The 57,671-nt window shown below is 65.3% G+C and carries 47 protein-coding genes (2 of these 47 only partly in view); 21 read left to right on the plus strand and 26 right to left on the minus strand.

All coding sequences use genetic code 11. The features are described from left to right. A protein-coding gene (locus tag KBA48_RS03430; RefSeq protein ID WP_292903591.1) for a TonB-dependent receptor crosses the window boundary here: on the minus strand, positions 1 to 1,737 show its 5' portion. The gene continues 1,014 nt to the left of window position 1, outside the view; the window shows 1,737 of its 2,751 coding nt (coding positions 1-1,737); the start codon lies at positions 1,735 to 1,737; the stop codon falls past the left edge of the window. A gap of 197 nt (positions 1,738 to 1,934) precedes the next feature. On the opposite strand from KBA48_RS03430, the gene KBA48_RS03435 reads away from it, so the two are divergent. The 4 genes from KBA48_RS03435 (at position 1,935) to KBA48_RS03450 (ending at position 6,991) form a co-directional block, all read left to right on the plus strand. Continuing rightward, complete coding sequence (locus tag KBA48_RS03435; RefSeq protein ID WP_292903592.1) at positions 1,935 to 2,423, plus strand: 2,4'-dihydroxyacetophenone dioxygenase family protein; 489 nt, start codon at positions 1,935 to 1,937, stop codon at positions 2,421 to 2,423. 14 nt (positions 2,424 to 2,437) lie between these two features. After that, positions 2,438 to 4,117, plus strand: a complete 1,680-nt coding sequence (locus tag KBA48_RS03440) for an AMP-binding protein (protein ID WP_292903593.1) — start codon at positions 2,438 to 2,440, stop codon at positions 4,115 to 4,117. A gap of 19 nt (positions 4,118 to 4,136) precedes the next feature. Then, complete coding sequence (locus KBA48_RS03445; RefSeq protein WP_292903594.1) at positions 4,137 to 5,849, plus strand: AMP-binding protein; 1,713 nt, start codon at positions 4,137 to 4,139, stop codon at positions 5,847 to 5,849. 98 nt (positions 5,850 to 5,947) lie between these two features. Then, positions 5,948 to 6,991 (plus strand): EAL domain-containing protein, encoded by a 1,044-nt coding sequence (locus KBA48_RS03450; protein ID WP_292903595.1) that lies wholly within the window; start codon positions 5,948 to 5,950, stop codon positions 6,989 to 6,991. 16 nt (positions 6,992 to 7,007) lie between these two features. On the opposite strand, the gene KBA48_RS03455 is transcribed toward KBA48_RS03450, so the two are convergent. Both KBA48_RS03455 and KBA48_RS03460 read right to left on the minus strand, forming a co-directional pair. Beyond that, on the minus strand, positions 7,008 to 8,072 hold the full coding sequence (locus KBA48_RS03455) for a LacI family DNA-binding transcriptional regulator (protein ID WP_292903596.1): 1,065 nt from the start codon (positions 8,070 to 8,072) through the stop codon (positions 7,008 to 7,010). Between the two features lie 31 nt (positions 8,073 to 8,103). Next, on the minus strand, positions 8,104 to 9,450 hold the full coding sequence (locus tag KBA48_RS03460; RefSeq protein WP_292903597.1) for a GH1 family beta-glucosidase: 1,347 nt from the start codon (positions 9,448 to 9,450) through the stop codon (positions 8,104 to 8,106). 270 nt (positions 9,451 to 9,720) lie between these two features. Here KBA48_RS03460 and KBA48_RS03465 point away from each other — a divergent pair, with 270 nt between their 5' ends. From KBA48_RS03465 to KBA48_RS03490, 6 genes are all read left to right on the plus strand, one after another. After that, positions 9,721 to 10,869: an ABC transporter substrate-binding protein gene (locus tag KBA48_RS03465; protein WP_292903598.1), complete on the plus strand. Its 1,149-nt coding sequence runs from the start codon at positions 9,721 to 9,723 to the stop codon at positions 10,867 to 10,869. Between the two features lie 33 nt (positions 10,870 to 10,902). After that, positions 10,903 to 11,772, plus strand: a complete 870-nt coding sequence (locus KBA48_RS03470; protein WP_292903599.1) for a carbohydrate ABC transporter permease — start codon at positions 10,903 to 10,905, stop codon at positions 11,770 to 11,772. Positions 11,773 to 11,775: 3 nt separating this feature from the next. Further along, positions 11,776 to 12,615, plus strand: coding sequence for a carbohydrate ABC transporter permease (locus KBA48_RS03475; RefSeq protein WP_292903600.1), 840 nt, complete (start codon positions 11,776 to 11,778; stop codon positions 12,613 to 12,615). A gap of 4 nt (positions 12,616 to 12,619) precedes the next feature. Beyond that, positions 12,620 to 13,705 carry an ABC transporter ATP-binding protein gene (locus KBA48_RS03480; RefSeq protein WP_292903601.1) on the plus strand — a complete coding sequence of 362 codons (1,086 nt, stop codon included), beginning with the start codon at positions 12,620 to 12,622 and terminating at the stop codon, positions 13,703 to 13,705. Between the two features lie 235 nt (positions 13,706 to 13,940). After that, a complete protein-coding gene (locus KBA48_RS03485) occupies positions 13,941 to 16,232 on the plus strand; it encodes a glycosyltransferase family 4 protein (protein WP_292903602.1) in 2,292 nt (763 codons plus the stop codon). Positions 16,233 to 16,262: 30 nt separating this feature from the next. Further along, the gene (locus tag KBA48_RS03490; RefSeq protein ID WP_292903603.1) at positions 16,263 to 17,564 is read left to right on the plus strand and encodes a glycoside hydrolase family 130 protein; all 1,302 of its coding nucleotides are present in this window, start codon (positions 16,263 to 16,265) and stop codon (positions 17,562 to 17,564) included. A gap of 92 nt (positions 17,565 to 17,656) precedes the next feature. Here the strand turns inward: KBA48_RS03490 and KBA48_RS03495 are convergent, their stop codons facing one another. Beyond that, positions 17,657 to 18,166 (minus strand): ferritin-like domain-containing protein, encoded by a 510-nt coding sequence (locus KBA48_RS03495; protein WP_292903604.1) that lies wholly within the window; start codon positions 18,164 to 18,166, stop codon positions 17,657 to 17,659. Between the two features lie 255 nt (positions 18,167 to 18,421). Continuing rightward, complete coding sequence (locus tag KBA48_RS03500; RefSeq protein ID WP_292903605.1) at positions 18,422 to 19,141, minus strand: response regulator; 720 nt, start codon at positions 19,139 to 19,141, stop codon at positions 18,422 to 18,424. Between the two features lie 186 nt (positions 19,142 to 19,327). Here KBA48_RS03500 and KBA48_RS03505 point away from each other — a divergent pair, with 186 nt between their 5' ends. Both KBA48_RS03505 and KBA48_RS03510 read left to right on the plus strand, forming a co-directional pair. After that, positions 19,328 to 19,543 carry a hypothetical protein gene (locus KBA48_RS03505; protein WP_292903606.1) on the plus strand — a complete coding sequence of 72 codons (216 nt, stop codon included), beginning with the start codon at positions 19,328 to 19,330 and terminating at the stop codon, positions 19,541 to 19,543. Positions 19,544 to 19,552: 9 nt separating this feature from the next. After that, positions 19,553 to 20,365: a mechanosensitive ion channel domain-containing protein gene (locus KBA48_RS03510; protein ID WP_292903607.1), complete on the plus strand. Its 813-nt coding sequence runs from the start codon at positions 19,553 to 19,555 to the stop codon at positions 20,363 to 20,365. Positions 20,366 to 20,578: 213 nt separating this feature from the next. Here the strand turns inward: KBA48_RS03510 and KBA48_RS03515 are convergent, their stop codons facing one another. Further along, positions 20,579 to 21,070, minus strand: a complete 492-nt coding sequence (locus KBA48_RS03515) for a ferritin-like domain-containing protein (RefSeq protein ID WP_292903608.1) — start codon at positions 21,068 to 21,070, stop codon at positions 20,579 to 20,581. A gap of 197 nt (positions 21,071 to 21,267) precedes the next feature. Between KBA48_RS03515 and KBA48_RS03520 the strand changes: the two genes are divergently transcribed. The 3 genes from KBA48_RS03520 to KBA48_RS03530 are packed head-to-tail and all read left to right on the plus strand — an operon-like array spanning position 21,268 to position 25,419. After that, positions 21,268 to 23,541, plus strand: coding sequence for a hypothetical protein (locus KBA48_RS03520; RefSeq protein ID WP_292903609.1), 2,274 nt, complete (start codon positions 21,268 to 21,270; stop codon positions 23,539 to 23,541). Beyond that, the gene (locus tag KBA48_RS03525) at positions 23,538 to 24,290 is read left to right on the plus strand and encodes an SDR family oxidoreductase (protein WP_292903610.1); all 753 of its coding nucleotides are present in this window, start codon (positions 23,538 to 23,540) and stop codon (positions 24,288 to 24,290) included. The genes KBA48_RS03520 and KBA48_RS03525 overlap by 4 nt, the downstream gene beginning before the upstream one ends. Positions 24,291 to 24,294: 4 nt before the next feature. Next, positions 24,295 to 25,419 (plus strand): hypothetical protein, encoded by a 1,125-nt coding sequence (locus KBA48_RS03530; protein ID WP_292903611.1) that lies wholly within the window; start codon positions 24,295 to 24,297, stop codon positions 25,417 to 25,419. Between the two features lie 273 nt (positions 25,420 to 25,692). Here the strand turns inward: KBA48_RS03530 and KBA48_RS03535 are convergent, their stop codons facing one another. The 3 genes from KBA48_RS03535 to KBA48_RS03545 all read right to left on the minus strand — a co-directional run bounded on the left by KBA48_RS03535 (position 25,693) and on the right by KBA48_RS03545 (position 27,212). Continuing rightward, a complete protein-coding gene (locus tag KBA48_RS03535; RefSeq protein ID WP_292903612.1) occupies positions 25,693 to 26,007 on the minus strand; it encodes a DUF6496 domain-containing protein in 315 nt (104 codons plus the stop codon). Positions 26,008 to 26,032: 25 nt separating this feature from the next. After that, entirely contained in the window at positions 26,033 to 26,464 is a 432-nt protein-coding gene (locus KBA48_RS03540; protein ID WP_292903613.1) for a CBS domain-containing protein, read from the minus strand. Positions 26,465 to 26,624: 160 nt separating this feature from the next. Next, positions 26,625 to 27,212, minus strand: coding sequence for a DUF4142 domain-containing protein (locus tag KBA48_RS03545; protein ID WP_292903614.1), 588 nt, complete (start codon positions 27,210 to 27,212; stop codon positions 26,625 to 26,627). Between the two features lie 244 nt (positions 27,213 to 27,456). Here KBA48_RS03545 and KBA48_RS03550 point away from each other — a divergent pair, with 244 nt between their 5' ends. After that, complete coding sequence (locus tag KBA48_RS03550; RefSeq protein ID WP_292903615.1) at positions 27,457 to 28,968, plus strand: MFS transporter; 1,512 nt, start codon at positions 27,457 to 27,459, stop codon at positions 28,966 to 28,968. 24 nt (positions 28,969 to 28,992) lie between these two features. Beyond that, positions 28,993 to 29,439: an NUDIX hydrolase gene (locus KBA48_RS03555; protein ID WP_292903616.1), complete on the plus strand. Its 447-nt coding sequence runs from the start codon at positions 28,993 to 28,995 to the stop codon at positions 29,437 to 29,439. A 125-nt stretch (positions 29,440 to 29,564) separates the two neighbouring features. Here the strand turns inward: KBA48_RS03555 and KBA48_RS03560 are convergent, their stop codons facing one another. The 12 genes from KBA48_RS03560 to KBA48_RS03615 all read right to left on the minus strand — a co-directional run bounded on the left by KBA48_RS03560 (position 29,565) and on the right by KBA48_RS03615 (position 47,064). Then, positions 29,565 to 30,320: an SDR family oxidoreductase gene (locus tag KBA48_RS03560; RefSeq protein ID WP_292903617.1), complete on the minus strand. Its 756-nt coding sequence runs from the start codon at positions 30,318 to 30,320 to the stop codon at positions 29,565 to 29,567. 98 nt (positions 30,321 to 30,418) lie between these two features. Next, positions 30,419 to 31,345 carry an AraC family transcriptional regulator gene (locus KBA48_RS03565; protein ID WP_292903618.1) on the minus strand — a complete coding sequence of 309 codons (927 nt, stop codon included), beginning with the start codon at positions 31,343 to 31,345 and terminating at the stop codon, positions 30,419 to 30,421. 101 nt (positions 31,346 to 31,446) lie between these two features. Next, entirely contained in the window at positions 31,447 to 34,584 is a 3,138-nt protein-coding gene (locus tag KBA48_RS03570) for an efflux RND transporter permease subunit (RefSeq protein WP_292903619.1), read from the minus strand. Next, positions 34,581 to 35,999, minus strand: a complete 1,419-nt coding sequence (locus KBA48_RS03575) for an efflux RND transporter periplasmic adaptor subunit (RefSeq protein WP_292903620.1) — start codon at positions 35,997 to 35,999, stop codon at positions 34,581 to 34,583. The genes KBA48_RS03570 and KBA48_RS03575 overlap by 4 nt, the downstream gene beginning before the upstream one ends. Positions 36,000 to 36,216: 217 nt before the next feature. Next, positions 36,217 to 37,416 carry a serine hydrolase gene (locus KBA48_RS03580; protein ID WP_292903621.1) on the minus strand — a complete coding sequence of 400 codons (1,200 nt, stop codon included), beginning with the start codon at positions 37,414 to 37,416 and terminating at the stop codon, positions 36,217 to 36,219. Between the two features lie 82 nt (positions 37,417 to 37,498). Beyond that, the gene (locus KBA48_RS03585) at positions 37,499 to 38,827 is read right to left on the minus strand and encodes a phytase (RefSeq protein ID WP_292903622.1); all 1,329 of its coding nucleotides are present in this window, start codon (positions 38,825 to 38,827) and stop codon (positions 37,499 to 37,501) included. Positions 38,828 to 38,906: 79 nt separating this feature from the next. After that, positions 38,907 to 40,409 (minus strand): CoA-acylating methylmalonate-semialdehyde dehydrogenase, encoded by a 1,503-nt coding sequence (locus KBA48_RS03590; RefSeq protein WP_292903623.1) that lies wholly within the window; start codon positions 40,407 to 40,409, stop codon positions 38,907 to 38,909. 33 nt (positions 40,410 to 40,442) lie between these two features. Beyond that, entirely contained in the window at positions 40,443 to 41,249 is an 807-nt protein-coding gene (gene iolB, locus KBA48_RS03595) for a 5-deoxy-glucuronate isomerase (RefSeq protein ID WP_292903624.1), read from the minus strand. Beyond that, on the minus strand, positions 41,246 to 42,154 hold the full coding sequence (gene iolE / locus KBA48_RS03600) for a myo-inosose-2 dehydratase (RefSeq protein WP_292903625.1): 909 nt from the start codon (positions 42,152 to 42,154) through the stop codon (positions 41,246 to 41,248). The genes iolB and iolE overlap by 4 nt, the downstream gene beginning before the upstream one ends. 118 nt (positions 42,155 to 42,272) lie before the next feature. Continuing rightward, the gene (gene iolD, locus KBA48_RS03605) at positions 42,273 to 44,111 is read right to left on the minus strand and encodes a 3D-(3,5/4)-trihydroxycyclohexane-1,2-dione acylhydrolase (decyclizing) (protein WP_292903626.1); all 1,839 of its coding nucleotides are present in this window, start codon (positions 44,109 to 44,111) and stop codon (positions 42,273 to 42,275) included. Continuing rightward, entirely contained in the window at positions 44,108 to 46,033 is a 1,926-nt protein-coding gene (gene iolC / locus KBA48_RS03610) for a 5-dehydro-2-deoxygluconokinase (protein WP_292903627.1), read from the minus strand. Before iolC ends, iolD begins: the two co-directional genes overlap by 4 nt. A gap of 131 nt (positions 46,034 to 46,164) precedes the next feature. Next, the gene (locus tag KBA48_RS03615; RefSeq protein ID WP_292903628.1) at positions 46,165 to 47,064 is read right to left on the minus strand and encodes a MurR/RpiR family transcriptional regulator; all 900 of its coding nucleotides are present in this window, start codon (positions 47,062 to 47,064) and stop codon (positions 46,165 to 46,167) included. A gap of 169 nt (positions 47,065 to 47,233) precedes the next feature. Between KBA48_RS03615 and KBA48_RS03620 the strand changes: the two genes are divergently transcribed. Together KBA48_RS03620 and iolG are read left to right on the plus strand one after the other, a co-directional pair. Beyond that, a complete protein-coding gene (locus tag KBA48_RS03620) occupies positions 47,234 to 48,220 on the plus strand; it encodes a Gfo/Idh/MocA family oxidoreductase (protein ID WP_292903629.1) in 987 nt (328 codons plus the stop codon). Positions 48,221 to 48,234: 14 nt separating this feature from the next. Further along, positions 48,235 to 49,215 carry an inositol 2-dehydrogenase gene (gene iolG, locus KBA48_RS03625; protein ID WP_292903630.1) on the plus strand — a complete coding sequence of 327 codons (981 nt, stop codon included), beginning with the start codon at positions 48,235 to 48,237 and terminating at the stop codon, positions 49,213 to 49,215. Positions 49,216 to 49,571: 356 nt separating this feature from the next. Here the strand turns inward: iolG and KBA48_RS03630 are convergent, their stop codons facing one another. After that, positions 49,572 to 50,852, minus strand: a complete 1,281-nt coding sequence (locus KBA48_RS03630) for a histidine-type phosphatase (RefSeq protein ID WP_292903631.1) — start codon at positions 50,850 to 50,852, stop codon at positions 49,572 to 49,574. Positions 50,853 to 50,919: 67 nt separating this feature from the next. Beyond that, on the minus strand, positions 50,920 to 53,475 hold the full coding sequence (locus KBA48_RS03635) for a TonB-dependent receptor (protein ID WP_292903632.1): 2,556 nt from the start codon (positions 53,473 to 53,475) through the stop codon (positions 50,920 to 50,922). Between the two features lie 462 nt (positions 53,476 to 53,937). On the opposite strand from KBA48_RS03635, the gene KBA48_RS03640 reads away from it, so the two are divergent. Both KBA48_RS03640 and tpiA read left to right on the plus strand, forming a co-directional pair. After that, complete coding sequence (locus KBA48_RS03640; RefSeq protein WP_292903633.1) at positions 53,938 to 54,123, plus strand: hypothetical protein; 186 nt, start codon at positions 53,938 to 53,940, stop codon at positions 54,121 to 54,123. Positions 54,124 to 54,127: 4 nt separating this feature from the next. Continuing rightward, positions 54,128 to 54,880: a triose-phosphate isomerase gene (gene tpiA, locus KBA48_RS03645; protein WP_292903634.1), complete on the plus strand. Its 753-nt coding sequence runs from the start codon at positions 54,128 to 54,130 to the stop codon at positions 54,878 to 54,880. 16 nt (positions 54,881 to 54,896) lie between these two features. Here tpiA and KBA48_RS03650 read toward each other — a convergent pair whose 3' ends face one another. The 3 genes in view from KBA48_RS03650 to KBA48_RS03660 are tightly spaced (at most 6 nt apart) and all read right to left on the minus strand, a layout consistent with a single transcriptional unit that may run on beyond the window. Beyond that, a complete protein-coding gene (locus KBA48_RS03650; protein ID WP_292903635.1) occupies positions 54,897 to 56,354 on the minus strand; it encodes an alkaline phosphatase D family protein in 1,458 nt (485 codons plus the stop codon). 5 nt (positions 56,355 to 56,359) lie between these two features. Then, a complete protein-coding gene (locus tag KBA48_RS03655) occupies positions 56,360 to 57,178 on the minus strand; it encodes an inositol monophosphatase family protein (RefSeq protein ID WP_292903636.1) in 819 nt (272 codons plus the stop codon). Between the two features lie 6 nt (positions 57,179 to 57,184). Next, positions 57,185 to 57,671: the 3' end of an MFS transporter gene (locus KBA48_RS03660; protein ID WP_292903637.1), read on the minus strand. It continues 860 nt past the right edge of the window; only the last 487 of its 1,347 coding nucleotides appear in the window; its start codon lies off the right edge, out of view; the stop codon is at positions 57,185 to 57,187.

A 57,671-nucleotide genomic window follows, 5' to 3' on the forward strand; every position in this document is an offset into this window, starting at 1 on the left:
CCCGAATTTCGGGTCCTTGACCAGTTGCAGCATGTTGTCCTGGGTATAGAGCTTCTTGTCCTCGCTGTAGCGTCCGCCCAGGGTCAGATTCAGGTCCGGCGTCAAGTCATAATTGATCTGGCTGAAGACGGCCCAGGTATCGACCTTGATCTTGTTCTTGGGGAAATAATCGAAGCTGAAGGCGTTGGTGGTGCAGTCCGGCGCCGCACCGGCGCTGCAGGGGCCGACGGCATACATGTCGGGCAGGACGGGGCTGAGCACTTCATAAAGCCCGCTGAAAAGCTCCACCGCATTGTCGTCGAAGGCGTTCTCGCGCAGGTAATAGCCGCCGGTGACCCAGCGCAGCCGACCATCCATGGCGTCGCCGGACAGTTGCAGTTCCTGGCTGAACTGGTCCTGCGTCACATGGTTGCCCGTGGCCGCCACGGGATAGGGCGACTTGTCGGCGTCACGCGGGAAATAGGCGTCGATCTCGCGATAGGCGGTGATGGATTTCAGGGTCAGGTTCTCCCCCAGCTCCCAATCCACCGTGCTGGACACGCCCCAGACCTCGTTCCGGTCTTCCGCCGGGTCCAGGCTGTTGGACACGCCCGGCTTGCCCGTCACCCAGCGGCCGTCGAACTTCGTTCCCGCCGGCAGGCCCAGCTTCTGGTTCCAGTAGGGGACGATGACGCTGTTATACAGATCATCGAAACGGAACAGCTTGTCCGATGGGGTCGGATCGACGGCCAGCGGCGGCAGGCCGGCGGGCAGGCCCGAAATAGTAGGCGCGCCGGCCATGGCGGCGAAAAGCTGGAAGGCCGTCGGCTCGAACCCCAGGGCCGCCACAACGTCGGGCGGAAGTCCCAGCGACGGGGCCGTGTCGGACGGGTAGCGGTTGACCAGCGACCCCGCCGGCCCCTTCTGTTTCTGCCGCTGGTAATCGCCCTGGATGGTGATGTCGATCTTCTCCGACGGCAGCCAGCGGATGGCGCCACGCGCCAATTGCTTGCCCTCGTCCGACAGGCGTTCGCCATTGGTCAGGTTCTTGCCCCAGCCATTGCGGTGAACGGCAGCACCCGACAGCTTGAAGCCCAGCACGCCCGGCACGATGGGGCCGCTGACATAGGCCTTCACGTCGGATCGCTGGTAGGAACCGGTGATGCCCTCCACCGATCCTTCGAAATCGCCATCGACCACGACGGGCTTGGTGACGATCTTGATGGCGCCGCCGACCGTATTCTTGCCGTACAGCGTGCCCTGCGGCCCGCGCAGCACTTCCAGCCGCTCCACATCCGACAGGTCCAGCGCCCCGCCGATGGTGCGGGCCAGATAGACGTCATCGACGTAAAGCCCGACGCCGGGATCGGTGGGGAACAGGAAATCCTGCTGCCCGACACCCCGGATATAGGCGTTCAGCGAACTGCCGCCGCCATCGGCGCGGCCACTGCTGATCTCCACATTGGGTGTGAAACGCGCGATGCCCACCAGATTGGTGACCGCCTGGTCGGCCAGGGCACTCGCCGTGAAGGCGGTGACCGATACCGGCGCTTCCTGCAGCTTTTCCGCCCGCCGCTGCGCCGTCACCACGATCTCTTCCAGGCGCAGGCTGTCATCCTCTGCCGCCGGTGCGTTTTGCGCCTGCGAAGCCACCGGCCCCAGGGCCAGCAAGGCCGTACCAGCCAGGGCCAGGAACCGCGCCCTGCGGGCGGAGGGCCGGCTATATTGCAACGCAAAAGAATTGGGAACCGGGATCACTTGGACCTCCCTAGATGGCATACATTATTGTTGATGTTGGAGGAAATGATGCGGCAGGCTGGAAGCGGCCTGTATAGCGGGAATTACCCATGCTCGACTGTCATCCACCCGGCAATATGGGTGTTTCCCCCTATGCCGGGCTGCCGGACACCCCGTTATCCTTGTCGCATCATCCCTGCGACAGACGGAGTTGTCCGATGAGCACGCATCTGCTGAAACGGTCCGATGCCGGTACGGTGACCGCGACCACGCAGCACCGGCCCGCCTTTTTCGATCCCGGTAGCCTGCCCTGGCTGCCCTGGGTCATGCCGGGCACCTTTTTCAAACTGCTGAACGTCAACCCGATGAATGGCGGGTTCAGCATGCTGCTGAAGGTGGAACCCGACAATTGGGCGCCCGTCCATGGCCATCTGGGGTCGGTTGAAGGCTGGCTGCTGGAAGGCGGCTTCGGCTATGGCAAGGATGATCGCGGCCGCCCCGGCCACTATGTCTTTGAAAGCGGTGGCATCCGCCATGAACCCGACACGGACAAGGATGGCATGGTGATGTTCGCCATCGCCCATGGCCCGCTGTGCGGCTACAATGATGATGGTTCCATCGCCGGCATCGTGGATGCCCGCGCCATGTATGATCTGGCCGTGGCCGGCGGGGCCGCCGGTCACCTGCCTAAGCCGCTGGACTGGTAAGGGAGGACGCACCGATGACGGTTCCGGAACCCGCCCTGGTTGTCGGTCCCACCGACCCGCCCCTGTTGCCCTGGACCATCGGCCAGGCCCTGGAAAACGCCGCCCGGACCTGGGGCGGGCGCGACGCGCTGGTCGTGCCCGGCCAGGGTGTGCGCTGGACCTGGGCCGGCCTGGCGGAACGGGCCGACCGGCTGGCGGCGGGGCTGCTGGCCCTGGGGCTGGAACCGGGCGACCGGGTCGGCATCTGGTCCCCCAACCGGGCGGAATGGACGCTGACCCAGTTCGCGACGGCCCGGGCGGGTCTGGTGCTGGTCACCATCAACCCCGCCTATCAGGCCGCCGAACTGGACTATGCGTTGAACAAGGTCGGGTGCCGGGCGCTGGTCCTGGCCCCCGGCTTCAAGGGCAGCGACTATGTCGGGCTGCTGCGGTCGCTGGCCCCGGAAATGGCCGACGGTGTGCCCTTGCGGGCGGCCCGGCTGCCGGCCCTGCGCCATGTCATCCTGCTGGGGGATGGCGCGGTGCCGGGCACCATCCCCTTCGCTTCATTGACAGAAGGGGCCGATCCGGCGGCGCTGGCCGCCGTGGCGGCCCGCCTGTCCCCCGACGATGCCATCAATATCCAGTTCACCAGCGGCACCACGGGCCAGCCCAAGGGCGCGACGCTGACCCACCGCAACATCCTGAACAATGGCTATTTCGCGGGCCTGGGCATGGCGCTGGGGCCGGATGACCGGATCTGTGCGCCCGTGCCGCTGTACCATTGCTTCGGCATGGTGCTGGGCAATCTGGCGGCCGTGACCCACGGCGCCTGCCTTGTCCATCCCGGTGAAGGCTTCGACCCGCTGACCACCCTGCGCGTGGCGGCGGACGAACGCTGCACGGCCATGTATGGCGTGCCCACCATGTTCATCGCCATGCTGGACCATCCGGAATTCGACCGGTTCGACCTGTCCACCCTGCGCACCGGCATCATGGGGGGCGCCCCCTGCCCCGTGACCGTAATGGAAAAGGTGCTGGACCGCATGAACATGCGCGAGGTCACCATCGCCTATGGCATGACGGAAACCAGCCCCCTCAGTTTCCAGACGCCCATCGATGCGCCGCTGGACAAGCGGGTGGGCAGCGTCGGCCGCGTGCATCCGCACCTGCAGGTGCGTCTGGCCGATACGGATGGCAACACCGTGCCGCGCGGGGCCACGGGCGAATTGCTGACGCGCGGCTATTCGGTCATGCAGGGCTACTGGGCCGATCCGGACAAGACGGCGGAGGCGGTGGACGCGGATGGCTGGATGCATACCGGCGATCTGGCCGTCATCGACGAAGATGGCTGGTGCAACATCGTGGGCCGGGTGAAGGACATGGTCATCCGGGGCGGGGAGAATATCTACCCGCGCGAGGTGGAGGAATTCCTCTACCGTCACCCCGCGATCCAGGATGTCCAGGTCTTTGGCGTGCCCGATCCCAAATATGGGGAGGCCCTGTGCGCCTGGATACGCCCCCGCGACGGCAAGACCCTGACGGAGGACGATATCCGCGCCTTCTGCCAGGGTCAGATCGCGCATTTCAAGGTGCCCCGCTATATCCGCTTCGTCACGGAATTCCCCATGACCGTGACCGGCAAGATCCAGAAATTCGCGATGCGGGAGGTGATGGTGGCCGAACTGGGCCTGACCCCGCCGCGAACCGCATAGATTTCCCAAGAAGGAAACCATGATGATCCACGACGCCGCCCACTCCTTCCTGGCCGCCCGCGACCTGCTGCTGGACCTGCGCCGTGACCAGATGCAGGCACGTGACCGTTTCCAGTGGCCGGCCCCCGGCCCCTTCAACTGGGCGCTGGATCATTTCGACCGGGTGGCGGCCCGTATCCCCGACCGCCCGGCCCTGATCATCGCGCAGGAGGACGGGACCGTCACCCGTGCCACCTGGGGCGACCTGTCCCGGCGGTCGGCGCAGGTGGCCAACTGGCTGCACGCCCAGGGGCTGGGCCGGGGCGACCGGCTGCTGCTGATGCTGCCCAACATCGTGCCGCTGTGGGAAATCACCCTGGCCGCCATGAAGCTGGGCGTGGTCATCATCCCGGCCACCACCCTGCTGGACGGGGCCGACCTGACCGACCGGCTGGACCGCGGGCAGGTGCGCGGCGTGATCGCCACCACGGCTCTGACCGCGCGGTTCGACGCCCAGCCGGGCCGCTTCCTGCGGATCAGCGTGGGCGGCCCCGCCCCCGCCGGCTGGACCGACTATGCCGATGCCGCCTCCGTGTCCCCCGCCTTCACGCCCGATGGGCCGACGGGGCCGGACGACACGCTGCTGCTCTATTTCACCTCCGGCACGACGGCCAAGCCCAAGCTGGTGCGCCATACCCACCGCTCCTATCCGGTGGGGCATCTTTCCACCATGTACTGGCTGGGCCTGCAACCCGGCGACGTGCATTGGAACATTTCCAGCCCCGGCTGGGCCAAGCATGCCTGGTCCAACATCTTCGCCCCCTGGAACGCGGAAGCGACCGTCTTTGTCTATGCCTTCGAACGGTTCCAGGCGCGGCCCGTGCTGGACGCGCTGGTCGCCCATGGCGTCACCAGCCTCTGCGCCCCGCCCACCGTCTGGCGCCTGCTGATGCAGGAGGATCTGGCGCGCTGGCCGGTGAAGCTGCGCGAACTGTGCGGGGCCGGAGAGCCGCTGAACCCGGAGGTGATCGCGCGGGTTCAGGCCGCCTGGGGCCTGACCATCCGCGACGGGTTCGGCCAGACGGAAACCACGGCCCAGGTGGGCAACGCACCGGGCCAGCCCGTGCGCCCCGGCTCCATGGGGCGTCCCCTGCCCGGCTATGACCTTGTGCTGCTGGACCCGGACGGGAAGGAGGCGGACGAGGGCGAAATGGCCCTGCGCCTGTCCTCATCTCCCCTGGGGCGCCCGGCCGGCCTGATGGCGGGGTATGAGGGCAGCCCGGCGCCGGAGGCGGCCGGTCCCTATTACCGCACGGGCGATGTGGCCAGCCGCGATACCGACGGCTATCTGACCTATGTCGGCCGTGCCGATGACGTGTTCAAGGCCAGCGACTACCGGATCAGCCCGTTCGAACTGGAAAGCGCCCTGATCGAGCATCCGGCCGTGGCGGAGGCCGCCGTGGTCCCCAGTCCCGACCCGCTGCGTCTGGCCGTGCCCAAGGCCTTCATCATCCTGGCCCCCGGCTTCGCGCCCACGCGGGAGGTGGCGGCCAGCATCTTCAGCCATGTGCGCAAGGCCCTTCCCCCCTACAAGCGCGTGCGGCGGCTGGAGATATCCGACCTGCCCAAGACCATCTCCGGCAAGATCCGCCGTGTCGAACTGCGTCGTCAGGAACAGGCCCGGGACCTGTCCCAGCGCCATGATTTCGAATATTGGGAGGAGGATTTTCCCGAACTGTCGGCCAAGGGGTAATGTGGCCGGCATGGCCCTGGCAAAGACGAGACCCGGAGATGCCGGGCTTGATTTTCCTTCATCGGGATCAAGTTTGCTCCCGATGAAGGAGAAAACGTATGCATTGCCCCGAATGTGAGAGGATCAAGGCCCTGGTCCATCCGGCAAACCGGCTTCTGCTGGCGCCGCCGACCGCTCACACCCGCCAGAAGCTGATGGAGATTGCCAAACGCCGGCGTTTGACCCTGGTGGCTGTCGATGATCCGACCTGTCTGGACATCCGGTTGTTGCGGGCGGACATGGATTCATTCCTGACGGAAGCCAACGGCGCCCTTTCAGTGGAGGAAACGGACCATTGCCGCGCGCTGCTGCTGGATGGTGAAAGGGAACCCACCCTTTCCGACTATTTATCGACGCGCACGCTGCGCTGGGTGATCGCGGCGGTAAAGGGGCAGTGGCTGGTCACCATGCTGGAAAAGGACCGCCTCTTCTCCATGCTGCAGCCGATCTGCCGGCCCGATGGCAGCGTCTTCGGGTATGAGGCCCTGTTGCGGGGACGGGAGGAGAATGGCGATCTGGTGTCGGCGGGTTCCTTGCTGTCGGTCGCCTCCGAAACCCAGCTCATGTTCACCCTGGATTTGGCCGCCAGACGGGAGGCGATCAAGGCCTTTGCCAAACGCCGCCCTTCCGGGGCGAAGCTGTTCGTGAATTTTAACCCCTCCAGCATCTATGATCCGGCCTACTGTCTGCGCACCACCCAGACCTATGTCCGCGAGATGGGGTTGAACCCGTCGGACATTGTTTTTGAAGTGACCGAAACGACCGAGGTGAAGGATCAGGCGCATCTGCGGGGCATACTGGCATTCTATCGTCAATCGGGCTTCCGCGTGGCGCTGGACGATATCGGCGCCGGCTTCTCGGGCCTGAACATGCTGCAGGAACTGCGGCCCGATTACGTCAAGATCGACATGGCGTTGATCCGTGGCATCGAACAGGACCATTACAAGCAGAGCATCGTCCGGCATCTGGTCGGCATCGCCGGCGATACCGGCGCCCGTATCGTGGCCGAAGGCATCGAAACGGATGCGGAACGGGACTGGGTCCGAACGGCCAATGTCGATCTGATGCAAGGTTATCTTCTGGGAAGACCCGCCGCCGCGTGACGCCGTTTCTTGCGCTTCAAGGGGTGGCGGCAACCGCCCGGGCGCGCAGGTCACGGCGGAATTGCGACAGGTCGTCGACCCGCTGATAGGGCAGTACGGTTTGCAACTGCTCCGCCGGTGTGCCGGACAGCAAAGCCAGGACATGGCGGGCCAGTTCCTCACCATCGCGCCGCTGCGGCTGATAATAATAGGTGACGCCCTGTTCGAACGGCATGCGCAGGGGCATGCCGCCAAAGCCGACAATGCGCAGCCCGTCGCGCGCCGGGTCCATGCCATGGTCCAGGGCCGCCTCCATGGCGCCAAACATCGACAATTGGTTGGCGCACAGGATCGCGGTGACCTTGCTGTCACGGACCAGCAGGTCGCGCACCGCCTCCTGGCTGGCCCAGGCCGACAGGTCGGCGGTGACCAGCAAGGACCGGTCCCAGGGCAGGCCCAGATCGGCCAATGCCCGCTGATATCCCCGCAGGCGCAAGCCGGCATAGGTCAGGCCGCCGGCCGGATTGAACAGCGCGATGCGCCGGTGCCCCTCTGCCGCCAGCCGCAGCACGGCGTCGTAAACACCCCCCTCATCATCATGATCAACAAAGGCGTGGGGGCTGTGCAGTTCGGTGCGGCCGAAGCAGACGAAGGGAAACTTATGTTCCAGGCAGAAGCGGGCCCGTTCATCCAGGGGCATGGTCCGGGAAAAGATCACGCCATCGGCCAGCCGCTGCTGGAACACGCGGCGGACCGCGTCCAGGGGCGACTGGCTGGCCGTTTGCGCCAGGACGATCAGGTTGTAATGATCATTCTCCAGCGTGCGGGACACGCCTTCCACCTGGGCCAGGAAACCGGCATCACCGTAATCGGCCACCGCCGGGGCGAAGAAGACCGAACAGATCTTCATGGTTCGCCCGGTGCGCAGATAGATGCCGCCGGCATCGGGAAGATAACCCATCGCCTGGGCCGCCGCCTTGACCCGCGCCACCGTCTCCGGCTTGACCTCCGGCCCGTCCTTCAGCGCCCGCGACACGGTCGTGATGGACAGGTCCAGATGTTCGGCAAGGGTTTTCAGGTTGGTGCGTTGACGCGGGGGCATGGTGGTCGGCTCTTGGCTGCTCCGCCGCAGATTAGGGGCAATCGCCCGTCATCGGCACCTCATTATCGCGCATCACCCGCCGCATGAAGTCGAAAGAGGCCTTCGGCGTCCGCGTCAAGGTGGCGTAATCGACATGGACCAGCCCGAACCGCTTGTTATACCCATGGGCCCATTCGAAATTGTCCAGCAGCGACCAGGGCATGTATCCCCTTATATCGGCGCCTTCCGCGATGGCCCGGTGCATGCCAGCCAGATAGTCGCGGTAATAGGCGATGCGGTCCTGATCGTCGATGCGGCCATCGGCGCCGGGAATATCCAGGAACGCGGCCCCGTTCTCCGTCACATAGACCGGCGGGTTGCCGTAATCGCGGCGCAGCCCGATCAAGGCCTCATAGAAGGCATGGCCGTCGATGCCCCAGTTCATCTCCGTCCGGCGCAGATATTTCGGCGGCTCCACAATGCGGAAAGGCCACGCGGCCCCTTCCACGGGGGCGAGATAGGTGGGGAAATAATGGTTCACCCCCTGGAAATCCACCTTCTGCCGGATCTCCGCCATGTCGTCCGCCCCGATATGGGGGCTGAACCTGTCCAGCACACTGTCGGGATAGCGTCCCAGATGCACCGGCCCCAGGAACACGCCATTCCATTTATCCTCGAACAGGCGCACCAGATGCCGGTCGCGGTCGGCGAATTGCGGCAACGGCCGGCCGGTATGCACGGGCAGCACAAAGCCGACGGGCACGCCGGGCGCCCGGTCACGGATCACCCGCACAGCGCGACCATGGGAAAGGTTCAGGTGGTGGGCCACGCGCACGGCGGCGCGCGGATCGGTCAGGCCGGGGGCGTGGCGCCCCTCCTCGTTCCCGACCCAGGCACAGACCGACGGTTCATTGAAGGTCACCCAGGCGCGGGCACGATCGCCCAGCCGGTCAACCATCAGCGCCGTGTAATCCGCGAACCAGCCGGCACTGTCGCGGTTGACCCAGCCGCCCTTGTCCTGCAGCGCCTGCGGCAAATCCCAGTGATAAAGGCAGGGCCACGGTTCCAGCCCGCGTTCCAGCATGCCATCGACCAGCCGGTCATAGAAATCCAGACCCTTGGCATTGACCGCCCCCACCCCCTCGGGCAGCACACGGCCCCACATGATCGAGAAACGATAGTGCCGCGCCCCCAGGTCGCGCACCAGATCCAGGTCTTCGGACCAGCGATGGTAATGGTCGCAGGCGACGGTGCCCGTGTCGCCATTGGCCACCCGGCCCGGCGTGGCGCAATAGGTGTCCCAGATGCTGGGTCCGCGCCCGTCATCGGGCGCCCCGCCCTCGATCTGATAGCTGGAGGTGGAAACACCCCACCGGAATCCTTCGGGGAAACGCATCATCGCCGTCATAGCCTGCCTGTTCGAACAACCCGGCGGAACCGCCATCCTTAAAATCGTAACGTTTCGAAAAATGCGTGTCCAGCCATAAAGCCTCTGATCCTTGTTTGACAAAGCCCGTTTCCTGCCCATAATCGTCCATATCCGAAACGTTTTGGATTGTGCGCCGCAATGACATACAGGCTCCGGTCATGCTGCGCTGCCGTTGCGATCTCGCTTCTGTCCTGGGCGGGCCTGGGGGGCACCGCCGCAAGCGCGCAGGAGCTGGAGGTGATGCACTGGCTGACATCGGGCGGCGAATCCGCATCGCTGGCCGTGGTGCGCCGGGCCTTCGCCGACCAGGGGGGCGTGTGGCGGGACGCCACCGTGCCCGGTGGTTCGGCCGCCCGCGCCGCCGCCGTCAACCGCATTCTGGGCGGCAACCCGCCGCCGGTCTTCCTGTTCTCACTGGGCGCGCAATTGACCGAGTTGTCGGCGCACGGCTTGATCGTTCCCGTGCCGGGCGCGGATGAAGGCTGGGATGCGATGCTTCCCCCGCTTCTGTCCCGGTCGGCCCGGTATCAGGGCCGCTACATGGCGGCGCCGCTGAACATCCATGGGGAAAACTGGATGTTCTACAACCGCGCCGTTCTGGAAGCGGCGGGGCTGCCCGTGCCGGGCAGTTGGCCGGAATTCCTGGAAACCGCCGCCCGGTTGAAGGCGATGGGCAAGACCCCCATCGCCATGGGCGGTCAGCCCTGGCAGGAACGCCTGCTGTTCAACGCCGTGCTGCTGGGGGTGGGCGGACGTGATTTCTATCGCCGCCTTTATACAAGCCTGGACCCGGCAGCGCTGGACTCCCCCACACTTCTGGACGCCTTCCGCACCTTTGCCAGCCTGCGTGCCTTCGTGGATGAAGGCAGCCCCGGCCGCCGCTGGAACCAGGCGACCGCCATGCTGATGCGCGGCGACGCCGTGTTCCAGTTCATGGGGGATTGGGCCAAGGGGGATATGCGCGCGGCGGGTCTGGAACCGGGGCGGGAGATCGGCTGTGCGCTGGCGCCCGCGCCGGACCCGGCCTACATCATGGTGGTGGACGCCTTTGCCTTCACCGCGCCGCGCGACGAGGCCACGGGCGAGGCGCAGCGGCGGTTCGTGTCGGTGCTGATGGACAAGGATGTGCAGGCACGCCTGAACCAGGCCAAGGGTTCCATCCCCGTCCGCACCGATGTGCCGGATGACGGGTTTGATGCCTGCGCGCGCCAGGCCATGGCCCTGATCCGCGACCCGGCCACCCACCTGCCCTCCACGGGACTGTTCGGCATGTCCGGCGGGCTGTCGGGCGCCGTGGACGACGCCATCTCGCATTTCTGGAACGATCCGCGCCTGACCCCGGAACAGGGGCAGGAATTGCTGCGCAAATCCATCCTGGCGTTCCGGTAATCCGGCCGGCAAGGACCAAGAAGGGAGGACGGGGTGAAATCATCATTACGGGCGCCGGCCATCGCGCTGCTGCCGGCAGGCATGATCACCTTCATCTGCTTCTACCTGTTCATCGCCTGGACCTTCGCCATCTCCCTGACCGGTTCACAATTGCTGCCCAGTTGGGATTTTGTCGGGCTGGCCCAGTATGAAAGGCTGTTCGCCAGCGCCCGCTGGTGGACGGCGCTGCGCAACATGGCGATCTACGGCACCCTGTTCATCACGGGCTGCCTGTCATTGGGATATCTGCTGGCCATCCTGATCGACCGGGGGGTCCGGGCGGAGGGGGCCTATCGCACCATCTTCATGCTGCCCCTGTCCATGTCCTTCGTCGTGACGGGCATCATCTGGCAATGGATGCTCAATCCCGGCCTGGGCATCCAGCAGGCGGTGCGTGGCCTGGGGTGGGAGGATTTTGCCTTCAACTGGCTGGTCCGGGCCGACCGCTCCATCTACACCGTCGTCCTGGCCGGCATCTGGCAGCAATCGGGCCTGTGCATGGCCCTGTTCCTGGCCGGGCTGCGCGGTGTCGATCCCAATATCTGGAAGGCGGCGAAGGTGGATGGCATCCCCACCTGGCGGGTCTATGCCTCCATCATTACGCCCATGCTGCGGCCCGTCTTCTTCACGGCCGCCATCCTGCTGTTCTCGCTGGTGGTGAAATCCTTCGATCTGGTGGTGGCGCTGACGGGCGGCGGTCCCGGCTTCGCGTCGGACCTGCCGGCGCGCTTCGTGATGGAGCATATCCTGAACCGGCAGGAACTGGGGCTGGGCGCGGCCGGCGCCTGCATGATGCTGGCCACCATCGCCGCCGTGGTCGGCCCCTATCTCTATGCCGAAATCCGGCAGAAGAAGGGGGGCTGAGCCATGCGGCGTTTCCCGCTTTACCTGATGCTGTCGGTGGCGGCGCTGGCCGTGCTGTTCCCCCTGCTGGTGATGCTGTCCACCTCGCTGAAACCGCTGGCGGAGATCAATGGCGGCAGCCTGTTCGCGCTGCCACGGGAACCGACGCTGGATGCCTGGGCCAAAGCCTGGGGCGGGGCCTGCATCTCCGGTGATTGCCGGGGCCTGTCGGTCTGGTTTGGCAATTCCTTCGCCATTGTGCTGCCGGCCCTGTTCTGCTCCCTGGCGCTGGGCGCCCTGACGGGCTATGCGCTCAGCCTGCGGGCCGCCCGGTGGATGGACATCCTGTTCGCGGCCCTGCTGATCGGCCTGTTCATCCCGCCACAGGTGACATTGTATCCGATGATCGTGCTGGTCCGTGAACTGGGCCTGTTCGGCACGTTGGGCGGGCTGGTCTTCGCGCACACCGTCTGGGGTCTGGCCTTCGTCACCCTGCTGTTCCGCAACTTTTTCCTGTCCGTGCCGCGCGACCTGCTGAAGGCGGCGCGCGTCGACGGGGCGGGCTTCCTGGCCACCTTCTGGCATGTGATGCTGCCTTTGTCGCTGCCGGTCTGCGCCGTCGCCCTGGTACTGCAATTCACCTATATCTGGAACGATTTCATCCTGGGCCTGACCTTCGCGGGGCCGGGTCGGCAGCCGGTGACGGTGGCGCTCAACATCCTGGCCGGGTCACAGTTGGGGCCACAGGAATATAACGTCAACATGGCGGCGACCATGATCGCGGCCCTGCCCACCATCCTGGTCTATCTCCTGTCCGGACGGCTGTTCGTGCGCGGGATCGCGGCCGGGGCCGTCAAGGGATAAAAGAATGCAACCTGTGCGCCTGCAAGGCATCGCCAAGAGTTTCGGCGCCACGCCCGTCCTGGACCGGATCGACCTTGACATCGAACCGGGGGAATTCCTGGTGCTGCTGGGCCCGTCCGGCTGCGGCAAGTCCACCTTGTTGAACATCGTGGCCGGGCTGGAACAGCCCTCCGCCGGCCGCATCCATTTCGGCGACCGGGATGTGACGGCGCTGGAACCCGATGCGCGCGACATCGCGATGGTGTTCCAGTCCTACGCGCTCTATCCCACCATGTCGGTTCGCCGCAATATCGGCTTCGCGCTGAAGATGCGCGGCCTGGACGCGGCCGCGATCGACGCGAAGGTGGCGGCGGTGGCGAAGCTGCTGCAGATCGAACATCTGCTGGACCGCCGGCCGGCAGAGCTTTCCGGCGGACAGCAGCAGCGCGTAGCCATCGGCCGGGCCCTGGTGCGCGAGCCGCAGGTCTTTCTGCTGGATGAACCGCTCAGCAACCTGGACGCAAAGCTGCGCGCCGACATGCGGGTGGAACTGAAACGGCTGCATGAACGCGCGCGCCGCACCACCCTTTACGTCACGCACGATCAGGTGGAGGCGATGACCCTGGCCAGCCGCATCGTGGTGATGGACAAGGGCCGCGTGCAGCAATGCGACCGGCCGGAGACGGTCTATGCGCGCCCCGCCAATCGTTTCGTGGCTGGTTTCGTAGGCGCGCCGACCATGAATTTCCTGGAGGGGGAACTGGCCTTGTGGGACGACCGGCCGGCCCTGCGGCTGGACGATACCATCCTGCCATTGCCCGGCCTGCGGGGGGCGACCGGCCTGCATGTGGGACAGCCCCTGGTCCTGGGCCTGCGTCCCGAACATCTGTCGCTGGCCATGCCGGGGGATGAGGGCACCTGCCAGGGCCAGGTCTTGATGACGGAACCCACCGGACCGGACACCTATGTGCTGGTGCGGCTGGCGGGACGGGAGGTGACGGCCCGCGTCGCATCCGGCATCGCGCTTGCCGCCGGACAGACGGTCGCCCTGCGCCTGGACGCTCCGGCCGCCAGCCTGTTCGACATCGCCGACGGTCGCCGGCTCAACTGATACCAGCGGCACGAAATCATGACCGATGGTCAAGATTTCGTGCACCTCAAATCGCCGGCGGGCGCATCCGCGCCCTTGGCTACGCGGCATGGGCCGCGCGGCGGCAGTCGCCGCCGTACCATCGAAGCCAATATCCACCGCAGCGCACAAGCCGAAGGGCCTATCATCAACGGCGTGTAGAAGGATCGGGAACCAATGGCCCCCCGAGGTGTTTCCATAGGAAACTCTTCAAGGGATGACCATGATGATGCTGCGCCGCATTGCCCTGATCGGTACCGCGCTTCCACGCCGCTGCGGAATCGCCACCTTCACGACGGATCTCCACGCCGCCATCAGCCAGACCGACCCCCGGCTGATCGCCGAAATCGGCGCGCTTACCGACAATGGTCAGACCTACGACTATCCCGACATTGTCCAGTTGGAGATCAGGGAAGGTGTGGTGGACGACTATATCCATGCGGCGGAAACGCTGAATGGCGGCGAATTCGACCTGGTCTGCATCCAGCACGAGTTCGGGATTTTCGGCGGTGAGGCCGGCAGCCATCTGCTCTGGCTGCTGAAACGGCTGCGCATTCCGGTAGTCACCACGCTGCACACCGTGCTGGCGGAACCGAACGAGGTGCAGAAAAGCGTGCTGTCCGCCGTGATCGAGGCCTCATCCCGCATCGTGGTCATGGCGGAAAAGGGCCGGCAATTGCTGCGGCAGGTCTATGGCGCCCCCATGGAAAAAATCGCCGTCATCCCGCATGGCATCTACCGGGAGGGGGATTTTCAGGAATCCGACGATTTCAAGCAGAAGCTGGGTTTTCAGGACCGGTCGGTGATCCTGACCTTCGGTCTTCTGTCGCCCAACAAGGGGCTGGAGACGGTGATCGACGCCCTGCCAGCCATTCTGGAGCGCAAGCCGGATGCGGTGTACGTCATCCTGGGCGCCACCCATCCCCACTTGCTGCGCCGGGAGGGGGAGGATTATCGCGAACAATTGGCCGAGCGGGCACGGCGCCTGGGCGTGGAACATGCCGTGGTCTTCGCCAACCATTTCGTGGACCGGTCCACCCTGCTGGACCATATCGCCATGTCGGACGTCTATGTCACGCCCTACCTGAACGAGGCGCAGATGACGTCGGGCACCCTGGCGCAAAGTTTCGGCCTGGGCCGCGCCGTCGTCTCGACCCCCTACTGGCATGCGGCCGAATTGCTGGCCGACGGGCGGGGGGTGCTGGTTCCGTTCAACGATGCCGGGACGATGGGCAAGGCCATCGGCGACCTGCTGACTGACGACGCGGCACGCGACACAATGCGCCGCCGGGCCTTCGAATATAGCCGTGACATGGTCTGGAACCGGGTGGCCGAACGGTATCTGGATCTGTTTGGCGACGTGGTGCGCCGCTGGTTGCCCCTGGCCGCGCCCTCCCCGGTGCTGCGCCCCCGCCGCGTACGCGACCTGCCGGAGCCCAACCTGACCTACCTGGAACAGATGAGCGACGATACCGGCCTGTACCAGCATGCTGTGGGCTGCATCCCGGACCGGTCACACGGTTATTGTGTGGATGACAATGCCCGTGCCCTGCTGCTGGCCTGCAACCTGTCGCACCATGCCGGCATGCGTGTGCCGGACCTGATGGTGTCGCGCTATGCGGCCTTCATCCAGCATGCCTGGAACCCGGATAACCGCCATTTCCGCAATTTTATGGGTTTCAGCCGGCAATGGCTGGAACCGCGCGGGTCGCAGGACAGCCACGGGCGCACGCTCTGGGCTCTGGGTGAATGCGCGCGCAGTGATCCGCATACCGGCCGCCGGCAATGGGCTCGCGACCTGTTCCGCATGGCCCTGCCCACGGCCGCCGAGTTTCCGGCCACCCGCGCGCAGGCCTTCACCTTGCTGGGGCTGGACGCCTACTGCGCGGTGGAACCGGGCGACGGGTTCGCGGTTGATCTGCGCCATCGCATGGCCAGCCATCTGCTGGCCCTGTTCAAGGCCAATGCCACACCCGACTGGTGCTGGTTCGAGGATGGGTTGTCCTATGACAATCCGCGCCTGTCCCAGGCGCTGATCCTGTCGGGCCAGGCCATCGGCAGCGACTGCATGGTCGATGCGGGTCTGCGTTCCCTGCGCTGGCTGGCGGGGGTGCAGACATCGCCGGAGGGCGTGTTCCGTCCCGTCGGATCGGAAAGTTTCGGCGACAAACGCCGGCGGCCGCGCATCTTCGACCAGCAGCCGCTGGAAGCCACCGCCATGGTTGCCGCCTGCGTCGCCGCGCACGGGGTGGAAGAGGCATCGTTCTGGGTGGTGGAGGCGGCCCGCGCCTATGCCTGGTTCGAAGGCAGCAATGACCAGGGACTGCCCATGGTCGACGAGGATGGGGCCTGCCGTGACGGGCTGCGTCCCGACGGGCTGAACCAGAACCGGGGCGGGGAATCGGTACTGGCCTACCTGCAGGCGCTCATCGATCTGCGCCGCGTGCTGGGTATCGCCAACAGTACGGCGCGGACGGACCCGGTCCTGATCCGGGCCATGCGCGCCTGACCCGCCGTCCCCACGAAAGGAGGAAATCCCGTGACCCGTATTCCCAGCCTGACACGTCTGGCCCAGCAATTGCGGCCAGACCCGGCGCGCGTGGTCGTGCGCCCGTTCAAGCCGGCGACGGAGCCGCGCGACCTGAAATCCCATGACAGGTCGCGCGCCAACCGCATCGTCGACCGTGTCCTGGCCCTGGACTCCGAAACGGCGACAAGCCAGTTGACCGATGTGCTGGAGAATTTCCGTGGCCGGCATCGGCAATTGCTGGAGATTTTTGAGGCGCGCGCCGACGAGATGGAAGAGGCGCTGGACAGCCACGAGCCCTTCACCCAGACCCAGCGGCAACTGGTCGGGGCCTATTTCCTGCACGAATATTCGTTCGAGGCCTCGGCCCTGTTCAACCCCTCCATCGTGCGCCATCCCGACCAGAGCGGGGTGATCGAAGGGGGGCTTCGCTTCATCCTGTCGCTGCGTGCCGTGGGTGAGGGGCACATCTCCTCCCTCACCTTCATGACAGGCATGATCTGTCCCGATGGCCGCATCCTGATGGACCCCAGATCACAACTGGCCTCCATCCCCCGCATCGTGAACCGTCGCAGCGGGCCCGATGGGGACGAGGTGGAGATCGCCTTCCGGGCGGAGGATGATATCAGCGAATGCGTGATCTTCCCCGTCACCGGCTCACAGGCCAACGGGATCGAGGATGCGCGCTTCGTGGAATTCGTGGATGGAGGGCATCGCATCTATTACGCGACCTATACCGCCTATAGCGGCCATTCCATCCGCACCGAATTGATGGAGACGCGGAATTTCGATAATTTCCGTATGTATCCGTTGCGCGGCGTGGCCGTGCGCAACAAGGGCATGGCCCTGTTCCCCCGCCGCATCAATGGCCGCTATGCCATGATCGGCCGCCAGGACAATGAAAATCTCTATCTGATCTATTCCGACGATCTGTATAGCTGGGATGAAGGCCAGCCCATCCTGCGCCCCACCCAGCCCTGGGAATTCGTGCAGATCGGCAATTGCGGTCCGCCGATCGAGACGGAGTATGGCTGGCTTCTGCTGACCCACGGGGTGGGCGCCGTAAGGCGTTATTCCATCGGGGCCGTGCTGCTGCACAAGGACGATCCCAGCCGGGTCATCGGTCGCCTGACGGAGCCGCTGCTGCGTCCCGAACAGTCGGAACGATCCGGATATGTGCCCAACGTCGTCTATACCTGCGGGGCGCTGCTTCATCAGAAGCTGCTGGTCCTTCCCTATGGCATCTCCGATACGATCACGGGCTTTGTCACCCTGAATATCGATGAACTGATCGGCGCGATGGACAGGACCTGACCGGGTCAGGCCGCCCCTTGAGCCATGGCGGGGGAACAGCAACGGAACTGCATTGGCGGGGACCTGCCTGTCCGTGCCAATGCAGCCGTTTGTCAAACGCTGGCGGCGCGCGGATTGACGATCCGTTCGGCCAGCATGGTCAGCTTACGGTCGGTCGCCATCTCCTCCTCCAGGTTCTGGTGCAGGAGGGCGGCACAGTCGGCGCGACCCAGGCGCTTGGCCCAGGCGACCAGCGTGCCATATCGGGTGATCTCGTAATGCTCCACGGCCTGCGCTGAGGCCGCCAGGGCGGCATCCAGCACATCCTTGTCGGCGATTTCACCGGCGATCTCGTTGCTTTCCTTGATGATGCCGTCAATGGCGGGACAGTCCACGCCCTTGACCTCCACGCCATGCAGCTTGAACACCTGTTCCAGCCGCTCAATCTGGCCGTTGGTTTCCAGCAGATGGGTCTCAAACCCCTGCTTCAGGTCGGGATCAGTGGCCTTACTTATCATCTTGGGCAAGACCTTCATGATCTGGTTCTCGGCATAATAAATGTCGCGCAGCGTGTGCACGAACAGGTCATCCAGGGTCTGGATGTCACGGGTGAACAGGCCCATGGTAGCGCTCCTGTCGGGTTGGATGTCGGGACCGGCATGGCCCCGGGCCCCTACGGGCTTGCGGCGGCTACCGTATCCGGTCAGGAAACGGACAGGGCCAATCAATGTTCCGGCATGGTCCCGAAAAGCCGCCAACCGGTCTGATGTCAGTGGTCAAGAGTTTTGCCCCCTGGTATCCGCGCCGACGGGCGCGGCGGCGGCCCATGCCGCCGAAGCCGATAAATTCCGATGGGTCGGAATTTATCGGCACTGGCCTCAATGCCCCGCCGCGAAGAACAGTGCCTGATGGATCAGGGCCTTTATTTCCGGCGGATCGAACGGTTTGCGCGCAACAAAGACCGGCTCCGGCCGGCTTCCCGTCAACAGCATCTCCGGAAATGCGGAAATGAACACGACCGGCGGCTTTGAGCTGGTGTACAGATCCTCCACCATCCCCGGATGGCAGCCGCCATCGGCGATGATCAGGTCTGGCCTGTCCCGGCGCAACAGCGTGACCGCCCGGGCATGGGTTGGCGGCATGCTGTTGACGCGCAGCCCCAGGCCCTTGACGATCTGTTCGATATTCATGGCGATCAGTGGTTCGCTTTCGATGATCATCACTTCGGCCCCGCTCAGACTTGCCAGGCTGTGACCGGCCGCCTCGACCAGCGCCTCCACCTCCACGGGTGTGATCCCCATGATCTCCGCCGCGTCCCCCAGGGTGAAACGCTCCATGGAGATCAGCAGCAGCGCCTGCCGAATACGCTGCTGCCGAATCCCGGCCTTCCCCGATGTGGCGGCGACCAGCCGGCTGTACAGTTTGAACAGACCGACGGCGGGATCAGGCAGGGTTTCCAGGAACAAGGGGTCGGCGCGCACAATATCCAGCAAGGCGGAAACATAGGAATCCCCCGAAGCCTGGTTACCCGCCATTGCGCGCGCGTGACGGCGCAGCCGTGCCAGATGCGGTTCGATACCGCGCCTGTTCATTGCCATGCGTCCCCCGTCCGGCGTCATTTGTTCGGCTGATACGCGCAAAGAATACGTCACTCCTTTTTCATTGGCGACTTTGCATGCGCGGTACACCCGATGGCACCACCTCCCCCCCAATTCCGAAGGAACACAACAGCACACAGCCCGTTATGACAGGGACGCCGTGAACGGCATTCAGAGGAGGAAGCCATGACGCCCACCCTCGACCCGGGCCGCGATCCCGACAAGCAGGAATCGGAAGTGTCCGGACAGCATCTGCGCATGAAGGCCGAAGGCCCAATCATGGTGTCAGATCCCCCGGAACGGCAATCGGTGGAGGTGAAGCCGATGCGCTATGTCCTGGGCATCGGTATCGTGCTCGCGATCCTGGCCATGTTCCTGGCCTATATGCTTACTGGCGGTTAGGGGCTTGTGATGCTGGCTGACATTCCGGGACTGGTGCAGTTGGAAAACCTGCTGATCGTCTACGGGCTGCGCATGATCGCGGTGATCATCATTCTGCTGGCGGGTCGCTGGGTGGCCAAGCTGGCGGCTGCCGCCGTCCGGCGGACATTGGAGGCCGCCCCCCATCTGGACGTGACGGTCACCGCCTTCCTGGCCAGCCTGGCCTATTACGGAACGCTGGCCGTCACCTTCGTGCTGATCCTGCAGGTGGCGGGCGTGCAGGCCACCAGTCTGGTGGCGATCCTGGGAACAGTGTCCCTGGCCATCGGTCTGGCCCTTCAAGGCACCCTGTCTAATCTGGCCGCCGGCGTCATGCTGCTGATCTTCCGCCCCTTCCGTATCGGCGACATGATTGAGGTGGCGGGCAAAAGCGGCACGGTGGTCAATCTCAACGTCTTCATGACGGAGATTGCGGCGGGCGACAATGTGAAGATCCTGGTGCCCAATGGTCAGGTCTGGGGTGCGGCTGCCATTACCAACCTGACCGCCTATCCCACCCGGCGGATCAGCATGACAATGGCCGTGCCGATCGATCAGGATCCAGAGGTCGCGGCCGCCCATCTGCGCGGGCGCATCGCCCAGGACCGGCTATTCCTGCCCACCCCCGCCCCCACCGTGACGGTCACCGCGTTGAGGGAGACCGATGTCGAACTGACGGCGCAGGCCTGGGCCAGGACCCAGGACATCGTGCAGGCGCGCGAGGACATGATCCGCCATCTGCGCGACCTGCGCCGGGACAAGGCCGACAAGGACCGCGACCGGGAGGACGGGAACCTGCCGTGAGCTACGGCCACGCGTTCCCCACCCCCGCCGACCGCCCGGCCATGATCGGCTGACCAACAGCCACCACCGCTCTATACCCAGGGGGCGGGCCGCCTGCATCTGGCCACGATCCTGGCTGCGGTCTTCCGGGTGCAACTGCCACCCTATCTGCAGGAAATACCACGGGGAACAGGGCACGGGCGGGGGTTCCGGCCCTGATCCCCCTGGACGTCTCTACCGCTTGTTATCCGTCATCAGATATTGGCTGATGATGGCGGGAAGGTTCGCTTCCATCCAGGCGGCCATTGCCTGTTCCTGTTGCAGATTCTGGTCCAGGGCGGCGGCGATGCCCGGTTCACCGACCTGTTCGGCGGCCAGGATCAGGGCACGGTAGTTGATGATCTCGAAATATTCGAAGGCGGCGCCGAACACGGCGCCCTTCACCACCTCATCGGAGGCGAAGATGCCGGACATGGCCTGGACCATGCCCGTCACCGCCCCGATGCCGGCCTTCAGCATGGAGGTATTGGCCCCCAGTTGGTGCAGGCATTCCTCGACGCGGGCCGCCTGACCGCGCGTTTCCTCCACATGCAGCACCAGCCGTGCCTTCAGGGCGGGATAGTCCTCGATCCGGCCGGCCAAATTGTCCAGCATCCTCTCCGCCTGCACTTCCATGGCATGGGCGTCGCGCAACCAGTCGATCAGATGTTCGCGGGGGGTCGTCATGGTGTTGGCTCCTTGGCCGATATGAAGGGTGACGTGCGGTAACACCGCTGCCCCGCCGACCGCGCCGCACAATCGGTTGTTTATCGGGAGTACCCGTTTCGGGACAGGCCCCGCGCATCGGGATGGGGCGGGAAAGCGGCGGAACCCGCTGTCGCCATGTCCGTTTCCTTGCTGGATATCGCAACCGGGTGCCCCGCATGCTGATTGAAACGGCAGACCGATACGGAAAACAGGACACCCACCCCGCGACCACCCGTCCCCCCGAAGAAGGCGTCAGCGCCGACCTGCTGTCCCTACGGGCCGAACTGGCGGCCGGTGATATGCGGCTGCTGGGCATGCAGGATCTGGACATGGACAGCGACCTGCAGGTCCTGTCGGGAAAGGATGCGCTGTGGGTCGTCCTGCGCTCGCGGGGCCGGGCTGGTGCCGCCCTGCGCGCCGCCCATTGTCCCGGCGGCATCCAGCGGCTCAGCACAAGGCGCACACGGGATGGCTGGGTGATCGCCCTCTCCACCCTGTTCGGGGCACAGCAGACCACCGTGGCCGTGGTCTGCCCCACGCCGCTGCTGCTGCGGGTGACCACGCGGCTGACGCCGTCGCTGCCGTTGCGCCCCGCCCGATCACCGCGCGATCTTTACCTTCTGGGTCCCGGCGACGATCCCATGGCGGCCGGCGGTCGGGTCGAAGCCGCACAGCGCGGCATGAATGGCGGCCTCTGTTTTTTTCGTCTCGACAATCTCGGCCCCGGCTTCGGGCTTTATTTCCAGAACCTGACGGCGCTGAACGATTATTTCCGGCAGACCGGCACCAAGCCCGACACGGTGGTGGGCGGGCACTGGCCGGAACTGGGCTATCGCGCACCGGAAACCAGGACCGGACCTCTGACCACCGCCGTCACCCTGACCCTGTCGGATGCCTTTCTGGGGCTGGACCGGAATGCCGGCGCGGATGAGGGGGACATGGCCCTGTCCTTCCTGCGCCTGCTGGCGGCGACGGTGCGGCAACTGGATGGGCCGCCCCCCACCTTCCGCGACTGGCCTTCCCGCGCAAGGTGGACGCTGGACGATCTGGACCAGGCGCCGGAAGCCACCGAAATGCATTTCGGCCATCGCTATATCCGCCCCTACACCAATGCCGAGCCGCCCGACAGCATGGTGCAGAATGCCGTGATTGCCGCCCTGGATGATTATGCACGCTGGCGCGGCGAAGCGGTGCCCCTGCGCGCGGAGCTGGCGGCCGGGCTGGAGCAGTTCCACGACAAACGCCTCAGCATGTTCCGGCGTTACCTGCCCGATGTGGGGCAGCAGAAGAACGCCGATACGGTGGATAGCTGGTATCTCTATCACCCGCTGCTGACGCTGGGACAATTGGCAGTGGCCGGCGACGATCAGGCGCGGCGCCTGTTCACACGCTCGCTGCGCTATGCCATCCGGGCGGCGCGGCATTTCGGCTATCGCTGGCCCATCCATTTCGACGCCCGCGATTTCAGCGTGGTCACGGCAACGCGGGAGGATGGCTATGGCCAGACCGATGTTGGCGGGCTTTATGCCTGCGTGATGCTGCTGGCCCATGAACTGACGGGCGACCGCTGCTGCCTGGACGAGGCGGCGAAGGCCGTCGACGCGGCCCGGGGCCTGGGGTTTAACCTGAACTATCAGGCCAACCTGACGGCCTGGGGTGCGGCCGCCTGCGCCGGCCTGTGGCGGGCGACGGGGCGGGATGATTATCTGCGCCAATCCTACGTCTATCTGGCCAGCTTCCTGCACAATTGCTGCCTGTGGGAATCGGAGATCGGCCATGCCCGCCATTACCGGAACTTCCTGGGCGTCACGGCGCTGCATAACGCCTCCTACATGGCCATCTATGAATGCTCAGACAGTTTCCGGGCCTTCCGCCAGTATCTGCAGGATGGCAATACGGCGCTGGACCCGGATGCACGGATGCTGGCGGCCGAATTCTGCCGCCATGCGCTGGACCGGGCCTGGTTCTACTATCCCGACGCCTTGCCGACCGATGCCCTGGCGGACAAGCAGCGCAACGGCCATATCGACCGCAACCGCAGTTTCCCGCTGGAGGATCTGTATCTGGACGGCCGCCCCGCCGGAGAGGTGGGGCAGGAGATTTATGGCGCCGGTGCCGCCTTCATCTTTGCCGCCCACGCCTTCCACCGGCTGGATGACGCGCCCTTCACGCTGTTCTGCGACCATTTCCTGTCCCGGCTGCAATCCGGGGAGGATCATTCCGTCAGCTTCCACCTGCTGGGTGGACAGGACCGCCGGGCCCTTTTGCGCCTGATCTCCAACGATGGCCGGGAATTGCCTGTCATCACCATCCTGGCCGGCGACGGAACGCCCGTGCAACCCGGCAATACCGGCGACGGATACAGCGAATTCACCATTCCCGCCTGCGGACGGATCGCCATCGCCTGGGCGACCGATACGCATCCAACTGAAAAGGAGGCAGCCCCATGACCGACCTGAATGACGCCCACACGGCCGAGCCCTCCCTGTCCGGCAAGCGCGCCGCCATTACGGGGGGCACGACGGGCATCGGGCGGGCCATCGCCGTGCTTCTGGCCTCCTACGGGGTCAGGGTCTTCATCTGCGGCCGCACGCCCGACCATCTGCATGATGCGCTGAACCGCATCAAGGAGGTGGGGGAAGGCGACGGCATGATTATCGATCTGGCGGACGAAGACAGTCCGGGCCGGTTCATCGCGGCCGCCGCCGATTATCTGGGCGGGCTGGACATTGCCGTCATCAATGCCGCCGTCCCGGCCAACGGCTTGTCGGAGATGTCGGCCGAAGACCTGCAATACGCGCTGGCCACCGACTTCACCGCCTATATCGCCAGCGCCCATGCCGCCTGCGACACGATGGGCGAAAAGGGCCATATCGTGCTGATCGGCTCGACCAGCGCGCATTCCCTGTCCCCCGGCTCCACCGTCTATGCCGGCATCAAGGCCGGCATCGCGGGTTTCTCAGAGGCCCTGACCAAGGAACTGGGGCCGAAGGGCATCAAGGTATCGCTGGTCGAACCGGGCTTCACGGCGGCCGACCTGCATTACCCCGACCTGTCCACCGCAGAGCAGCGGCAGATGATCGGGGAACAGAAGATGCTGCGGGCCGAGGATATCGCCGTCGGGGTGCGCTACCTGCTGACCCAGCCCGACCGTGTGGTCGTGCAGCAATTGACCATCGTGCCCCGCCTGGACGATTGACGCCATGACCTTCCCCATCGACCGTCTGGTGCTGACGCCCGACGATATCGACCTCTCGCGGTCCCCGCTGGCGGGGCAGTTGGAGGCGGAAACCTATGTGCTGGGCGCCTTCAATCCCGGCCTGACGCGGCTGCCCAACGGCAATCTGCTGCTGATGGTCCGGGTGGCGGAGGCGTTGCGCGACCCGATCCGGGACGGCCATGCCCATGCCATCCGCTGGGACGAGGACGAAGCCCGTTTCGTGCTGGATCGGTGGAAGCTGGAAATGGTCGACACGGCCGATCCGCGCAAGTTCCTGATCCATGGCGGCGGCTGGCGCATCATGGCGCTGACCTCGCTGTCCTGGCTGCTGCCGGTGGAAATGTCGCCCGACGGGCTGGACCGTGTCGCCATCCATTACGACCGGGCCATCGCGCCCGCCGCCTCGTTCCAATGTTACGGGGTGGAGGATGCGCGCATCTCCCGCGTGGATGGCACCTATCTGATGACCACCTGCTCCGTCAGCCCGGAACGGCATTCCACCACGCTCTACCGGTCCCAAGACGGCTTGACATGGGACTTCGATGATATCGTCCTGGATCACCAGAACAAGGACATGCTGATCTTCGAAGGGCGGATCGATGGTCGTTACTGGGCGCAGACGCGGCCGCTGGGCGACCTGTATTTCGCCTATCCGCCCGAAAGCCCGTGGCGGGCAGGACCCTCAATCAACCTGGCCAGTTCGCCCGACGCGCGCCACTGGAAACCCTGGCGGCGGCCCGGCATCCGGCCCCTTTCAGGCACGGTCGCCACGGCCCGCGTAGGCGGCGGCGCCCCGCCCATCCTGACGGACCAGGGCTGGCTGACCCTGTGGCATGGGGTGGAGCCGAAGGAGATCGTAGGCATCTACCGCACCTACTGGTCCCTGCTGGATCGCGACGATCCCAGCCGCATCCTGCACAGCCCGCCAGAACCCCTGCTGGAACCCGCGCCCGACCTGACCAAACCCATCGAGCATCAGCTTTATCTGCGCGACGTGGTCTTCACCACCGGCATCGTCGACCATGGCGACCATTATATCGTCGCCTCGGGAGAGGCCGACCTTGCCTGCCGCATCACCCACATCCCCAAACAGACCTTCATCCCGTAACCGGACGGGCGACGGGACCAAGCCCGAAGCCCCACAACGCAGATCAACAAAAAGAAGGCGGCGGGCCTGACGGTCCGCCGCCCAGTCGGGCCCAAGGCAATCGGGAACAGGGTCATACCCATCTGCCGAGGGTTTTACCCTTGGCAGATTGGAGGCCGGCGACTGCCGGCCCGGCACCGCGTGGTGCCGTAAGCCAAGCCGCCGGATGTTGGCGCCCGGCGTCTGAGGAACACGCAATCTTCCTGGATCGGTCACGATCAAGGAAGATTGATATCAGTGACCCAGGGCGCGGGACAGTTCCGCCTTTGACATGCGCGACCGCCCCGACACGCCCTTGCGTCGGGCCTCCTCGTAAAGCTCCTCCCGCGTCGGGCCTTCGCTGCCCCGCGTCTGGCGCGTGCGGCGCAGGTTGCGGCGGTTGTCGGCGGGGCTCTCCTGAGTGGAGGTGCCGGCCTCATGCAGGGCGATGGCGACGGCCTGTTTGCGGCTGCGGACCTTCCGTCCGCTGGCGCTTTTCAGGTCACCTTCCTTGAAGTCATGCATGACGTCGCGGACGATTTCCTTCTGTTCGCCGGTCTGTTTCGTCATGGTGCGATCCCCCCGTCCTGCCCGTTCACGCCCGCTGGTTATGGGCACCGGCGGGGCGGGCCACGCCGCCCAGCGCTCGGCCCGCCGCCTGCGGCTCGTTCACGGCCACATCGCCCAGCGACAGGATGCCGACCAGACGCTTCTCGCGGTTCAGCACCGGCAGGCGGCGCACCTGGATCTTGCCCATGTTGCGGGAGATGTCGTCCAGATCCTCATCATCATAGCAATATTTGACATTGTCGCTCATCACGTCCCGCACCTTGGTGCCGGGACCGCGTCCTGTGGCGACGGCGCGGACCACGATGTCGCGGTCCGTCACCATGCCGACCAGCCGGTCCCCATCCCCCACGGGCAGGGACCCCAGATCCTGGGCCGCCATCATCTTGGCGGCCTCCTCGATGGTTTCGGTCGGGTTCGCGATACGCACGTCGCGCGACATGGCCTCACGGACTTTCATGGCTTCCTCCATTGGATCAAGGTGGGGGCGATGACACCCCATCAAGGAAACGATCTGGAAACCCATGGGTTCCCGGATGGAGTTCGCACTTTCTGCCCGGTCATGCGGGATGCATATCGGCGGCGCGGATACCAGGGGTCAAAACTTTTGGCCTCTGGTATCATTCCCGCTTCTTGTCCTTCAAGTCGCGCTCCACGCCCTGCGCCAGACGCAGATGCTCTTCCAGCTTGGGCAGGCTGCTCCGGGCATAGTCGGCCAGCGCCGGGGTGGAGGTGTCCTGCAACTGGCGGTGTAACTCGATCATGGACCGATGGTCCTTGACCTGCTGCTGGATATAGGCCTGGTCAAAATCCGCATCCGCCACGTTGCCCATGGCCATGACCTTGGCCTGATGTTCGGCCGCCAGGGCGGACGGGATCACGATATTGGCCTGGGCGGCGGCGGCGGCCAGATCGGCATTACCCTTCGTATGATCGAACACCATCTGGTCGGCGAAGCGGCGCACGGACGGCAGGCGGGCGCGGCTTTGGGCCAACTGCCCCGCCGCCACTTCCGCCATGCCGCCCTGGGCGATCAGCGTCACCAGCTTTTTCTGGTCGGTACGCGCCGGCGCCTCCTGCGCCTCCGGCTTGTCGGAACCGGGCGGCACCACCTGTGGGTTGGCATGCGGGGATGGCGGAACCTGGGCCATGGCGGAACCGGCACACAAAACCGCACCGATCAATAGCGCCTGCTGCAACCTGCGCATCCTGTTCTCCCTTGGGGCTGGCGATCCCGGTGGCCGGTGGAACCGGCGAATAGGGCAAGGCTTGGGATCATGGAACGTCAACGCCGTCCAACCACCGGCGTTCCCGCGAAAGGGCGCCTCCCATGGAAAGTTTCCTTAAAAAGAACCTGTCATGCCGACAGCAAGACACGCCGCAGACCGGCATCCGCACGGTGGAACACCCGCGCCGATGGACCGTTGTCAACGGAATGGCTTGGAGAAACCGATGGCACGGCTTGATCCACAGGCAGAGGTCAGCGAAGAGGATTCCGCGCGCGGGTTGCGCCTGCTGGTACTGGAAGCGGCCTTTTCCAGCGGCGGCGGCGCCCTGACCACGGGCGTGATCCTGACGGCCTTCGCCCTGCATCTGGGTGCCTCCAACCTGATGATCGGCGTTCTGGCCAGCGCTCCCTTCCTGGCGCAGTTGCTGCAATTGCCGTCGATCCTGCTGGTCGAACGGTTACGGCAGCGCAAGCGCATAGCCGTCCTGTCCAGCATCGTTGGCCGCCTGATGCTGGGCGTGATGGCCGCCACGGCGTTTTTTACAGGAACGATCCCGCTGCTGGTCTTTCTGGGCGCGCAGTTCATCCTGTGTGGCCTGGGTGCCGTCGGTTCCTGTGCCTGGAATGCCTGGTTGCGCGATCTGGCACCGGAAAAGCGGCTGGGTCAGGTCTTTGCGCGGCGCACGCTCTGGGTCACGGCCATCAACCTCCTGCTGGGACTGGCGGCCGCCATGGCGCTGGACCTGACCGGCGAAGGGTCGCTGGCCCGCGACGTGCTGTTCGCGGGCATGTTTGCCGCCGGTTGCATCACCGGCCTGATCAGCGCGCGCATCGTGGCGGCCATGCCGGAACCGGCCATGCCGCCGCCCCGCGCCGCCGTCGGTCTCTCCACCATGGTGGCGGAACCGTTCCGCGACAGCAATTTCGGCCGGCTTCTGGTCTTCATCGGCAGTTGGCAGTTCGCGGTGAACCTCGCCACCCCGTTCTTCACCGTCTATATCGTCCGCCAACTGCAATTCGACATCAGCTTCGTCATGGTGCTGAATGTGTTGAGCCAGGTGTCCAATATTCTGGCATTACGCTATTGGGGCCGGCTGAGCGACCGTTTCTCCAACAAGAGCGTTCTCTCTGTCTGTGCCCCCGCCTATATCCTGTGCATCGTGGCCATGATCGGCGCGTCGCAGGTGGTGGACGCCGATGCCGCGAAGATCTGGCTGGTGGTGCTGCATCTGCTGATGGGCGCCGCGGTAGCGGGTGTCACCCTGCCCGCCACCAACATCGCCCTGAAACTATCACCGCGCGGCAGCGCCACGGCCTATATCGCGGCCAGCGCCATCGTCACGGCTGTTGCCGCCGGCTTGGCGCCCATCCTGGGCGGTCTGCTGGCCGATTATTTCACCGAACGCCGGCTGGGCCTGCTGTTGAGCTGGACCAACCCAAGGGGGGTGCATGAATTGCCACTGGTTCTGACCAGTTGGGATTTCTATTTCCTGCTGGCCGGCATCATCGGCTTCTACGCCATCCACCGCCTGACGCTGGTCACCGAACAGGGGACCGTGGATCCGCGCGAAATGATGACGGAGATGTTCAATGAAACCATGCGCAGCATCCGCAACATCTCCAGCGTTGCCGGTCTGCGGGGTGCCGTGACGGTCCCGCCCTCCATTTCCCGCGATGCCCAGGTGCGCCAGCGCCTGGAACGCGCCCAGGCCCACCGCGACGCGGCATCGGGCTGAAAGGAAGCCAGGGGAGCCGGCATCATGCCCAAGAGCAAGACCAGACAATGCGCCGCCCTGCCGGTCCGCTTCATCGGGTCCATGCCGCGCGTCCTGCTGGTCACCTCCCGCCAGACACGGCGCTGGATCATCCCCAAGGGCTGGTTGAAAAAGAAGCTGTCCCCCGGCGCCATGGCCGCGCGCGAGGCGTTCGAGGAGGCGGGCGTGAAGGGACGCATCACCCCGGCCCCCATCGGCGCCTACCGCTATCTGAAGCTGCTGGACGATGGTGCCGCCGTGCGCTGCCATGTCGCCGTCTTCCTGCTGGAAGTGACGGAGATCCTGTCCGAATGGCCGGAGATGGACCAGCGGGAACGCCGCTGGCTGTCCCCCGCCGACGCGGCGGAGATGATCAGCGACGGCGGCCTCGCCCCCCTGCTGCGCGGCCTGGAGGACGGGATGCCCGCTCAAGGCGAGCCGAACCGCGACTGATACCATCGGTCAAAATTCTTGACCGATGGTACGGCGGCGACTGCCGCCGCGCGGCCCATGCCGCGTAGCCAAGGGCGCGGATGCGCCCGCCGGCGATTTAAGGCGCACGAAAGCTTGACCATCGGTCATGATTTCGTGGCCCTGGTATGATACAGGGCGACGGCATCGGCCCCGGCCGGGAAGTGCAGCCGCTCCGACAGGTCGTGTGCGGCATGCCAGACCGCTTCGGCCACATCGGTTTCCCGCGTGGTCAGGGCCGGGCTGGCGAAGGCCTTGAAAATCGGACCGGCGAAATCCGCATAGGCCGGCGGGATCAGGTCCGCGACCGGCAGGCCGGCATTCTGGGTAAAGCGGGTGGTCGGGCTGTAGCCCGGCTCCACCAGCTTCACCCGGATATTGAAAGTGGCCAGTTCATGGGCGATGGCGCCTGTGAAGCCGGTGATGGCCTGCTTGCTGGCCGTATAGGCGGCGGTCAGCGGCATGTCGGCCAGCGTGACGGTCGAGGTGACGTTGACGATGACGCCCGACCCGCGTTCCCGCATCTGCGGAATGACCGCCTGGCACATGGCCATGACGCCGAACGTGTTGGTATCGAACAGTTTGCGCACATGATCCATGGGCGTGGCTTCGAACGCGCCAACGGTACCCACCCCGGCATTATTGACCAGAAGGTCGATCGGGCCGGCCGCCGCAACCGCTGCGGCGATGCTATCCGTGCTGGTGACATCCAGCGGGATGATCCGAAGATTGCCGGAACGCGGCAGAACCTCCGCATCGGGCCGGCGCATGGTGGCAACCACGGTCCAGCCCTTGGCCAGGAAATGACGGGCGGTTTCCAGGCCAAAGCCGGAGGAGGCACCGGTGATCAGGATCGTTTTCATGGGAGGATCATCCATCTGCTGGGGATGATGGATGAATAGCCGCAAACGATCAGATCATCGATAATCAGAAGTCCATAATTAATTATCAACAGTCCAGATCATGCTGCCGATAGCCGCGCGGCCTCCCGGCTCTCCCGGGCGAATTTGCCGGGAGAACAGCCCAGCCGCTTGCGGAAGGCCGTGCTGAAGGCGCTGGCGGACTCATAGCCGATTTCCTCGGCGATCCTGTCCAGGGTCTGGGTCCCCCGTACCAGGGCATCCTTGGCCAGGGCCAAGCGCCAGCGCGCCAGATATTCGATGGGGCCGCAGCCCAGATTGTCGGTGAAGCGCGCGGCAAAGCCGGATCGCGACAGGCCGGCGATGCGGGCAAGGCCGGCAACCGTCCAGCCGGCGCGCACATCCGCATGCATGGCACGCAGCACGCGTGCCAGGGCGGGATCGCGCATGCCGTTCAACAGGCCGGCCGGGCCATCCCCATCCGCCGCAACCCCGTGCCAGCGCAAGACCTCGATCAGCAGAACCTCCAGCAGGCGCTGCAGGATCAACGCGCGGCCGGGTTCCTGCGCCGTATATTCCTGGCTGATCAGTTCGATGATCTGGCGCAGCCGGCCCGCCCTGCCCTCCGATGCCGGAACCAGGATCATGCGGGGCAGCAAAGTCAGCAGCAGCGGTGCGTTTACCTGTTCGATGCGGAAGGTACCGCCCAGTGATTCAAAATCCGCCTCGCCTTCCTGCTCACCATGTCGCACGGCCGTATGGACCGGATCGCGGGGTTCACAGGCAATGCCGGGATGGCTGCTCATCGTGAAGGACGGGGTGGAGGGCAGCAGCAGGAAGTCCCCCTTCGCGAATTTCCAAGGGTCCTGTCCGTCGAAGCTGATCCAGCATTCCCCTTTCAGGATAATCGCGAAACCGGGCGCGTCGTGGGCCGCATAGCGCATGCCCCAGCGCCCGCGCCCCGTTATGGGCTTGGAGATGGCCGTATGCGGCCGGAGAAGTGCGATGACGTCGCTGAACGGATCCATTCTGGACGATCGGTAATTGTTGACGGCCTTTGAACCCTATAGAGTCCATTCCACCCTGTAAACCGGGGGGCGGACGCAGGCGCCGCCCCCCGTTCCATCCCTCAACCCGCCGCCATCGTTGCCGGACGGCGGCCAAACCAGCCGCGCATCCGGCCGATACCCCGCTTGCCATCCTCCACCAACATCAGCAAGGCCGGCATCAGCAGCAGGACCAGCACCGTGGCCGTCCCGATGCCGAAGACGAAGGTGATGGCCATGGGCACCAGGAAGGCCGCCTGGAACGCCGTCTCCGTCAACAAGGGCAGCAGACCGAAGATGGTGGTCAGCGAGGTCAGCAACACCTGGCGCAGCCGTTCCGCCGCCCCATGTACCACCGCACTCTCCACCGCTTCGCCATCCTTGATACGGTCATCGATGCTGCTGACCACCTGGATACTGTCATTCACCAGCACGCCCGCCATGCCCATGATGGCGATATAGGACCAGATCGTCATGTCCGCCCCCATCACCCAATGGCCGAAGATGGTGCCGGCGATGGAGAAGGGGATGATCATCAGGACCGCGAAGGGTCGGGCGAAGCTGCCCATGATCCAGGCCAGCACCAGATAGATGGAGAACAGGGACACCACCATGCCGGCCATGAAGTCGGACCAGAATTCCTCTTCCTGGCGCGACCCGTCATTCTGGTCCTTCTTGACGCCGTACTTCTCCATGATGCCGGGCAGATGGTTCTTTTCGATATCGCTGCGGATCTCCCCGCTATTGCCCTTCAGGTGATCGACCTCGGCAAAGATGGAGACGGTGCGCTGGCCCTTGTTGCGCAGGATGCGCGACAGGCCGGGCCGTTCGGACAGTTCCACCACATCGGCCAGCGGCACCTGCATGCCGGTCGGTGACCGCAGTTTCAGGGTGGCCAGCAGCGCCTCCGTCTGATCGCTTTCAGGCAGGCGGACACGTACCGTCACTTCCTCGTCACCCCGGGCAAAGCGCATGGCGATGGCCCCGTCCATGGCGTCGCGCAACTGCCGGCCCACATTCTCGGTGGTGAAGCCCAGGGCCTCGCCGCGCGGGGTGACCTTGACCACCAGTTCCGGCTTGCCCGCCGGCAGGTTGTCACGCGCCCCGCTGACCCCGCCATAGGTCATGATGATCTTCTTCAGTTCCTCCGACGCAGCCTTCAGCACATAGGGGTCGTTATGGACCAGACGGAAGCCGAAGCCATCGCCGCCAAACCCGTCCTGCTCGGTGGAGAAGATCACCTGATCGATGCCGGGCAGCAGCTTGGTCTCCGCCTCCCACTTCTTCATGATCTCGGGCAGACGCTGTTCACGGTCGTCGGCCACGGAGAATTCGACATTCATGGAGCCGATATAGTCGCCCACCTGTTCGGGCAGGTTGTTGCCGGTCGTGACGCCCAGCTTGCCGAACGTCATCTTGACGATCTCACCCCGCTGCAGCCCATAAGCGGCCTCCACGCGGTACAAGGCGGCTTCGGCCTCGTCGATCTGCTTGGCCACCACTTCGCGCGGGGTGCCGGGGCTGAACAGCAGGTTCAACTGCGCCTGATTGCCCTCCGGCTGCGGGAAGAAGGCGAACTTCACATGGCCGCCCCCCTGCAACCCGATGGCCAGCGCCATGACCGTGACCGCCGCCGCAACCGTCAGACCGCGATTATGGGTGGTCCAGGCAATGACCTGCGTGAACGGCCCATCACGGAAGGCGTTGAACTTCGCCTCGAACGCGACCCGCAGCTTTGACGGCGGCGACTTCTGCCCCTTTTCCAGCGCGTGGCGCATATGGGACGGCAGCATCAGGAAGCAGCCCAGCAGCGAGGCGATGATGACGGCGATGGAGATGGCGGGCAGCGGCAGCACATACTGCCCCGTGGTGCCACGCATCATCAGCATGGGGCCGAAGGCGGCAATGGTGGTGATGGCGGCCGCCGTGACGGGCCAGAACATGCGCTGGGCGGCACGTTCCACGGCCTTGGTCGGCTCCATGCCCTTGTCCATCAGGGTCTGACCATATTCGGCCACCACGATGGCATCGTCACAGATGATGCCCGTCATCATGATCAGGGCGAACAGGCTCATCACATTGATGCTCTGCCCGATCAGCACCATGATGGCGAAGGTGACCAGGAAGCTGACCAGGATGTCGATGGCGATCCAGAAGGTGACCCAGGGCCGCAGGAACACGACCAGCACCGCCATGACCAGCACCATGCCGCCAACGGCATTGTCCATCAGCATGCCGATACGATCTTCCAGCGCATCGGAATTGCGGTCATAGCTTTCGACGGTCACGCCGGGCGGCAGGGTCGGGCGCAGCTTTTCAAGGTACGCATCCACCCGTTCGGTGATGGCGATCAAATTGCCATTCTTGGAGGTCTGGAGCGACAGGTTGATGGCGGGGTTGCCATTGCGCCGGCCCGTCACGCCCCGATCGTCGAAGGCATCGCTGACCTGGGCCACCTGCCCCATGGTCACGCGCTGGCCCTGTTCGTCGGTGCGGAGCGTCAATCCTGCGACGCCGGCGGCATCCTCCTGCCGGCCCATGGACCGCATCTGCTTTTCAATATTGCCCGACAGGGTGCCCGACGGCACATCGGTTGATGCCTGGGCCAGACGCTGGGCCACGGCCCCCAGGGTGGTATCCAGCCGTTGCAGCTCCGCCGCCGGCACCTCCACCCAGATCTCCGCATTACGCAGGCCGGACATATAGACACGGTCCACGCCCTGCGCCGTCACCCCGTCACGCACCTGCTTGGCCAGCGCGCGCAATGCCGGTTCCGGCAGCGGCCCGGAAATGGCCAGTTCCATCAACTCGTCGGTGATGGTGAAGCGGTTGATGACGGGGCGTTCGGCACTTTGCGGCAGGGTGGTGATATTGTTAATGGCGCTTTCGACCTCCGACAGGGCCTTGGCCATGTCGGTGCCATGCTTGAAATTGATGAACAGTTCGCCGATGCCTTCGCGCGAACGTCCCGTCACCTCATCCACGCCTTCCAGGAACCGCACCTCGCGTTCCATGGCCTCGATGATGGAGCGGTCGATATCGTCGGCGGACGCGCCCTGCCACGCCGTCCCGACATAGATGCCCGGCACATCAAAGTCCGGTTCCATCTGCCGTTCCAGCTTGGCCAGCGCCCAGAAGCCGGCGATCATCATCATGATCATCAGGATATTGGCCGCCACCTTGTGGCGGATGAAGGTGCGGATCAGACCGGCGCTGTTCATTCGCTCTTCTCCCCGGCCGTGGCCTTGTCCTGAATGTCCCTGGCGGGGTTCGTGGCGACCTGGGCATCCGCCGCCGGCATCTCACGCACCGCAACCTTCAGGCCGGGTCCGATTTCCTGGAACCGCGTAGTCACCACCTTGGCGCCGTCGCTCAGTCCCTTGTCGATGAACACGGCATCGCTGGTGCGGGCCACCACATGCACCTTGGTGCTTTCCAGCCGACCCTCGGCATTGGCGATATAGACCGTGTCATTGCCATGCACCGCCGTGACGGGCAGGCGATGGACCGCAACATAGGCGCGGTCAGGCAGCGCCACCTCAACGAAAGCACCGGGGCGCAGCGGCTGGTCCAGGCTTTGATTTTCCAGGCGCACAAAAATGGTGACGCCACCGGTCGCCGTATCGATCCGGTCGATCACGCGTTCCACCGTCGCGGGATAGGTCAGTCGCTGCTCACCCAGTTTCCAGGTCACCTCTGCCCGGCGGCCAACCACGCCCGCCCCATCGGCAGCCAGACGGCCATAGGCCTCGGTCGACAGGGTGACGCGGGCTTCCAGCCCTTCCGTGCCCGACAGGGTGGCGACCTGATCGCCCGCCGACACGCGCATGCCCACTTCAGCCTTGGTCTGGCCGACAAAGGCATCGAAGGGCGCGGTCAGCTTGGTGCGGGCCAGATCGGTTTCCGCCCGATCCAGGGCCGCCTTCAGCCGGTCGATGGTCGCTTCCTGCTGCCGCACGCGGGCATTGCCGGCTTGGAACCCGTTCTCCATGGCGGCCAGGATCTGGCGTTCCGCCGCCAGGGCGCCCTGGCTCTGTTCCAGCCGCGCGATGGAGATGGTGCCCTTGTCATACAGGGCCTGGGCGCGTTCCTGTTCCCGCTCCTTCAACCCCAGTTGCTGGCGCGCCAGTTCGGCGCGCGACTTCTCCGCCGCTGCGGTCGCGCGCAGCTCATCCAGGCGGGCCTTGGCCTCGGCCAACTGTGCCCGCGTCTCCCGCACATTCAGCTGATAATCCCAGGGGTCGATTTCCAGCAGGGTTTCGCCGGCCTTGACCAGACCGCCGTCGCGCAGGGCCGGCGACACCGTCTTGACGGTCCCGGCCACCAGGGGCCGCAATTCCGCCGACCGGCCCGCGACCAGTGTGCCCATCAGGGTCATATCCGGGCGATGATCGGCGCGCGCCACATTGACGGCATCGACGGACCAGACCCGTTCCGGCCGGTCCTCACGGGCCACTTCCGGCTTGCTGGCCACCATCAGGGTGAAACCGCTGACGCCCAGCAGCAGCACGCCGCCGATGGCCACCACCCGCTTGGACCGTGGCCCCAGCGCCGCCCATTTTGGCAGGCGCAACCGATCCCCCCAGCCCCGAAGCGCCCAATGGCGCCCCGCCTGCATCACCGCGACCTTCTCCATGCCATCCCCCATCAGCCTTGGCTTTCGCCTTCATCGGATGGGCGGCCCACACCTTCCCCGGCATGGACCCGCCCGCTGGGCCAGGGTGATTGCAGTCGGCGTGCCAGATTGAAAAATGGCGGAAATGCGGGGTCAGGGTCGGCGGCGTGGAAAGTGACGATGGTCGGCATCGCCACATTTTCGCCTTATCGTCAATTGATGGCGGATTTCACCGCCCCTATGGGCGGGCGGCCACGGCCTGGAAAAAGGCCAAGGTCTCATTCTCCAGCGTCTTCACCCAGGCGGTGGGCCAGTAGGACAGTTTCACGATGACGGTCTTGCTGGCCGGATCGATCCAGATGAACTGGCCATGCACGCCCTTGGCCATATAGGCGTCGCTGTCCGGCAGGGTCCACCATTGATACTGATAGCCCTGAACCCGGTCCGGCGCCGCCGGTTCCGTCCCCTGCGGGATGGTCGATGCCGCAACCCAGAACGCAGGCACCACCTGCCGGCCATTGGCCTTGCCACCATTCAGCATCATCAGGCCCAGGCGGCCATAATCGCGCAGCCGCGCATTGAACCCGGCCCCGGCCCAGGCGCGGCCCACACCCGGCAGCCCGTCCAGCAGCCAATATCCCGGCGCCTCCATGCCCGCCGGCTTCCACAGCCGGTCGGCCATGTAATCGGCCAGCGGCCGCTTGACCGCGCGTTCCAGGACCCAGCCCAGGACGCCGGCCTCCAGCGTCGAATAATTGAATAAGTCACCGGGCGGATGGGCGCGGTCGATGCCGATGGCCAGGTCGGTGAAACGCTGCCGGCCCGTGACCAGGCTGTTTTCGTACAATTCCTCCATCTGGCTTTTCTGGCCAAACCCATAGGTCTCCCGGAACGCCGCACCCGACCGCATCAACAGGGCCTGGCGGATGGTCACACCATCATAGGCGCCGCCCGCCAGTTCCGGCACATAGCGGGTCAGCGGGTCATCCACCCCGCCGATCAAGCCATCGGCAATGGCCTGCCCGATCAGGATGGCGGTGATGGATTTCGCCATGGAGAAGGAGATGAACCGGCTCTCCGGCCCGCTATTGTTGCGGTAGATTTCATGCACAATCCGCCCGTCGCGGATGACCAGCAGGGCATTGGTGCGCGTCCGCTCCAGAAAATCGGCGGTCGTGCGGCGCTGGCCGTCGAACTCATACAGGATATCCAGGGCCGTGATGGCCTCCGGCAGGCGCCATGTCTGCCGGCCGCTGGGCACGGGCGCGGTATCAAACATCTCGTCCATATGACGGAAGGTCAGGCTGTTCAGCTTGTCCCCGTAAAGCGCCCGCCGCGCCTCCTGCTGGCTGGGCGACACCTGCGCCGACACCGCCGGGACCAGCAGGCCCAGCACCAGCACAAGGGCGGCGGCCGGTCGGGCAAGGCGGAAGGGCATCGGCATCTCCAGGCGTCCATGGGCTACAGGGATGCGATGATCCCGCATCCCCGCCCGTCTGGCAAATGCCGCGCCCGGTGCCTCAGCGCGGCGCCCAGCCGCCTTCCTTGACCGTCAGTTGCGGCAAGGCCGCGACGACATCGGCCCAGGACACATATTTGAAGTTGGTGGCCCCCGGCTCACCGCTCATGCCGTTCAGGTCATCATTGTATCCGTCCTGCACGATCAGCAGGCCCTGCGGATATCCGGGCAGCGGGATCGACACCAGTTCGGCCCCGTCACATTCCTGGCCGGCATCGATGGGGCCATTGGCCGTCAGCTTGAAGCTGCCCAGATAGCGGTTGTCCCCGCCGCGTTCGAAGAGGACAAAACTGTCGTCAAGCCCGCCATTGTCGGAATGGCCGCCATCACCATGGGCGTCGCCCTGGCTGGACGCGATCAGATAGCCGGTGCCGTCCGCGCCGCGATAAAGCGCCAGCCCTTCGACATCGCGCGCCACCTTGCTGTCTGGATTGTTGAACGGGCTTTTCACCGATCCGCGCGTTTCATAGAAGGGCTTGGCGTCGGCCGTGCCCGTCTTCAGGTTCACGCGCCACAGGCCCACATCCTCCTGACCTGCGAACAGGATGCCCGCTTCCGCATCCACCACCAGCCCCTCGAACTGCGGCGACCAGTCCTGTTCGGGATCATCCTCATGCTCGGCCCACAGGTTCTGGCCCTTATGGGTGGTGGGGAAGTCCCAATGGCGGGTGCGCTCGTGCCCGACGGTGCCGTCGGGCTTCACCACCAGCCTTTGTTCAGCCAGCCGCGCCGCGTTGCGCTGCGCCACCACGGCCCGCACCTCGCCCGTCGCCTTGTCCTGCCACAGGGTCAGGCCGTAGGCGCTGGCCTGATCGGTCACGGGATTGTCGATCTCCGCCTTGCCATCGGGTGACAGGCGCGTGGGGAAGACCTGGCCCTGGTTCGGGTCGCTGATATCGGTCAGGGGCGCCGTCGGGTTGGCGGGATCAATGGCCCAGACCATCAGCCGGTCGCGGCCCCGGTCGCTGGCCACCGCGATATCGATGCTGGTGCCGTCGGGGCGCTTCAGCCCATAGGCCACATCGACATTGTTATAGCGGCCGTCAGGCTGGGCATCGATCCGCTGCACCAGCTTGCCCTGAAGATCATAGACCCGCAGGCCCGATCCCTTCACCGCCGTGATCACCAGGCTCTTGCCCGGGTCCGTGGGGTGCAGCCAGAAGGACGGATCGTCCGCATCGCCGGTCTGCACACTGTCCGGCAGACCCGGCGCGGTTTCCGCCACAGGCTTCACCAGCACAAGATCGGCTGTCGCCTTCGGGACGGCCTGCTTGTCATTGCCGCAAGCGGCCAGCAACAGCAATGCTGCAAAAGGGATCAGGGCACGCATGGTCTCGGGATCTCCCATTCCTTGAGGATTTTTGTAAGGGAAAACGCCCCCCTGCCATGGGGGTAAGCCGAGGATGCGCTTACCGCATCGTCGGGATCACAAAGCTCTGGTCCACGACCGCCCCCTGGCGGCGGGGCCAACGCTGGGTCACGGTCTTGGTGCGGGTGAAAAAACGCACCCCGTCCATGCCATACTGGTTCAGGTCACCAAAGCCCGACCGTTTCCAGCCACCGAAGCTGTGATAGGCGACGGGCACCGGGATCGGCACATTGATGCCAACCATGCCGATCTCCACCTGATCGGCAAATTCGCGGGCGGCATCGCCATTAGCGGTGAAGATGGCGACGCCATTGCCATAAGCGTGACGGGTCGGCAGGCTCAGCGCCTCGGCAAAGCTGTCGGCCCGCACGATCTGCAGCACAGGCCCGAAAATCTCATCACGATAGGCCTGCATGTCCGCCCTCACATGGTCGAACAGGGTCGGCCCCAGGAAATAGCCTTCCTCATGGCCCTGCAGGCTCAATCCCCGCCCGTCGACCACCAGTTCGGCCCCTTCCTCCACCCCCATCGCGATATAGCGTTCGATGCGGGCCTTGTGCTGGGCGGTGACGACGGGGCCGTAATGGGCCTGCTCGTCGGTGGACACACCCACCCGCAAGCCGCCGATGGCCGTCACCAGCTTTTCCCGCAGCGCCAGGGCCGTGCGCTCCCCAACCGGCACCACCACAGGCAGCGCCATGCAGCGTTCACCAGCGGAGCCATAGGCAGCCCCGATGATATCCGCCACGGCCTGATCCAGGTCGGCATCCGGCAGGACGATGCCATGGTTCTTGGCCCCGCCCATGCACTGCATACGCTTGCCGGCGGCCGATCCGCGATGATAGACGGCCTGGGCGATATCGCTGGACCCGACAAAGCTGACGGCACGGATGGTCGGGTGGTCCAGAATGCCTTCCACCGCCTCCTTGTCACCCTGCACGACATTGACGATGCCAGGCGGAAGCCCCGCCTCCATCAGCAGTTCGGCCAGCCGCACCGGCACCGACGGGTCGCGTTCCGACGGCTTCAGGATAAAGGCATTGCCCGCCGCCACCGCCGGCCCCAGCATCCAGAGCGGGATCATGGCCGGGAAGTTGAACGGCGTGATGCCGGCCACCACGCCCAGCGGCTGGCGCATCGAATAGACGTCGATGCCCGGCCCGGCCCCCTGGGTATAATCACCCTTCAGCAGGTGCGGGATGCCGCAGACAAATTCAATGACCTCCAGCCCGCGCTGGATATCGCCCTTGGCATCGGCAATGACCTTGCCATGTTCGGACGACAGAAGATGCGCCAGCTCGTCCATGTGCTTTTCAAGCAGATGCTTGAAATTGAACATGACGCGGGCCCGGCGCTGCGGGTTCATGGCGGCCCAGGCCGGCTGTGCGCGCGCCGCCGACGCGATGGCCGCGTCCAGTTCGCCGGCACTGGCCAGCGCCACACGGGCCTGGACCTGACCGGAATTGGGGTCGAACACATCGGCATAGCGGCCGGACCGTCCGGGCACGCGCTGCCCGTCGATGAAATGCGAAATCTCGCGCATCGTTCAGGTTCCTGATAAGGCGGGAAACGGCGGTCAGCGCGTTCCCGTGATGATCCATTCATGGGCGGGGTCATTGTGGAAGCGCCACTTGCGCTCCGGCCCCGCCATCACATTCAGGTAATAAAGATCATAGCCATGGGGGGCGCCGACCGGGTGGTACCCGCGCGGCACCATCACCACATCGCCATCCTCCACACACACCGTCTCATCCAGCGACCGGTCATCGGTATAGACACGCTGGAATGCAAAGCCCTGTGGCGGGTTCAGGCGGTGGTAATAGGTTTCCTCCAGCAAGGTCTCCGCCTCGCGCGCCGTATCATGCTTGTGCGGGGGATAGCTGGACCAATGGCCGCCGGGGGTGATCACCTCCACCACCAGCAGACTGTCGGCGGGCTCCCCTTCCGGCAGGATGTTGCGCACATGGCGGGTATTGGTCCCCTGCCCCCGCACCTCCCGCCCCATGCGGGCCGGTTCGATCAGGCGGGCCTCGCCGCCGGGCCGGCCGGGCGCGGAACAGACGGCCAGTTCGACGGGACCTTCCGCTGTCACCGTGTAAGAAACCCCGGCGGGGATATAGGCGGCACCGGGGGCGGCATCGACAAACGGGCTTTCCCGGCCACCGGTCAGGCCCAGATCGACCTCCCCCGCCACAATCCGCGCCGTACCGGTGACCAGCACCAGGCAAAGCTCCCGATCCGCTTCATGCCCGGACAGGCTCTGTCCTGGTGTCAACCGGTGCAGGGCAAAGCCGACATGGCCCCAGCCCGCACTTTCCGGCGTCACCGACAGGGTGCGGCCATCGGCATCGGGGGCCGTCGGGCGGACACGCAGCCGGCTCATGATCCCCTCCCCACCACGGTCAGGCCCGCCGCCGTCGCGGCCTCGGTCAAGGTGCGGATGCCGATGCGGCCATAATCGGCCGGCGGGGCGATGGCCGGGTCCTGTTCGGCTTCCACGATGACCCAGCCGCTATAACCGATATCGGCCAGGGTACGCATCACGGCGCCGAAATTGATGCCGCCATCGCCCGGCACGGTGAACATGCCGGCCAGCACCCCTTCCAGGAAACTCATCCCCGTTTCCCGCACACGGGCAAAGACATCCCCGCGGTAATCCTTGCAATGGACGTGGGCCACACGTTCGGGATGGTCGCGCAGCAGGGCCAGCGGATCGACCCCGCCCAGCACGGCATGTCCCGTATCCACGGTCAGACCGACACTCGGCCCCGTATGGCGCAGGAAGGCGTCCAGGTCCGCCGGCCGTTCGACCACGGTGCCCAGATGGTGGTGATAGGCCATGCGCATGCCCTGGCCCTTCAGATAATCCGACACCGCCGTCAGCCGCGCGCCGAACTGCACCCATTCCGCCTCATTCAGGGACGGCGTGTCGTTCAGCGGGATTTCCTTGCGGCAATGGATGGCGTTGCTGGTCTCGGCAAAGACAAAAACATCGGTGCCCAGCGCCTTCAGCAGCGCCAGATGCGGCTGCAAGGCCGCGATCTCCGTGTCGGCGTCCTGGACCAGCAGATTGCCGCTGTACCAGCCGCCGACCAGATTCAGATCGTAACTGCCCAGCAGGTCGCGCAGGGCCGCCGGATCGCGCGGGAAACGTCCGCCCAGTTCGATGCCGGTGAAGCCGATCTCGGCCGTGTCCGACAGGACCGTGGACAGCGGGGTGTCACCGCCCAGTTCGGGCATATCGTCATTGATCCAGGCAATGGGGCTGACGCCAAAACGGATGCTCATGGTCACAGGCCTTCGATTTTGATCTAGAATTGTTCCCTCAGGCGCCGGGCGCCGCCGTCCGGCGGCTTGGCTCACGCGCCCATGAGGGCGCGGGCCAGCGGTCGCTGGCCGCCAAGGATCATGTTCCACGACCCTTGGCCTCATAGGCGGCGCGCGCCTGGCGCACCTGCTCACGCGGGGAGGTTTCGGGCACCGCCACCTCCCACCAGGCACCACCACCGGCATCGGACGGGCGCGGGTCGGTATCGATGACAATCACCGTGCTGCGGTCGGCTGTGCGGGCGCGGGCCAGCGCCGCCTCCAGCCCGGCAATATCCGCCACCTTCTCGGCGATGGCACCCAGGCTGGCGGCATGGGCCGCAAAATCGATGTCGGGCATGACCCGGTGGCGGGCATCGGCCAGCAGATTGTTGAAGGGCGCCCCGCCCGTGGCCGCCTGCAACCGGTTGATGCAGCCGAAGCCGCGATTATCCAGCAGGGTGACAATCAGCTTCGTGCCCAGCATCACCGACACGGCCAGTTCGGAATTCATCATCAGGTAGGAACCGTCACCCACCATGACATGCACGGGCCGCTGCGGCTGCGCCATGGCCACGCCGACACCGCCCGCGATTTCGTACCCCATGCAGGAATAGCCATATTCCATGTGGTAGCCACCGGGCCGTTTCACCCGCCACAGCTTGTGTAGGTCCCCCGGAAGGCCGCCGGCGGCGCAGACCATGATGGCATCCTGGGCGGAGGATCTCTGGACCGCGCCGATCACCTGCGCATCGGTGGGCAGGCCGGGACCGGCGGGCGGGGCCGTCACCGCCTCGACCTGCGCATCCCACGCCGCCCGCGCATCGGCCAGGGCGGCAACCCAGCCGGCCGGCGCGGTCCAGCCGGACAGGCCAGCCGCCAGCAGGTCCAGGACACGGGCACCATCGCCCACCACCGGCAGGGCGCCCTGCTTGTACGCGTCGAAGGCGGCGACATTCACCTGCACCAGATCGCGGCCCCGATTATGGATCAGGCGACGCGATCCGGTGGTGAAATCGGCCAGACGCGTGCCGATGCCGATGATCAGGTCGGCTTCGTCCGCCGCCTTGTTGGCAACGGCACTGCCCGTCACGCCGATGGCGCCCAGATTGGCGGGATGGTTCCAGGCCAAGGCTCCCTTGCCGGCCTGCGTTTCCGCCACCGGCACACCGGTGGCGCGGGTGAAATCGGCCAGGATGTCGGCCGCACCGGCATAATGCACCCCGCCGCCGGCGATGATCAGCGGCCGTTTGGCCTTGGACAGACGGTCGCGCAGCATCCACAGTTCCCGCGGATCGGGTTCGACCCGCCGGAAATGCCAGAGGCGCGGTTCGAAGAAGCTTTCGGGCCAGTCATAGGCTTGCGCCTGCGTATCCTGACAGAAGGCCAGCGTCACCGGCCCGCAATCGGCCGGATCGATCAGCACCGCCATGGCGCGCGGCAGTGCGTCCAGCAACTGTTCCGGCCGGGCGATCCGGTCGAAATAGCGGCTGACGGGCCGGAAACAATCATTGGCCGACACGGTGCCGTCGCCAAAATCCTCCACCTGCTGCAAGACCGGGTCGGGCCGGCGGCTGGCGAAGACATCACCGGGCAGGAACAGCACCGGCAGGCGGTTGACATGGGCCAGCGCCGCCGCCGTCACCATGTTGGTGGCGCCGGGACCGATGGAACTGGTGCAGACCATGGCCCGGCGGCGGTTGCTGGCTTTGGCAAACGCGATGGCAGCATGGGCCATGCCCTGTTCATTATGCGCGCGATAGGTGGGCAGCGCATCGCCGATGCCGTGCAGCGCTTCGCCCAGACCGGCGACATTGCCATGGCCGAAAATGGCCCAGACCCCGGCGAAGAAGGGCACCGGTCCCCCGTCACCCTCCACGCTCTGCGCCGCCAGCCAGCGAACTGTGGCCTGGGCAGCGGTCAGTCGGATCGTGTTCATGCGCGCATCCCCTGTTCGCGGGCACCCCGCCAGGCCGTGACCAGTCGGGTCAGCTTGCCGGCCAGTGCCGTGACCGCCTGTTCATCATCAATGCTGCGGGTCAGCCATTGCCGGGCCACATCGTGGAAAATGGTGCGGCCCACGGCGAAGCCCTTCACCTGCGGGAAGGAGGCCGCCACCTGGAAGGACGCGATCAGTTCCTCCTCCGGCGCCGACAGGCCCAGCAGGACGATGCCCCGGCACAGCGGGTCGTTCTTTTCCACCACCTGCGAGATACGGCCCCAGGCGGCTTCGTCCTCCACCGGCTCCAGCTTCCACCAGTCGGGCCGCACACCCAGATCATAGAAGCGCTGCACGGCGCGGGCGATGGTGTCGCTGTCCACCTTGCTTCCCACAGGCATGATGACTTCCAGCAGCAATTCATGCCGGGTCTTGCGGCAGGCATCGAACAAGCGCAGCACCTGCCGTTCCTGACGGTCGCGCAGGTCGGCCGGATCATCGGGGTGATAGAAGACCAGGCATTTCACGACGTGATTCAACGGCCATTCGGCGATTTCCGTCGCCACATCGGCACTGCTTTCAAAGGCCAGCGGCCGCGATTTCGGCTCCTCGATGGGCCGGCCGATCCAGTAGGGAAAGTCACCGGCCCGTGCCAGCGCATCAAACCCGAACCGCCCGTCCAGCAGCACGCCGAAACGCGGATCACCCCCCGCCACCCGGTCCAGCGCCGACAGGGCCAGATCCTTGAAGGCCGGCACCAGGGCGATATCCACGCCCAGTTCGGCGGCCAGATCCTCGAACTGGCTGCGATGGTCGATGGCCAGCACCGTCAGTTCCGGATAGGAACCCTGGCGTGTTGTCGCCCAATGCACATGTTCCAGATCCGCATCCTCGCGCAGGCGGAAGGGGCGCTCCCCCTCACCCAGGAAGTTTTGCAACTCCGTCCAGGTCGGCATGGCGGGCGCGCAGCCATGGCGCGACACCACGATGGCCCCGCAGGCATTGCCCAGTTCACAGCATTGTTCCAACGGCAGGTCGCGCAGCCAGCCGCGCAGGAACCCCGCCATGAAGGCATCGCCCGCGCCCAGCACGTTATAGACCTCCACCGGGAAGCCGCGCGCGCCAACGCCGTCATCCAGGCTGTCGGGGATGGCGCCGGGAAAGGCGACACAGCCCAGGGGACCCCGCTTGGTGACCAGCAGGGCGCCCGTCTGTTCCCGGATGGCGCGCAGGCAGGCGATGGTGTCGGTACTGCCGCCCAGGATATGCACCTCCTCCTCCGTCCCGATGATCAGGTCGCAGAGCGGCAGAACCTCCTGCAAACTGTCGGTCACGGATTGATCGGCAACAAACCTGTTCTCGCCGGCGTCACGGCCGGTCAGCCCCCAGAGCACCGGGCGGTAATCGATATCGAACACGACGCGCCCGCCCGCCGCTCGCACCGCGCGGGCGGCCTTCAGGCTGGCGGCCCGCACGCCCGGCTGCGACAGATGGGTGCCGTTAATCAGCACGGATCGCGCGCGGGCCACCAGTTCCAGATCCACATCTTCGGGCACCAGCGCCATGTCGGCGCAATTCTCGCGATAGAAGATCAGCGGGAAATTCTGCCGGTCGCGGATTCCCAGGATGACCAAAGCCGTCAGCCGCGCCGGGTCGGCAATCACACCCTTGGTGTCCACCCCTTCCCGCGCCAATTGTTCGGCGATGAACCGGCCCATGTGGTCAGCCCCGACACGGGTCAACAGGCCGGTGCGCAGGCCCAGGCGGGCGCCGCCCACGGCGGTGTTGGTGGGGCTGCCGCCGACATATTTGGCGAAGGAAGCCATATCCTCCAGCCGCCCGCCGACCTGCTGGCCGTAAAGATCGACGCTGGACCGGCCGATGGCCAGAAGGTCCAGGGTCTGTTGCTCCTGAGAGGGCATTCAACACTCCCCATGCGTGTCGCGTGGACCCGTTCACCGGGCCGTCAATTCCGTCTCCATAGCTATGGCGTTTCACCGTGGAATGCAATGGAAATTTCATTCCATTTAAAAATAGAATGAATAATCCACCGCTAGCCCTTCTTCCCTTTCCGTTTGGGCGCCGGCTCCTCGGGCTGTTCCTCGGCCGCGAAGGCCAGCCCGATGGCCAGGGCCTGGGCCAGACAGATGCTGGCCGCCAGCGACCGGAAGCCCCGCACCTCCGCCTCACGCACCTGCAGCACACAGGTGGCGGGCTTGGCGATGGGGCTGACCAGACTGTCGGAAATGGCCAGGATATCGGCCCCCTGCTCCACCGCGCGTTCCACCAGTTCCAGCGTCTCCCCCGCATAGGGCTGGTAGGAGATGCCGATCAGCAGGTCGCCCTTGCGGATGGCCGACATCTGCTGCCGCGCCAGCCCCGCCACCCCATCGACCAGGATGGTGCGCCGCCCCACCTGCTGCAGCAGATAGGCCAGATACGACGCCACCGGGAACGACCGGCGGAAACCCGCGACATAGATCGTGTCGGCCGCCTGGATCAGGCGGATGGCGGCATCCACCTGTTCCACCGTCGCCGGCTGTTCCAGGGTTTGCAGCGCCAGGACATTGCCGCCCACAAATTCCGACAGAAGCTCCGCCGGGTTGCGGGCCGGATTGGTGACGGCACTCTGCGCGAAGCTGCGCACCCGTTCGCCATAGTTCAACGCGGCATTGCCCGATACCAGACCATCACGGAACAGCCGCTGCATCTGGCTGGCACCGGAAAAGCCGAAGGTCTTGGCAAAGCGGATGATGGCCGATGGCTGCACATTGGTGCGTTCGGCAATCACCGCCAGGGTTTCCAGCGCCGTCTCGTTCGGCTGGTCCAGAACGAAGCGCGCAATCTGCTTCAACCGCTTCGACAAGCCGTCATAGCGTTCAAGGATCAGGGCCCGTAATTCCTCCGCCGTGGCGGGCGGTGCCGCCAGATCCGACATTTCCTCTTCCATCATGCCCCTCGGTTCCAACACGCTTTCAGATAGAATATCCGTTCCGGGATGGAATATCGACCCTTGAAGCTGAACGGCAGATGAATTCCATTTTTTGAATAGAAAGAATTTTCGTTCCATGATAAAGCCTGTTTCCGACAAGGACGGCAAGCGACCGTCCAGGGGAGGTTCCATGTTCAAGATCGCACAATTGGGGGCCGGCCGGATGGGCGGGGTCCATGCCGGCAATGCCGCCGCCCATCCCAGCCTCGACCTTGCCTATATCGTGGACCCGCGCGCCGACGCGGCCGACCGTCTGGCCAGCCGCACCGGTGCGCGCGTGGCCAGCCTGGATGACGTCCTGTCCGATACGGATGTGAAGGGCGTGATCGTGGCCAGCGCCACCGACTGCCATCTGGACCATGTGCTGGCCTGCCTGGGCGCCGGCAAGGCCGTGTTCTGTGAAAAGCCGCTGGATCTGGACCTGGCGCGTCTGCGCGCCGCCGAAGGCCATTTCGGGCCGGAGGCCCCGGCCCTGTTCGTGGCCTTCAACCGGCGTTTCGACCGGCATGTCCGCGCCCTGAAGGCCCGCATCGACAGCGGCGCCATCGGCAGTCTTGAAACCCTGCATGTCGTGAACCACGATCCGGAAAGCCCGCCGCCCGGCTTCATCCCCGGCAGCGGCGGCCTGTTCAAGGATTTCACCATCCATGATCTGGACCTGGCCCCCTGGCTGCTGGGGGAACGGGTGGTGGAGATTTTCGCCTGGGCCTCCTGTCTGGTCGATCCTGAGATCGGACGGCTGGGCGATGTCGATACGGCCAAGCTGGTGCTGCGCACCGGATCGGGCCGCCTCTGCACCCTGTCCAACAGCCGCCGCACCGGCTATGGCTATGATCAGCGGATCGAGGCTTTCGGATCGAAGGGCATGGCCCGCATGGATAATGAGGTGCGCAGCACCGTCAGCGTCTGGGGAGAGGCGGGCGCCCAGGCCGATGCCTTCCCCTATGCCTTCATGGACCGCTATGCCGGCGCCTATGCGGCAGAGCTTGACCATTTCGCCCAGGTTCTGGCCGGCACGGCCAAGCCGGAGACCGGATACCAGGCCAGCATCGACGCGCTGGCCCTGGCCGAAGCGGCGGCCCTGTCCGTCCAGACCGGCCAGCCCGTTAAACTGTAATCAGGGACCCTAACATGCACGACATCGCCATTGTCGGCGCCGGCCGCATCGGCCGCATCCATGCCGCCAACGCCGCCCGCCATCCGGGCCTGCGCCTGAAATATATCGTGGACCCCGTGGCCGCTGCTGCCCAGTCCCTGGCCGCCGAAACGGGCGCGCAGGTGGCGGACCTTGACACAGCCCTGGCCGACCCGTCGGTGGCCGGCGTGATCATCGCCAGTTCCACCGACACGCATCTGGATTATTCCTGCCGCGCGGTGGCCGCCGGCAAGGCTGTGTTCTGTGAAAAGCCCATCGATCAGGACCTTGAACGCGCCCGGTCGGCCTCCGCCACCCTGGGCGGCGCGCGGCTGTTCCTGGGTTTCAACCGCCGTTTCGACCCGCATTTCCAGGCGCTGAAGGCGCGGCTGGACAGCGGGGCCGTGGGGGCGCTGGAAACGGTGCAGATCACCAGCCACGATCCCGCCCCGCCGCCCGTATCCTACATCAAGGTATCGGGCGGCATCTTCAAGGACATGAGCATCCATGATTTCGACATGGCCCGCTGGCTGCTGGCCGAACCGGTGACCCAGGTCTATGCCGCCGCCTCCTGTCTGGTCGATCCCGCCATCGGGGAAGCCGGCGACGTGGACACGGCCAAGATCCTGCTGCGCACCGACGGCGGCAAGCTCTGCGTCATTTCCAACAGCCGGCGCAGCGGCTACGGCTATGACCAGCGGATCGAGGCGTTCGGGTCCAGGGGCATGGTGAAGGCCGACAATGTGCTGGAAAGCACCGTGTCCGTCTGGGGGGCGGAAGGGGCCGCCGCCGACCGGCTGCAGAACTTCTTCCTGGACCGCTACGCCGCCGCCTACCGCCTGGAAATGGACCATTTCGCCGACATCCTGTCGGGCAAGGCCGCTCCCGCCATCACCTATGCGGATGGGGTCGGCGCGCTGGCCTTGGCCGAAGCGGCGGCGCAGTCGGCAAAGTCGGGACAGGTGGTGACGCTGTAACGGCCGACCTTTCGCCGCACCCTGAAAAGGCCCGCTCCGCTGCTGCCGGGGCGGGCTTTTTTTATGGCAGACCCTCACCCTCCCAAGCCTTGACAGGCTTGGGCCCCTCCCTCTCCCACTGACGTGGGCGAGGGGTGGAACTCCATCGCCTTTGGTTCCGCCCCTCGCCCGCTTGCGGGAGAGGGAGGGGCCCGCCCGCGCCAGCGGGTGGGAGGGTGAGGGTGAGGGTGAGGGTGAAAACAGCATCCCAAACAGGGACAGCGATTCCATCCGCCACACCGCCCAAAAACAAAACCGCCCCGGATCGCTCCGGGGCGGCAAGGCTGACGGTGTTGAAGCAGGAGAGGGAGCAACCGTCAGGGTTGGGAAGCGGCCTTCAGCTTGGCATCGACGGCACTGAAGAAATCCTCGGCCCGGCAGGTGGTCTTGTCAGGCCCCTTGGCGCAGAGCGGCAGGGCCATATAGGTAACCACGGCCGGGTTGGCCTTCAGGTCCAGCGGTTCCAGGTTGCGCAACTGGTCCATGGTCTGGGCGCGATAGAAGGCGCGGATGAAGCGCTGGCCCTTCTGGTCGTGCAGCATCTCGATCCCGATGGCGCCGCCCGGCGGCGTGTCGTCGGCGGGATAGCTGTCGATGCGCCAGTGCAGGTCCAGCATGCCGGCCAGATCGGCGATGTTGGTGTCATGCCCGGCCATCAGCGCCAGCTTTACCTGACCATCCTGCAAATAGGACAGCAGCCGGCGCATGATGGGGGCTGCCGCCCGGTCGGCGATATAGGATGGCCGGTTCTCATACTTGAATTTCTGCGGATGGAAATTCAGCATCCGTTCGATATCGGCGCGGCTGGCCCGTCCCCAGGCCACCTGCTCCATCGGCTTGCCTTCCAGATATTCCAGCAGGAAGGTCTGGCTGATGGTCGATCCCTGGCCGAAGGCTCCGCCGACATCGGGCCGCCCCTCCTCCTCATCCGCTTCCAGGGCGGTGTGCAGGTCGGTGATCTTGCACCCGGCCGGCAGCTTCTTCTTGGCGCACCATTCATCGCTCTGGCGGCCCAGCGCCTTCTGCAACAGGGCAAATTCCGTCTCGAACGCCGCCATATCCTGCTTCAGCCCGCCCGATGGCAGTTTGGCGGACGATGCCGCCATGGCCTTGGCGGGGTCCAGGCGGTTGGCCGGTACGGTCAGCGGATGGAAGACACTGTCCTCATCGGCCCCCGTCGGGTGGGTCACCGCGACCGTGCAGGTGGGCGCGAAGCCCTCCACCATGCTTTTGGCGGTGCGGATGGCGCGTTCCTTGGCGCTGGCCTCCACCTTGTACTGCGCCTCCGTCGGGCAGCCTTCGGCCGGGAACAGGCCGCGCGCGGCAAAGAACTGCCGGTCGAACCGGCCCAGCAGCACCACGCCCTGTGCGCCCCGGTCGGTCAGGTTGCCATAGGGCACGGACCAGGCGGGCCAGGGCTGTTCGGCCAGCCCCGCCGCCGGTTCCTTGGTGGGCGGGCGGATGCCGTGGCGGGTGAACATCGCCACCTTTTCCAGGGTCAGGCCCGCCGGTTGTGCCGGAAGCTCCACGGCCCCCGCCGTCAGCGGCAGGCACAGGGCGGTGGCAGCCAGAAGCGGGCGCAGCATCTTGCGCATCATATGATTTCCCCTTTATCTGGGAAGGAAACCCCGGCGGCCTTCCGCCGCCAGGGTCGCCAGGGCCGGATCAGTACTTGTACTGCGCGCCCAGCTTGAACGACCGGCCATAGCGCTCGGCCTCCGCCATCTGGTGCTTCTCGCCGATATAACGGCGGAACTTGGCATCGGTCAGGTTCGCCCCTTCCAGATAGACTTCCAGTTGCTTGGTGAAGTTGAAGCCGACGCGGGCGTCCATCGATCCGTTGCTGTCGGTATAGATGTCGGTCGCCTTGTTGGCCCCCACCGTATCCAGGAAGGGCGACCGGTAGGAATAGGCGACGCGGGCCGACAGGCCATCCTTCTCATAATAGAGCTGGGCAGAGGCAACCCGCTTGGACTGGCTGAACATGGGCAGCGTGTCAGTGCGGCCCAGCACGCCCTTGGACTTGCTGTCCGTCAGGGTCAGGTTACCCTGCACACCCAACCCGTCAAACGGCGTTGGCAGGAACGTGCCCTGGATGCTGACATTGGCCTCCACACCCTTCACGGTCGCCGACTTGGCGTTCAACGGCGTGGTGACCAGGGCGGTCGGCAGGGTGATGCCCCCGAAGGTGCCATTGGTCACCGTAATGGCCTGGCTATAGATCGGGTTGTCGATATCCTTCTGGAACAGGGCCACCGACAGCACGCCCTGGCTGGCCAGGTAATATTCGGCCGACAGATCGAAATTCACGGCCTTCAGCGGGGTCAGATCGGGGTTGCCCTTATTGACCGTGGCTGCCCCCGTATCGACGGAGATGAAGGGCGGCAGATCGGCATAGTTGGGCCGGCCGATGGCCGTGGTCACCGCCCCGCGCAGAACAAAACGCTCATTCACATCGAACCGGGCATTGATGCCGGGGAACCAGTCCGTATAGCTGCCCTTGCCAAAGGAATTGAAATCCTGGTCGGGGGTGGAGGCGGCATTGATGATCTTGGCCGCAAAGTCACCCTTCGTATGCTCCATGCGCACGCCGGGGATCAGGGTCAGCCGGTCGAAGGTGATGGATGTCATGGCATAGGCCGCCGTCACATCCTCCGTCACCTTGTAATCATTGGCCAGCGTGTTGGAGATGGAGCCCGACCGGCTATAGGCCAGCGAACCCGCGTGGGACGCGACATAGGCTTCCGCCGCATCATAATCCACGCGCGGATCGATGGGGAAACGGCCGCCGAACACGGCGCGTCCCGTCGCCTCCCCCGTCACGGATGCCAGGGTGAAGCCGCTGGCGTCATAGCTTTCGTAATCGCGGTTGTTCGACTTGTGCCGCGACAGGTACTTGGCACCCACCTTGATGAAGGCCTCGTCGCCCAGTTCCACGGGCAGCTTGTAATCGGCCCGGTACTGGTAAAGGTTCTCCTCCGCCTTACGATGGTCGTAGGAGACGGAGCGCGCGCCGTAAAGCGCGGCGTTATAGGCTTCGGCCGCCGGCGTCACCTGATAGATATTGCCGGTCGTGTCATAGGTGGCGGTGAAGGCGTTGGAGCCGGTGCGGAACTGCCATTCACTGCGCAGCGGGTCTTCCTTCACGGCGCGGGTATAGGTGGCGTCCACCTCCAGCGTGCCGTCGCCGATCTCGAACTTGCCGCCGGCATTGGCGGTGACGGTATTGTCATCCTCCTCGCGCACACGGACGAAACGGGTGCCGCGCGCCCGGAAACTGCCGGTGGTGGCCGTCTGTGCCGTGATGGTGGACGGGATTTCCACACGGAACTGGTCACGAACCTCGCTGTCGGAATATTCAGCATAGGAACTGCGCAGATACAGCTTGGTCGTGTCGTTGACGTTCCAGTCGAAATTGGCCACCCCGCCGATGCGCTTGCGGGTCAGGTTATATTCGCGCGGCCGGAAATCATCGGGCACGGCATAGCCGCCGACGGTGCGCCAGTTGGTGGAGCCCTGCACATTCTCCGACCGGATGGGCCGTTCGTCATAATTGGCGGAAAGGACCAGACCGAACTGCCGCTCATCGCCGAAAATATCGCCGACGGTCATATCGCCGCCGAACGGGTTCTTCTTGTTCAACTGGTACTGGCCGATGCTGCCCCGCGCCGTGGCGAAGAATTTGTTGCGGTCAAAGGCACTGACCGTATTGATATTGACCTGGCCGGCGATGGCGTTGGCGTCGCGGTCGGGCGTCAGGCTTTTCACCACTTCCACCGACCCGATCATGGCCGACGGAATATCGTCCAGCTTCACCGACCGCCCTGCCGGCTCCGGTGCCGCCGCCGTCTGGCCGTTCAGGGTGACATTGGCCAGATCGGGGCTGACACCACGGATGATGACATAACGGCCTTCGCCCTGATCGTTGGCCACCGACAGGCCGGGCAGGCGCTTGATGGCTTCAGCCACATTCTGATCGGGCAGCTTGCCGACATCATCGGCCACCACGGCGTCCATGATGCTGGTCGAATTCTGCTTCAGCTCCAGCGCTTTCTTTTCGGCCAGACGCATGCCCGTGACCTGGATTTCCTCCAGCATGTCGACCGCCGGCGGCGGCGACTGGGCGGCGGCCTGCGAGATAGCGGCGGTCAGGGCCAGCAGGCTGACACAACCCACCAGACGGTTGGTCAGCAGGGCGCCAGTTTTTGTCGACGGCGTCATTGTCATCTCCAGAAAGGCTGATCTTCAAACGGGGATGCTGAAAGGCGGCAAGGCATCCTGACCCTGCTTCTGGCGGTCATCCGCGACCGCGCCACGTCAGCCCCGTGAATTCTTCGTTGCAAGCAATTGCGGGAAATCCATGCAAAGCACAGATCCGCAGGTCGCGTTATCCGCCGCCAGGGCCGGGGGAACATGCATTCAACCGTGTGGATTTGTGCTGTCGTCTGCCGCGACCAGCCCTTCCGTGCCTGGGCATCATTGTCTCCCTGATTTGTTATTGTGATGGCCGACCCGTTGGGGAATCGCCACCGGTTTCGATTGTTGATGTGATCTTATGAACGAAAATTCCATTCGTCAACAGAAATGGAATTTTCCTTGTATTTTTTTCCAGGCCGTTGGAATTTGCGTTCCACGGACGCCAAGGGCGCCGCCACCTCCCCCCGACATTGCCGGAGCCGCCCCATGGCCAGGGTACGCAACCCCATGATCCGTATGCAGAAAGTGACAATACTGCACCCGCCGCGCGACAAGGATGCCGCTCACCATCTGGCCGAAATCCTGCGTCAGGCGGGGCTATCCCCCGGTCGCGCCGGCATGGCACGGATCCTGCCAATGGCCCCGAAACGGCCCAAGGCCGCGCGGAGGTGATGGAATGAACGTTCCATTTATCGCGGGGAATTGGAAAATGAACGGGTTGCGTGCCGACGGGCTGGCCCTGGCGCGCGATCTGGCGGATTGGCTGGCAACGGCCCGGCCAGGGTTGGAGATGCTGATCTGTCCGCCCGCCACCCTGCTGGCCGACATCGCCGCCATGGCGGCGGGCGGGCCGTTGCTGGTGGGTGCGCAGGATTGCCATCACCGGCCGGCCGGCGCCCATACGGGCGATCTTTCCGCCGCCATGCTGGCCGATGCGGGGGCCGGTCATGTTATCCTGGGCCATTCCGAACGACGCGCACGGGGGGAGGACAGCGCCCTGATCGCAGCCAAGGCGGCGGCGGCCCTGTCGGCCGGCCTGCGCCCCCTGATCTGCATCGGGGAAACCCTGGCGGAGCGGGAGGTGGGACAGGCCGGCAGCATCGTGACCGGGCAATTGCGTGACAGCCTGCCGCCCGGCATTGCCGCCGACAGGCTGATCATCGCCTATGAACCCGTCTGGGCCATCGGGACCGGCCGCACGGCCGATGCCGACACCATCGCCGCCATGCATGCGCTGATCAAGGCGGAACTATCGGCCCTGCTACCGGGTGGGGATGCTGTCCGCCTGCTCTATGGCGGCTCGGTGACGCCGGCCAATGCCGCCACCATCTTGCACCTGCCCGGCGTGGACGGGGTGCTGGTGGGCGGGGCCAGCCTGAAGGCAGCGGATTTCAAGGCGATTGCCCTTGGTGGAAGGGGCGGCGCCTGACGCGCCGCCCCGACCCTTATTGATAAAACGGCTTCTCCGGCCAGCCTTCCGGCATGTCGGTGCCGTAATAGCCGCCACCCTTGCGGAACCGTTCCAGACGCTTCAATTCGCCCGGATCGGCCTTCACATCCCAGGTGCGCTTGCCATTGGTCAGGTCGGCCGGGGTCAGGACCAGCGGTTCCCACACCCGCGCGCCCGACACATCATGCAGGGTCATGGTCAGGCTGGGCTTGTCAACCATCTGGAAATCCAGAACGCCGACATTGACGCTGCGCGTCCAGGTGTCGCGGATACGCACCTCCGGCATCTGGCGCAGGTTCTTGGTGGCCGGCATCTGGGCCAGGGGCGAGGAACAGAGATCATAGATATCGTATCCACCATGGGCCGACCGGGGGATACAGTTCAGTTCACCCATATGGCTGTCGCCGGAGATGCAGACGACACCGCCGATATTCCGGTCACGCACGAAATCGAAGATCTCGTTGCGCTCCGTCATGAACACGCCCCAACTGTCGCCGCCCTTCTCATTCTCCGCCGTCGACCATCCGGTGCCGGAAACCAGCACCTTGAACACGGCCTTGCTCTCCAGCAGCGCCGCCTTCAGCCAGGCTTTCTGTGCGGGCCCCAGCATGGTCTTGCTGGCATCGTCACGGTTCTCCGTCGGATCGCGGTGATAGCGGCCATCCAGGAAGAAGAAATCCACCCCGCCATAGGATTGCTTGAAATAGATGCCCTTGTTGCCCGCCTCCCCATAGGCGGGGTTGGGCCAGTAGTTCCGGAAAACCGCCAGCGACCCGTCCTTGTAGGGGCTGGTCCCGTCCGACCCGTTATAGCCGAAATCATGATCATCCCATATGGCCAGTTGCGGCGTGCTGCGCAACAGCGGTTCCAGGCGGCGGACCAGCCGTTCGCGACCGTACAGTTCGGCCAGGGCCGCCGGCTCGTCGCTGTCGCCATAGATATTGTCGCCCAGCCAGAAGAACATGTCCGGCTCCAGCGCCTGCACCACTGACCAGATGGGCTGTTCGGCATCGAACTGGATACGGCAGCAGGACCCGAAGGCGATGCGGAAATCCGCCTTGCCCGCCGGTGCCGTGCGCGTGCGATAGGGGAAAGGCTGCTCACGATCCAGTTGACCGTCGAATTTCAGCCGGTACCAGTAGGTGGTGGCCGGCTTCAACCCCTCGGCCTGCAGGGTGACGCAGCAATCATCCTCTGCCCGCGCCGCTGCCGTCTGGCTGCTGATCACCTTGGCGAAGGTGCGCTCGGCGGCGATTTCCAGCGTCACATTGAAGGCACCGCTGGCCCGCACCCAGACGCTGATATGGCCGGAACCGGGTGCACCCACCATGGGTCCCTGCAAGGCCCGCGGATAGCCCAGCACCGCCGCCAGCCCGGCCGCCGGCCACAGGGACGCACCGGCCAGTGCCGTCGTGCCGGCCAGGAACTGACGCCGGCTGCCATGGAAACGCATGCTGCTCATCCTTCGTTCGGGGGCCCGTTCAAGGCTTGGTTCAACCGGTCCACCAGGGCCGCATGGATGCGGCCATTGCTGATGCAGACATTCTGGCCGTGAAGATCCAGCCTGTCACCCCGGACATTGCTGACGGTGCCGCCCGCCTCCGATGCCAGGATCAGGCCCGGCGCCATGTCCCAGGCATTCAGCGCCCGTTCCCAATAGGCGTCCCAGCGGCCACAGGCGACATAGGCCATGTCGACCGCACAGGCCCCCGTGCGGCGCAGCCCCGCCACATCGGCCGACAACAGGGCCATTTCGCGGGCAAAGACGGGATGGTCGGGCTTGCCCGCGAACGGCATGCCGCAGGACAGCACCGCATCGCCCAGCGTGGCGCGGGAGGAGACATGGATGCGCCGGCCGTTCAGCCAGGCCCCCCGCCCCTTCTCGGCCACGAACATTTCCTCCATCACGGGGATATAAGTGACGCCGGCCACCACCTCGCCATCGCGCGCCAGGGCGACATTGACCCCCCAGAGCGGGCAGGAGAACAGGAAGTTCGTGGTGCCATCCAGCGGATCGACGATCCAGCTATGGCTGGCATCGCGGCCACTGACCTGCCCGCCTTCTTCGCCCAGAAAGGCGTAATCGGGCCGGAAACGCGACAGGATGGTGCGGGCGGTCTGCTCCGCCTCCTCATCCGCGACGGAGACAAGGTCCGCCGGTCCGCTTTTGGCGCGGATGACCAGATCGGACAGTTGCGAGAAGCGGCGCAGAAGCCCGTGACCGGCGGCCTGGGCCGCATCGATCATCGCCGACAGTTCGGGAGATGGGGAATTCATGATGGATCAGTCCCTCAATCGCGTGCGCCACAGGGTCGCCGCCAAAACCATGGAAACCACCGACGCGGCGATCCAGAACCAGATCACCGGGCCGAAATTGTAATGCCGGACCCCGTCGACCATGGTCATGCCACGGTCGATCAGCATGCCGGAAACATGTTCCTGCAGGGCCGCCCCCACATAGCTGAAGATGCCGATGACCCCCATCGCCGCCCCCGCCACCCGCTTGGGTGCGATATCGACCGCGAACAGGCCGCCCAGGGAGGTGACAAGCCCCGTCATGCCGGCCCCGAACAACACCATGCCCAGCAGTAGCAGCGGCACGCTGTTCGGCCCGAAAAAGATCAGCAGCATGCCGATCAGTTCCAGCACACCGAACAGCAGGTTGGCCGGCGGGCGGCGCGACTGGAACAGCTTGTCCGACAACAGGCCAAAGCTGATGGCGCCGACAATGCCGGCCACGGTGCTGACCATCAACAGCGTGCCCGCCATG

The organism is Niveispirillum sp. (assembly GCF_017996735.1).
Lineage (GTDB): Bacteria > Pseudomonadota > Alphaproteobacteria > Azospirillales > Azospirillaceae > Niveispirillum.

Bases quoted from the DNA above. Each gene is read 5' to 3' on its own strand.
- KBA48_RS03435 (WP_292903592.1), top strand. From the start codon at position 1,935: ATGAGCACGCATCTGCTGAAACGGTCCGATGCCGGTACGGTGACCGCG.
- KBA48_RS03440 (WP_292903593.1), top strand. From the start codon at position 2,438: ATGACGGTTCCGGAACCCGCCCTGGTTGTCGGTCCCACCGACCCGCCC.
- KBA48_RS03445 (WP_292903594.1), top strand. From the start codon at position 4,137: ATGATGATCCACGACGCCGCCCACTCCTTCCTGGCCGCCCGCGACCTG.
- KBA48_RS03450 (WP_292903595.1), top strand. From the start codon at position 5,948: ATGCATTGCCCCGAATGTGAGAGGATCAAGGCCCTGGTCCATCCGGCA.
- KBA48_RS03455 (WP_292903596.1), bottom strand. From the start codon at position 8,072: ATGCCCCCGCGTCAACGCACCAACCTGAAAACCCTTGCCGAACATCTG.
- KBA48_RS03460 (WP_292903597.1), bottom strand. From the start codon at position 9,450: ATGATGCGTTTCCCCGAAGGATTCCGGTGGGGTGTTTCCACCTCCAGC.
- KBA48_RS03465 (WP_292903598.1), top strand. From the start codon at position 9,721: ATGCACTGGCTGACATCGGGCGGCGAATCCGCATCGCTGGCCGTGGTG.
- KBA48_RS03475 (WP_292903600.1), top strand. From the start codon at position 11,776: ATGCGGCGTTTCCCGCTTTACCTGATGCTGTCGGTGGCGGCGCTGGCC.
- KBA48_RS03480 (WP_292903601.1), top strand. From the start codon at position 12,620: ATGCAACCTGTGCGCCTGCAAGGCATCGCCAAGAGTTTCGGCGCCACG.
- KBA48_RS03485 (WP_292903602.1), top strand. From the start codon at position 13,941: ATGACCATGATGATGCTGCGCCGCATTGCCCTGATCGGTACCGCGCTT.
- KBA48_RS03495 (WP_292903604.1), bottom strand. From the start codon at position 18,166: ATGGGCCTGTTCACCCGTGACATCCAGACCCTGGATGACCTGTTCGTG.
- KBA48_RS03500 (WP_292903605.1), bottom strand. From the start codon at position 19,141: ATGGCAATGAACAGGCGCGGTATCGAACCGCATCTGGCACGGCTGCGC.
- KBA48_RS03505 (WP_292903606.1), top strand. From the start codon at position 19,328: ATGACGCCCACCCTCGACCCGGGCCGCGATCCCGACAAGCAGGAATCG.
- KBA48_RS03510 (WP_292903607.1), top strand. From the start codon at position 19,553: ATGCTGGCTGACATTCCGGGACTGGTGCAGTTGGAAAACCTGCTGATC.
- KBA48_RS03515 (WP_292903608.1), bottom strand. From the start codon at position 21,070: ATGACGACCCCCCGCGAACATCTGATCGACTGGTTGCGCGACGCCCAT.
- KBA48_RS03520 (WP_292903609.1), top strand. From the start codon at position 21,268: ATGCTGATTGAAACGGCAGACCGATACGGAAAACAGGACACCCACCCC.
- KBA48_RS03525 (WP_292903610.1), top strand. From the start codon at position 23,538: ATGACCGACCTGAATGACGCCCACACGGCCGAGCCCTCCCTGTCCGGC.
- KBA48_RS03530 (WP_292903611.1), top strand. From the start codon at position 24,295: ATGACCTTCCCCATCGACCGTCTGGTGCTGACGCCCGACGATATCGAC.
- KBA48_RS03535 (WP_292903612.1), bottom strand. From the start codon at position 26,007: ATGACGAAACAGACCGGCGAACAGAAGGAAATCGTCCGCGACGTCATG.
- KBA48_RS03540 (WP_292903613.1), bottom strand. From the start codon at position 26,464: ATGAAAGTCCGTGAGGCCATGTCGCGCGACGTGCGTATCGCGAACCCG.
- KBA48_RS03545 (WP_292903614.1), bottom strand. From the start codon at position 27,212: ATGCGCAGGTTGCAGCAGGCGCTATTGATCGGTGCGGTTTTGTGTGCC.
- KBA48_RS03550 (WP_292903615.1), top strand. From the start codon at position 27,457: ATGGCACGGCTTGATCCACAGGCAGAGGTCAGCGAAGAGGATTCCGCG.
- KBA48_RS03555 (WP_292903616.1), top strand. From the start codon at position 28,993: ATGCCCAAGAGCAAGACCAGACAATGCGCCGCCCTGCCGGTCCGCTTC.
- KBA48_RS03560 (WP_292903617.1), bottom strand. From the start codon at position 30,320: ATGAAAACGATCCTGATCACCGGTGCCTCCTCCGGCTTTGGCCTGGAA.
- KBA48_RS03565 (WP_292903618.1), bottom strand. From the start codon at position 31,345: ATGGATCCGTTCAGCGACGTCATCGCACTTCTCCGGCCGCATACGGCC.
- KBA48_RS03570 (WP_292903619.1), bottom strand. From the start codon at position 34,584: ATGAACAGCGCCGGTCTGATCCGCACCTTCATCCGCCACAAGGTGGCG.
- KBA48_RS03575 (WP_292903620.1), bottom strand. From the start codon at position 35,999: ATGGAGAAGGTCGCGGTGATGCAGGCGGGGCGCCATTGGGCGCTTCGG.
- KBA48_RS03580 (WP_292903621.1), bottom strand. From the start codon at position 37,416: ATGCCCTTCCGCCTTGCCCGACCGGCCGCCGCCCTTGTGCTGGTGCTG.
- KBA48_RS03585 (WP_292903622.1), bottom strand. From the start codon at position 38,827: ATGCGTGCCCTGATCCCTTTTGCAGCATTGCTGTTGCTGGCCGCTTGC.
- KBA48_RS03590 (WP_292903623.1), bottom strand. From the start codon at position 40,409: ATGCGCGAGATTTCGCATTTCATCGACGGGCAGCGCGTGCCCGGACGG.
- iolB (WP_292903624.1), bottom strand. From the start codon at position 41,249: ATGAGCCGGCTGCGTGTCCGCCCGACGGCCCCCGATGCCGATGGCCGC.
- iolE (WP_292903625.1), bottom strand. From the start codon at position 42,154: ATGAGCATCCGTTTTGGCGTCAGCCCCATTGCCTGGATCAATGACGAT.
- iolD (WP_292903626.1), bottom strand. From the start codon at position 44,111: ATGAACACGATCCGACTGACCGCTGCCCAGGCCACAGTTCGCTGGCTG.
- iolC (WP_292903627.1), bottom strand. From the start codon at position 46,033: ATGCCCTCTCAGGAGCAACAGACCCTGGACCTTCTGGCCATCGGCCGG.
- KBA48_RS03615 (WP_292903628.1), bottom strand. From the start codon at position 47,064: ATGATGGAAGAGGAAATGTCGGATCTGGCGGCACCGCCCGCCACGGCG.
- KBA48_RS03620 (WP_292903629.1), top strand. From the start codon at position 47,234: ATGTTCAAGATCGCACAATTGGGGGCCGGCCGGATGGGCGGGGTCCAT.
- iolG (WP_292903630.1), top strand. From the start codon at position 48,235: ATGCACGACATCGCCATTGTCGGCGCCGGCCGCATCGGCCGCATCCAT.
- KBA48_RS03630 (WP_292903631.1), bottom strand. From the start codon at position 50,852: ATGATGCGCAAGATGCTGCGCCCGCTTCTGGCTGCCACCGCCCTGTGC.
- KBA48_RS03635 (WP_292903632.1), bottom strand. From the start codon at position 53,475: ATGACGCCGTCGACAAAAACTGGCGCCCTGCTGACCAACCGTCTGGTG.
- KBA48_RS03640 (WP_292903633.1), top strand. From the start codon at position 53,938: ATGGCCAGGGTACGCAACCCCATGATCCGTATGCAGAAAGTGACAATA.
- tpiA (WP_292903634.1), top strand. From the start codon at position 54,128: ATGAACGTTCCATTTATCGCGGGGAATTGGAAAATGAACGGGTTGCGT.
- KBA48_RS03650 (WP_292903635.1), bottom strand. From the start codon at position 56,354: ATGCGTTTCCATGGCAGCCGGCGTCAGTTCCTGGCCGGCACGACGGCA.
- KBA48_RS03655 (WP_292903636.1), bottom strand. From the start codon at position 57,178: ATGAATTCCCCATCTCCCGAACTGTCGGCGATGATCGATGCGGCCCAG.